This window comes from Mesorhizobium sp. M1027, assembly GCF_040318745.1.
Taxonomy (GTDB): domain Bacteria; phylum Pseudomonadota; class Alphaproteobacteria; order Rhizobiales; family Rhizobiaceae; genus Mesorhizobium.
This window is the reverse complement of sequence record NZ_JAMYMW010000001.1, coordinates 342382-398308: the sequence shown is the minus strand read 5'-3', so window position 1 is coordinate 398308 and position 55927 is coordinate 342382. Positions and strand designations below refer to the sequence as shown.

Here is a 55927-nt window from a genome sequence, read left to right as displayed (position 1 = left end):
CGCTCCTGATCGTGTATGCGAACTTATCTAGTGCCGCCTGCCCCGGAAAGCGCGCCGCTGGTTTCAGCGCGCGCAATCGTGCACGCAAACTTGACGCCGGAATTCATCTATTATGCAGCGCCAGTCTGGAATTGTTCCAAACTATAGGCCATATTGACGCCAACCACTGCTATGTGAGGACACGATGCGGCTTACCCGTCAGACAAACTACGCCATGCGCATTCTGATGTATTGCGCCGCCAACACCGAACGGTTGAGCCGCATCCCCGAGATCGCCGCCGCCTATTCGGTATCGGAACTTTTCCTGTTCAAGATCCTGCAGCCGCTGGTCCAGCACGGGCTGATCGAAACGGTGCGCGGCCGGAATGGCGGCGTCAGGCTCGGCCGTGCGGCCGAATCAATCAGCCTGTTCGATGTCGTGCGGGTGACGGAGGAAAGCTTTGCCATGGCCGAGTGCTTCGAGAACGACGCCGCCGAATGCCCGCTGGTCGACAGCTGCGCCTTGAATTCGGCATTGCGCGAAGCGCTCAACGCCTTCTTCGCCGTGCTGTCGCGCTACACGATCGCCGATCTGGTGACGGCGCGCCCGAATGTGCGGCACCTGCTCGGCATTGACATGCTGGTGCAAAGGGCGCCGGCCGCCTGAGTTTCCTGATTGCCTAAGCCGCCGATTGCGGCAATATGAACGGCATGTTTGCGGCCGGCAACACGCCGACCTTCAGCCGGCAATCGAAGACCTTTTCGATCAGCTCGTCGCTGAGCACCTGTTGCGGCGAACCTGTAGCGGCGAGCCTGCCGCGATGCATGACGAAAATCCGGTCGGCATACATCGCCGTCAAATTGAGGTCGTGCAGGATGGCGACCACGCCGCCACCGCGCCTGGCGAAATCACGCGCGATGTCCATGATGATCAGCTGGTGTTTGATGTCGAGGCTGGACACCGGCTCGTCGAGGAACAAATAGCGCGGCTTGCCGTCGAGCACCGGCGCCCACACCTGGCACAGAACGCGGGCAAGCTGCACGCGCTGCTGCTCGCCGCCGGACAGCTCCTGGTAGAAGCGGCCGGCAAAACCGTCGAGGTCGACGCGAGCCAGCGCCCGTTCGGGCAGGCGCTGGTCCTCGCCGGGCAACGCGCCGGAGCGCCCGCCGACTAGGCCTAGCCTGACGATCTCACGCACGGTGAACGGGAAGGACAGCGTCGTCGCCTGTGGCAGCACCGCGCGCACCGTCGCCGCCTCGACCGGCTTCATCGCGGATAGATTGCGGCCGTTGATGGCGACCTCTCCCGAATAAGCAAGATCGCCGGACAGTGCTCTGAGAAAGGTCGTCTTGCCCGAACCATTAGGGCCGACGATGGCCGCTATTTCGCCCGGCGGCGCGTCGAAATCGACGTTGGCGACAATGCGCTTGCCGCCGATCGCCACCGAGACATCCCGCGCTTCGATCATAAAAACCCTCTTAGAGACTGTTTCGAAATTCGCTCTGGCGAGTCATATGGTGGTGGTTTCGAGAACCGGAGCGGAGCGGACATTTGGGTCCGTGAGCACCGGAAGCGCAGAAAAAATGCCATCAGATGGCCGCCAGAGTAGAGTTTCCAAACGGTCTCTCACAGGTCGATGACGCCGCGCTTACGCAGCAGTATCCACAGGAAGAACGGTGCGCCGGCGACCGCGGTGACGATGCCGATCGGCAATTCGGCCGGGGCGACGATGGTGCGGGCGGCGGCGTCGGCCAAAAGCAGCAGCGCCGCACCAAGCAGTGCCGATGCAGGCAGCAGATAGCGGTTGTCCGGGCCAATCAGCAAACGCAGCAAATGCGGTACGACGATACCGACGAAGCCGATGCCGCCGCTGACCGCGACGGAGGCGCCGACCGCTGCCGAGACGCCGATGATGGCGGTGTATTTCAGCCGCTGCACCGGGATGCCGAGATGGCCGGCGGTGGCCTCGCCAAGCGCCAGCGCGTTGAGGCCGCGCGCCAGGAACGGCATTGCCGCCAGCGCCAGCACGATGACCGGCCCGACCGAGCCGATCTTTTGCCAGGTTGCGCCGCCCAGCGAACCGAGCTGCCAGAAGGTCAGGTCGCGCAATTGCCGGTCGTCGGCCATGAAGATCAGGATTCCGGTCAGCGCCATGGCAAGCGCCGCCAGCGCGATTCCGGCGAGCAGCATGGTGGCGACCGAGGTCCGGCCTTGTCGTGTCGCGACCCGATAGAGCAGCAATGTCGTCGCCAGGCCGCCGCAGAACGCAGCCAGCGGCAAAGCCGTCGTGCCGAGCGCTGAAGTCAACGGCGCCAGCATGGTCGAACCAAGCACGATGACGGCGACCGCACCGAGGCTCGATCCAGCCGAAACGCCGATCAGGCCGGGGTCGGCCAGCGGATTGCGGAACAACCCCTGCATGACGGCACCGGAGACGGCAAGCGATGCACCGATCAGCACGCCCAGAATCATGCGCGGCAGACGGATGTCATGGATGATCAGGCGGTCGCGGGCGCTCAACGCCGCGTCGCCGGGCAACGCGCCGAACAGCCAGTTGTGCATGACGCCGATGGCCGAGGCATCGGATGCGCCGGAGGTCAGCGACAACAGCACGGCGATAGCCAGCCCGACGCAGAGCAGCACGATAACGATGCGGGCGCGCCGCGAACGGTCACCCTCGGCTGCCGTCGCCATGATGGCCGCCGCACCGGCGATCGAATGATCGGCCATCGCGCTCAATCCGCGACCTGGCTGCCATAGAGCGAGACGGCGAGATCATGGATGGCGTCGGCCGTGCGTGGACCGAAGCCGAGCAGGTAGCCGCCGTCCATGCGGATCAGCGTGCGGGCTGCACCCGCCGGCGTCGAAGCGACGGCAGGGTTCGAAAACAATTCGTCATCCGCGGTGACCGGCCCGGCATTGTTCATCATCAGGATCACGTCGGGCCTGGCGGTGATGACTGCCTCGTCCGACAATTGCTTGTAGCCGGCAAAGCCATCGATGGCGTTGATGCCGCCCGACAGCTTGATGATGCCGTCGGCGGCGGTGTCGCTGCCGGCGGCAAGCAGCCTGCCGCCCTGGATCGACAGCACGAACAGGATGCGCTTGCGCTCCTTGATCGAGGCGGTCTGCTTTTTAGCTGCCTTCAGCTTGGCGTCTGTCTGGGCCGCCAGCGCATCGGCCTTGGCCTCGGTGCCGAGCGCCTTGCCGACGATGTGGATCTTTTCGAGAATGCCTTGATTATCATAGCGCTCGGGCACCTCGATGAACGGGATGCTCGTTTTCTTCAGCACGTCGACGGCTTCCTTCGGCCCGCTGCCGTGCAGCGCCAGTATGCCCGACGGATTGACCGACAGGACGCCTTCCGGCGAAAGCTGGCGCATGTAGCCGACATCAGGCAGCTTGAGCGCCGCCTCGGGGTAACGGCTGGTCGAATCGCGGGCAACCAGCCGATCCTGCTCGCCGAGCGCGTAGACGATCTCGGTGATCGAGCCACCAATAGCCACGATCCTCGAGCGACCGGCGAAAGTCGCGATGCCCTCGGCGGCTTGAGCCGTCATCAGCGTGGCGAATGCCAAGAAAACGGCGGCCGCAGGACCAAGCGCCGGCCTGGAGACCGATGCCAGCCTGGAGACAAGAACCATCGTCGTTTTTCCTCAGGCTGCGGTCGGGCTTGGGATACGCGGCAGGTTTTCGGCCAGAAAGCGCCAGTCTTCGCGCTCGCTTTCGCCTTCGTGCCGCCTACCGAAGAACTGGATGATCATCTTGCCGTCGGCGCCATAGACTTCGAGCGACGTGAGATGGCCGTCCTTGGTCGGCTTGCGCACGGCCCAGACCTCATCGATGTGGTCGGTCCGCAGGTGCAGATGGAAGGTTTCGTCGAGCACGTTGAGCCATGGTCCCATCCGCTTGATCGAGGCGACGGGGCCGGAATGGATCTGGATGCAGCCGCGATTGCCGACAAAGCACATGATCGGAATGGCGCCGGCAGCGGCGTGGTTGAACATGGCGTTCACTGTATCCTTGTCCACCAGCCAGGCGTAGTCCTGGCCGACCATGCGCACCGCCTGTCGGCGGCTGATCTTCAGTGTCTTCAGCATGCCGAAGAACTGGTGCACGTCGGTCAACTGGCTCCAGCGGTTGCGCAGATCGTCGACGCTCGCCGAATTGTCCGCAGTCTCGGTCTCGTCAGCCGTGCCCGCTGAAATCGCCACCGTCGGCTCCTGGTTCGGCGATTCCAGCCCGGCCACCAGTTTCTGATAGGCGTAGAGGTTGGAGGCTGGCCTGAGATGCACCTTGTGTACCGCCTCGCCTGCGGTGTCGAAGAACTGCAGGCTGCGGCGGATGTCGGCGCCATCGCGCTTTTCCAGGGCAAAGCCGTGCGCCCAGACTTTTGGGAAAATGCGCAGGTCGATGTTTTCGCCGAGCACCATGGCATTGTGATTGCCGGTGACCACCTTGTCGTAGACGCCAATCTTCTCGTGCACCGCGCTTTCGTTGCGGGTCAGCGCCATCACCTCACCGACAGCTTCGAGGCCAGTCAAGAGGTCGTTGACACGCGGCTCGACGCGCACGACCCCGTCGCCGCAGTGCGCGGCGACCAGTTCGGCCTCCGAAATCCTCAGCTGGGCGGCGAGCTCACGCTCGCGCATCTTCGGATTGTCTGCCCGTGCCCGCCGGATCTCGTGCGGGGCGGGTTTTACGCGCTGGTCCATTTCTACCACCTACTTGTTGAGGATGAGCTTGCCCTGCCGGGTGATCTTCAGCCGATACAGCGCACCGTGATGCTCGATGCCGATCTCGTGCTCACCCTGGAACAGCGTGTTGCTGGACAGCGTTCTCACGGCCGATTGGACCCGCTCGAAACGGATGGAATTTTCGTCGGAACGGCGGACGCGATAGCGAAAGTCGCTGGGATTGTGCGTGTTCATTGGTTCGATCCCTTTCCTGTGCCGGGCATCTGGCTCGGCGCCTGCGTGAAATGCCGATTCAATTCTTGACTAGAATGGTCATGTTATCTAGCAGTGCAATACCGGAGTAAATGAGTCAACATTTAAGACGCCGGACGCGATGAAAAATGCCAGCGAGCCCCAAGCCAGCCAGCATCGAACATGGATTCTTGGAGTTGCAGCATGGGGTTGGCGAATTGGGGACGGCCGGCGGGCAGCGGCCTGGCACACTGGTCGACGGCAAGAAAAATGTGGTCTATGGCAAGCAAAATGGCCGCGTTGCTGGCCGGCGCGGCGGCGATCCCGCTGCTCGCCACACCGGCTTGCGCCCAGCAGGCCGCCCAGCCGGCAACCGACCAGCAGCAGACTGACCCGTCACAACAGCCCGAAAAGGTAAAGCCGGCCCCGGCGGGTACCACGCTGCTCGACAAGATCCTGATCCTCAGCCGTACCGGCGAGACGGCGATCGAGTCGCTTGCTTCAGCCAGCCATGTCGACGAGGAACAGCTCGAGCGCCGCATGGCAACGACGCCCAACGAAATGCTGTTCGGTGTGCCGGGTGTCGCCGTCCAGGCCGACGCAAGGCGTGTCAGCTCCAGCATCAACATCCGCGGCCTGCAGGATTTCGGCCGCGTCTCCGTCATTGTCGACGGCGCTCGTCAGAATTTCCAGCGCTCGGATCATGGCACGCAATCGACCTTCTACATCGATCCCGAATTAATCAAATCCGTCGACGTGATCCGCGGCCCGGTCGCCAACACCTATGGCTCCGGGGCGATCGGCGGCGTCGTCTTTTTCGACACCAAGGATGCGCAGGATTTCCTCAAGTCCGACGAGACCTGGGCAGCAGCAGCGACCGGGCGCTACGAAACCAACGGCGAAGGCTGGACCACCAGCGCCAGCGGTGCCTATCGGATCAACGAGAATTGGGACGTGCTCGGCAACATCGTCTACCGCGATTATGACGACTACAAGCATGGCGGCGGCGACACTGTAGCGGGCACCGGCTTCGATGTCTTGAGCGGGCTGCTCAAGACGACCATCCGCCCCAGCGACAACAGCGAGCTGAAGCTCGGTTGGATCGGCTCGAACGACGGATGGACCGAAACCAGCGGCAGTGCGCCGGTGAACGACGCCGACCTGAAGGCGAATACCTTCACGGCCCGCTACAACATCACCGACGAAGACAGGAGCTGGCTCGATCTCCACATCAACGCGTCTTACAACAAGACCAAGCTCGATCTGACGACCCTTGTCGCGCAAAACCGGTTTGATCCGGTCACCGGTCTTCCGATCATCCTGCCAGCGGGTTCGATGTCGACATTCGATATCGGAACTTCCGGCATCGACATCTGGAACACGTCGAGATTCGAGACCGTTGGAATCGCGCATGAGCTGTCCTATGGCGGCGACTGGGTCGGCGACGATGTCGAGACAGGCGGCGCGGCGGGCGGTGACAGTTTCTACACGCCCTCGGGCGATAGAAACGTCTCCGGCGCCTACGTCCAGGACAAGCTCACCTGGTACTGGCTCGAGGTCATCGCCGGGCTGCGTTACGACAGCTACAAGCTCGACAGCGATGTCGGCGAAACCTCTGGTAACCGGCTGTCGCCACGTATCACAGTGGGCGTTTCGCCCTTCGAAACCGCCGGCCTTTCCGGGCTGCAATTCTACGGCACCTATGCGGAAGGCTACCGTTCTCCGTCGCTGTCGGAGACGCTGATCAGCGGCAATCATCCGTCAGGCGTCAGTTTCCCGTTTCTCCCCAATCCGAATTTGAAGCCTGAAATCGGCAAGACGGTGGAGTTTGGCGTCAATTACAGCACCAATGGCGTCATCGAGGCTGATGACGCGCTGCGGCTGAAGGCGGCCTATTTCAACAACAACGTCGACGACTACATCGACGGCGTGACGTTGTCGCCGTTCGACCCGACCAGCGGCTGCCCATTCGGTCCGGGCATCCCGATCTGCTTCCAGTACCAGAATTTCGCCAAGGCCAGGATCCACGGCTTCGAGATGGAGGGCGTCTATGACGCCGCCTGGGGCTTTGCCGGGCTGTCGGCGTCGGTCACCGACGGCCACACCATCTCCTATGAAGGCGAACGGGCGGACCTTGTCACGGTCCCCTCCTCCCAGGTCACCGGGCAACTCGGGTTTCGCTTCCTCGAGGACAGGCTGACCATCGGCGGCGAGGTGCAATACAACGGCAAGCCGCAGGGCAACGCGGTGGCCAAGGACTATACGCTGGTCAATGCCTTCGCCAGCTACCAGGCGACCGACAATTTCAAGGTCGATTTTCGCGCCGACAATCTGTTCGACGTCAAATACGCCAACCCGCTGAACGCATCGACGACGAGCGTCGTCTACGAGCCCGGCGTCACCCTGAAGCTGGCGGCGACCATGAGGTTTGGAGGCTGAGACAATGACAGGCATGACGGCATCCCTTCGTCTGTTCGCCGCGGTGCTGGCAATATCGCTTGCAGCGGCTCCGGCATGGACACAGCAGCCAGCGCCGGCGCTGAACCTAGAACTGAACGGCGCGCAACCATCCGACAAGGGCTGCCGCCTGACCTTCGTGGTCACCAACAATCTCGGTGCCGATCTGTCCAAGGCGGCATTCGAGGTCGCGCTGTTCAACGAGGTCGGTGTTGTCGATCGGCTGACCGTGCTCGATTTCAAAGAGCTGCCGGCAGGCAAGACCAAGGTGACGCGTTTCGACCTTGCCGGCACCGATTGCGGCAAGCTCAGCCGCGTGTTGATCAACAGCGCCACGGAATGCGCCGGCGCCGAGCCGAATGCCTGCATGCGCCGGCTGAAGACGCAGACCAGGACCGGCATCGCCTTCGGGGTCTGAATTTTGGGACTGGAACCCGCCTTCGCACGAAACGCCATGGCGTGGCCGCTAGCCGGTTTCCTGCCGCCGGAGCCGGACGATCCGGATTTCGCCATCCCGCGCGAGGCGCTGCGTGTTTCGCTGCGCGACAGACCGGAAGACAGTTACATCGTCGATGCCGACGGCAACTTGCATACGGTGCCTGTGGAGCCAATGCGGCAGGCACGACAGAAGCAGCGGCGCCGCAACTGGACGGTGGCGATCGCCTGCTCTTGCGCATTCCACGTAGCCGTGGCGCTGGCTTTTCTCACGCTGCCGGACGACCGGCCAAGGATCGAAGGTGCCGACCAGCAAGGCGAAATGCTGCTCGGCGCCGACCCGCAGCAGGCAGCCGGCGATGTCGGAGACGACCCGGACGTGGCCAACGTGACGATGGTGACGATGCTGGACGCCAGACCGGTGGAAACGGTCGAGGCACAGGCGACTGCGGCGGCGGAGACGCTCCAGCCGGTCACTGGCGCGGCCGAAGCTTCCGGAACAGAAGTGGCCGAGCCGGTCAGCGAGCCCGCCACGGAGGCTGCTGCGCCTGCCGATCGCACCGAGCCCGCACCTACCCAACCCGTCCGGCCAGCCCGCCAGGGCCCATCGCCCGACATTCTTGCGACCGACAGGCTGGTGCCTGCCGACGACAATGCCGTGCCGCCGCCAGTCAGCGCGGTCGAAACGGCCGAGCCTGCCGAGACGAGTGCTCCGGCACCGGCCGACCCGGCGCCGGCCGAAACGGTTCAGACGACCGAGACAGTCGGCGCGGCGGAAGAACCGAAGCCGGAAAGGCCGAAGCCCAAGCAACCGAAAAAGGCAACCGCACAGAAAAAGCCGGCCAGGAGGGCCGAACCAAACGAGCCCGAAAAGCCGGCCTTGCGCAAGAAAGCGAGCAAGGCACTTGCCAAAGCCGATTCCAAGAAGAAAAAGACCGGCTCCGGCGGCCGTGACGAAACGGATGTCGCGCGCGGCGCGGCCGACGGCAAGAAGGACGGCAAGATCCTGACCGCCAGCAGGGGCGGCAAATCAGGCGTCGGCAATGCAACCGTCACCAACTATCCCGGCAAGATCAGGTCTAAGCTGGTGCGGGCGTTCAATTCGACACGCACGCGCGCCACCGGCACGGCTACCGTCGCCTTTACCGTCGCATCGAATGGCAGCGTCCGGTCGGCCAGGCTGACGGGCAGTTCGGGTGTTGCCGCGCTGGACAAGGCCGCACTCGACGCAGTCCGCCGGGCCTCTCCGTTTCCCCCTATTCCAGATGGAGCCGGTCGCTCGGCCTGGCAGTTCGAAGTGCCGCTCGGTATCAGGTAGCGACCATCCCCATGCCGGCACCAAAGTCGGCGCCGCCGCTGCCCGCGATACGCGAACCCTGGCGAAACCCTCAGGCCGCGGCCAGCAGGCTGGCATTGCCGCCCGCCGCCGTGGTGTCGACGCAGACGGCGCGCTCGTGCGCATAGGCGGCCGGATAATAGACTTCGCTGACCAGCGGCACGATCGGGCCGGCGCGCTCGGCGATGACCTTGCGCACGATGCGCGCGGCCTCGGGCGTGCCGGAAAAGGCCACGACATCGACCCGCAGCGAGCGCGCTTCGACCGGGTCCGGCCGGCCGTCGATCGCCGCCAGCGGCAGGCCCTTGCCGGTCAGCGCTGATAGCGCCGCCGGCGCGCCGGGTGCGACCGCGAGCACGGCATTGCCGGCGGCCAGCGCCTGGATCGTCTGGGCAAGCAGCGTATCCGCGTCGGGACCGAGGCACAGCACGCGCCCGCGCGGCGACAGCGACAGCGTGTTGGCCTCGCCGGTCGGCCCGGGCAGGTCGACCTGGCCGAAATCGATCGCGGCTGCAGCGCCGATGGCCGCGGCGCCCTTGCCGCGCAGATGTTTCCTCAGGATGGCGACGCGGTCCGGCCGCGTCGACCAGCCGCCAAGCGCCGGGTCCGGCAGATTGTCGGCGAGCTCGGTCGCCGTCACCTTGCGGCCTTCGGCAAGATGGGTGCCGGCCTCCGGCCCCTTGCGGAAGCGCCGGAGATAATGCGGGCCGCCAGCCTTCGGCCCAGTGCCGGAAAGCCCCTCGCCGCCAAACGGCTGCGCGCCGACGACGGCGCCGATCTGGTTGCGGTTGACGTAGATGTTGCCGGCATTGATGCCGTCGACGAAATGCTGGGCGCGGCCTTCGATGCGGGTGTGCAGGCCGAAGGTCAGGCCATAGCCCTTGCGGTTGATCGCCGCGATCACCGCATCGATCTCGTCGGCATCGAAGGTGGCGACATGCAGCACCGGCCCGAACACCTCGCGCTCCAGCTCCTCGATGCCCTTGACCCGAAAGACGTGCGGCGCAACGAAGCGGCCATCCTTCGGTGCTTCGAGTTTGGCGATCAGCCGGCCCTGCAGGCCCATTTTGGTGCAGTAGTCGCGGATCGACGCTTGCGCCTCGTCGTCGATGACCGGGCCGACATCAGTCGATATCCGCCAAGGGTCGCCGAGGCTGAGTGCTTCCATCGCGCCTTTCAGCATCTCCAGCATCTTCTTCTCGACGTCCTTCTGCACGTAGAGGATGCGCAATGCCGAGCAGCGCTGGCCGGCACTCTGGAAGGCGGAGGCCAGGATGTCGCGCACCGCCTGTTCGGGCAGCGCAGTGGAATCGACGATCATGGCGTTCAGGCCGCCGGTCTCGGCAATCAGCATCGCATCGGGCGCGGCGGTCTCGGCGAGTTGCTTTTCGATCAGCTTGGCGACCTCCGTCGAGCCGGTGAAGCAGACGCCGGCAATGCGCGGGTCAGCGGTCAGCGGGCCGCCGACCGAGGGGCCGTCGCCGGGCAGAAGCTGGATGACATCCTCCGGCACGCCGGCCTCGCGCAGCAGCTGGACGGCGCGAAAAGCGATCAGCGGCGTCTGTTCGGCAGGCTTGGCGATGACGGAATTACCGGTGACGAGTGCTGCCGCGATCTGCCCGGTGAAGATGGCGAGCGGAAAATTCCACGGCGAGATGCAGGCGATGGCGCCGCGCGCCTCGGTGCCCGCCTCGGCATTTGCGGCCTCGGCCGCATAGTAGCGCAGGAAATCGACCGCCTCGCGCACCTCGGCAACGCCGTCGGCGAGCGACTTGCCGGCCTCGCGGGCGGCGAGTGCAAAGAACTCGACGGCGTTCGCTTCGTAGAGATCGGCCGCCCGGTTGAGGATGGCGGCGCGCTCGGCAACCGGGCGTTTTGCCCATGCCGGTTGTGCCTCGACGGCGATGCGCACGGCGGTCTCGACCTGCTTGGCGCCGGCCTCGCTGACCGTGCCGACCACTTCCGAAGGTTTTGCCGGATTGACGACCGGACGCTGCTTGCCATAGCCGGCAGCGCGGCTGACCGGCTTGGCGTGCCAGCGCTCCGGCCCGGCGAACTCGGCCCTCGCCTTGTCGATCGCAGCCAGCGTCAGCGTGTCGGTGATATCGAAACCCTTGGAGTTGCGCCGGCCGGGACCGAAGATCGCCGACGGCGGCACGATCGCCGGATTGGCGGCGGGGCCTTGTTTCTCCACCGTCTCGAGTGGGTCGCGGGCAATGTCCTCGGGCTCGACCTCCTCGTCGGTGAGCTGGTGGACAAAGGAGGAATTGGCGCCGTTCTCCAGCAGCCGGCGGACCAGATAGGCAAGCAGGTCGGAATGGGCGCCGACCGGCGCATAGATGCGGCAGCGCGTGCCTTCGGCTTTGCGCACCGTCTCGTGCAGAGCTTCGCCCATGCCGTGCAGCCGCTGGAATTCGAATGTATCGCGGTCCGTCGTCATCGACAGGATGGCGGCGACGGTGTGGGCGTTGTGGGTGGCAAATTGCGGATAGATACGGTCGGTCATCGCCAACAGCTTCTTGGCGCAGGCCAGGTAGGAGACGTCGGTGTTAGCCTTGCGGGTAAAGACCGGATAGCCGTCGAGCCCGAGCGTCTGTGCCCGCTTGATCTCGGTGTCCCAATAGGCGCCCTTGACCAGCCGCACCATAATGCCGCGGTCGTATTTCCTCGCCAGTTCGTAGAGCCAGTCGATGACGAAGGCGGCGCGCGGTCCATAGGCCTGGACGACGACGCCAAAACCGTTCCAGCCGGCAAGTTCCGGCTCGGCCAGCACCCGTTCGATGACGTCGAGCGACAAATCGAGGCGGTCGGCTTCCTCGGCGTCGATGTTGAGGCCCATGCGCGAATGGCGCGCCGCCAGCGCCAGCGAGAACAGCCGCTCGGCCATGACGGGCAGCATCTTTTCCTTCTGCGTGACTTCATAGCGCGGATGCAACGCCGACAGTTTGACCGAGATGCCGTGGTTCTGGCGGATGTCGGGGCCGTTGGCGCCGGCATCGAGCGACGAGATGGCGTCGGCATAGGCCTTGAGATAACGCAAGGCATCGGCCTCGGTGCGGGCCGCCTCGCCCAGCATGTCGAAGGAATAGAGATAGCCCTTCTGCGTCATCGACCGGCCGCGCCTGACCGCCTCGGCAATGGTGCGGCCGAGCACGAACTGCTCGCCCATCTCGCGCATCGCCGCCGCCACCGCCTTGCGGATGACCGGCTCGCCCAGCCGGCGCACCATGGCGCGCAGCGTGCCTTCGATGCCGCCCTCGCCTTCGTCGAGCACGCGGCCGGTCAGCATCAGCGCCCAGGTAGACGCGTTGATGAAGATCGAGCTCGAGCCGCCCGAATGCGCCGACCAGTCGTGCGGCGCGATCTTGTCGGCGATGAGATCGTCCATCGTCTCGGTGTCGGGCACCCGCAACAGCGCTTCGGCCAGGCACATCAACGCCACGCCCTCCTTGGTCGAGAGGCCGTAGGCGGACAGGAAGACTTCCATCAGCCGCGGATCGGACGAGCCGCGCACTGCCCGCACCAGATCGGCGGCGCGGGCCGAGATCGCCTTTCGGTCTTTCCCCGAAAGCCCCGTCGCCTCGGCCAGCCGCTTCACAGCCTCGTCTTCGTCAGGCAGGTAATTGGCACGGATCTGCTGGCGGATGGCATCGAGCGCTGGCATGACGGTCCTGTAGAGCAAGCATCAGGAGCAGGCCGGCGGTCGCCGGACCGAATGGCGCAAAGCTAGCACAAAGCCCGATCGCAGTCGGTCCAAAGAAATCGACAGCGCAGGTCGATTGATCTATCATGACGGCTGATGCCCGCCATTTTGACCAGAATTTCAATGACAGAAGACCAATTGGACCGCATTGACAGGAACATCCTGTCGGCGCTGGGCAGCAATGGCCGGCTTTCCATGTCGGAACTCGCGGCAAAAGTCGGCCTGTCGAAGACGCCGGTGCAGGCGCGGGTCAAGCGGCTGGAAAAGGACGGCTTTATCAGGGGATACCAGGCGATCATCGATCGCGAGCGCATGGGCGAAGGTCATGTCGCCTTCGTCCAGGTGAAACTGTCCGACACCCGCTCGGCCGCGCTCGACGCCTTCAACCGCGCCGTGCAGGCGGTGCCGGAGATCGAGCAGTGCCACATGATGGCGTCGAGCTTCGACTATCTGCTGAAGGTCCGCACCACCGACATCGCCGCCTACCGCCGCGTGCTCGGCGAGCGCATCTCCGCCCTGCCGCACGTCGCCCAGACCTCGACGTTTGTCGCGATGGAGACGGTGAAGGATCGGTAGGAGAGCGCTGTTGCGGTAATGTTGGCGGAGTGAAGGACTTAGAAAGCCGATCGCTACAGAGCGGGCTGAGCCACCCTCACTCCGCCAGTGTCTTCAAAAACGCCACCAGCGCCGCGCGTTCGCGGTCCGAAAGCTGCAGCGGGTGGATCTCGGATGTGCCCTCGACGCTTGCCGGTGCCTTGGAATAATGCGCCACCACCTCGTCGAGCGAGGAAAACTGCCCGGCGTGCATGTAGGGCGGCCGGGTGGCGGCCCCCCGCAGCGACGGCGTCTTATACGCACGAACGAGTTCCGGCCCGGCCTTGACCATGAAGCGCAGTTCGCGGCAGGCGCTGGCATCGCCGTCGCGAAAGGCGCCGAAACAGTTGAACGGATCGGCCTCGACTTGGCGTACCGCGTCGACGCGGCCGCGATCCGGCGGCAGGCCCGCGACCGGCGGCACGCCGGTGTTGTGGAAGCTGCCGTCGGTAAAACGCGGGCCATTGTGGCAGGTCACGCAATTGGCCTTGCCGACGAACAGCTTCAGGCCGAGGATTTCCTCCGGCGAAAAGGCGGCGTCGCCTTTCGGCTCGGCCCCCGCAGCCAGGTCGATGGCAAAGCGGTCGAAGCGTGTCTGCGGCGGCGCGATCGAGCGCTCGAAGGCGGCGATCGCCTTGCCGATGTTGGCAAAGACGCGGTTGACCTCCTCAGCTTGGCTGGCGGGCATGGCTTTCCAGGCCGCCTTCTCGGCATCGCTGCCAAGCGGGCTGGCATTGGCCGGCACGCCCGAAAGGTTCGGCAGCGGGCCGAAGATGCGCTCATAGCGCTCGCCGAAGCGGGCCTTGATGTAATGCGCGAAGGCGGCGCGGTTGCCGGCCTGCTCCAGCGGATTTTCAAGCGGTGTCAGCGCCTGCGCCCACAGGCTGTCGCGCCGCCCGTCCCAGAAGAACCAGGGATCATGAGCGACGCCGGCCAACGGCATGGTACGACGATTGGTGCGGCCGACCCCGACCGCTTGCGGCAGATCGTCCTGGAATTGGCGGTCGATCTTGTGGCAGGTCGAGCACGATACCGTGCCGTCGCCACTCATCCCGGTGTCGAAGAACAGCGTCGAGCCGAGTGCCGCGGCGGCCGGCACATCGGCGAAGCGATTGGTGGTGTCGGGCTTCAGCGGCGGCAGCCTGGATAGCGCCAGCGAGGCGATGGTCTGCTTTTCGGCATCGGAGAACTCCGGTCTGCCGCAGCCGGCAAGCACGGCCACCACCACCAACACGAGAAGACTGGAAAACCAGCTCATCAGCGGCTCACAGCACCACGTTGAAGACGACAGTGTCCGAACCGGCCGCAGCGGAAATGGCAAAATGCAATTGCCACCACCCGCTCATCGTGAATTTGACCCCGTCGATGCGATAGCGCCCCGCGCCGAGGTAATCGGTCGCCTGTGGGCTGGTCGGCAGACCGTGCTTGTGCTGCGGCATGCCGCCGGAAATCGTTATCGCAGCACCTTCCACCGGCGCACCGTCGACGGTATTCAGCGTCAGCAGCCAGGATTCCAGTTCGCCCTGCCGGATGACGCCTTTCTCGGGCTCGAAAGTCGCCATGAACAGCTTGTTCGCCGTCGTCTTGGAACGGCCTACATCCGAGCTTGGTTGCGGCGCATGCGGCGCCGTCAGATAGACGACGGCCAGCACGCTGGCAAGCAAGGCAGCCAGGGCGAGGCCTCCAAAAAGATAACGCCATAACGATGCCAAACCAATTCCTGTTCTGCGGATAACGTTTCGCTGGGCAGATCGCGTCCCACGCCCCTGTGGGAAATCGCGCCCAGCGCAAGAATCCGCCGTCGCCAAGCATGGCGCTGCCGGCCGCAAAAAGCTACAGCACCGCAATTGCAGGATGGAGGAGTGCTTCATGGCAGGAAACGGCATCGCCTCGATTGGCGAGTGCATGCTCGAGCTTTCGGGCCAGGCCGGGCCGAACTGGCGCATGGGCTTTGCCGGCGACACGTTCAACACTTTATGGGCGCTGCATGCCTTGAGCGGCGAGCGGCCGGCGACCTACGTGTCGGCCTTCGGCGACGACCCGTTCTCGCGCGACCAGATCAAGTTCCTGGCCGAAAACGGCATCGGCATCGGCGCCAGCCCGGTGATAGCGGGCGCCCGCCCCGGCCTCTATGCGATCACCCTGACCGGCGCCGAACGTTCTTTCACCTATTGGCGGGCCGATGCGGCCGCAAGGCAGTTGGCTTCGAACCCAGCCGCATTGCAGAAAAGCCTTGAAAACCAGGCGCTTGTCTATTTTTCCGGAATCACTTTGGCAATTCTCGACGAGGCTCCACGCAAGGTACTGCTGACGGCCGTGGCCACAGCGCGCGCGGCCGGCTCGCTGATCGCCTTTGATCCCAATTACCGGCCGCGGCTGTGGCGCCGGCGCGAGGAAGCACAGGCCGCCATGTTCGAGGCGCTCGCAGTCGCCGACATCGCGCTGCCGACCTTCCCCGACGAGCAGGTGCTGTTTGGTGATACGACACCGCAGGAAACAGCTGAACGGCTGCGAAAGCTGGTCGGCGAAGTCGTCGTCAAGAACGGCGAGGAGCCGGCGCTGATCGCCCGGAACGGCGGCTCGCAATCGGTGCCGGCGGTGCATGTCGCCGCGCCGGTCGACACCACCGGCGCCGGCGACTCCTTCAACGGCGCCTACCTCGCCGCTCGCCTTGCCGGACATGCCCCGGAAGAAGCGGTGCAGCGCGCCCATCGCGTCGCCGCCGCCGTCGTGCAGGTGCGCGGCGCCCTGGCGCCGTTCGAGACGCTGAGGGGTGCGTTCGAGGCACCTGCTATCTGAGCTTGATGACGACCTTGCCCTTGGCGCGTCCTGTTTCGACATAGGCCAGGGCGTCATTGGTCGCTTCGAATGGAAAGACTCGATCCACAACCGGGCGGATCGCGCCGGCTTCGATGAGAGAGGTGATTTTGCTCAGCTGATCGCCCTGCGCCCACATGAAAAGGAACGAAAACTGCACGCCGCGGCGCTTGGCTTTGGCCCGAATTCCGCGGCTCAGGACGCGCAGCACCAGCCTCAGCATCAAATTCAGTCCCTTCTCCCTGGCAAATTCGGGATCCGGTGGACCGGAAATGGAGATGAGCTTCCCACCCGCTTTCAGCACGCTCAGGGATTTTTCCAGTGTTTTGGCGTCCTGGCTGTTCAAGACGACATCGTAGCCTGACAAAACTTTCTCGAAGTCGTCTTTCCTGTAGTCGACGACGACATCGGCGCCGAGGCTTTTCAGCAGTTCGGCACTCGCCGCGCTCGCGGTTGTCGCAACGGTCGCGCCGAGGTGCTTGGCCAACTGAATGGCGAATGTTCCGACGCCGCCGGAACCAGCCTGAATGAAGACCTTCTGTCCCCTCTTCAGGTTTGCCCTGTCGATAAGCGTCTGCCAGGCGGTCAGTCCGACCAGGGGAATCGAGGCCGCTTCTTCCATGCTGAGATTCTCAGGCTTCAAGGCCACGTCGGCTTCATTCACGGCAATGAATTCGGCGAATGTCCCAATCCGGCCATCGCGCGGCCGCGCATAGACATCGTCGCCGGCTTTGAACTTGCGAACTTTCGATCCCACGCGGATAACCGTTCCGGCCACGTCGTGGCCCAGGATGAATGGCCGACGATAGGGCAGGATGAGCTTGAATTCTCCGGTTCTGACCTTGGAATCGAGCAGGTTCACCCCAGCGGCATGGACCTCTACGAGGACATCGCTGTCCTGGAGCTCCGGCTCCGGCATTTCGGCCAGCCGCAGGGTGCCCTTCTTGTTATACTTATCGACAACGAATGCCTTCATGGCAGTTACTTTCTAAGAATGTCAGTTGCTGTTGTGGGAGGAAACAAGCCGAACGTTTTCAGCTGCATAGCCGCCCTGCGGCAAGGCCTCAGCCTCGAGGAAGGACAGCGCCTTCGGGACAAAATCGGCGTAGTTCTGAAATACCCCGCCATGCCCGGCATCCGGGTAGATGACCAGATGCGCCCCCGGGATACGCCCGGCGAGATCGTAGGTATTGCTGCTCGGCACCATCCTGTCCTGGTCGCCATTCGCAACCAAAGTGGGAATGCGGATGGTGCTCAGGTCTTGTGGCGCCTGGAGTCCGTAGGCCTTGATCGCCTTGAGTTGCGCGCCGAACGCGCTCAGCGATATCGCCTTGTCCCGGTTGTTCCGGCGCTCCTTCAGCCGTTCCAGAAATGCGTTTGCGGCGCGGCGCCCATTCGGCGTTCTTGTGAAGAAGAGATAGTACTTCGGATCCCGAAAAGTCAGCGCGCCCTTGATCATGTCCACGATCGTCAGCGGCGTCACCTTGTCGATGCCTTGCCCACCGGCCGGCCCCGTGCCAGCCAGGATGAGTTTGCGCACAAGCTTGGGCTCGGTCAGCACAATCTCTTGCGCCACGAAGCCGCCGAGTGAAAAGCCGAAGAGATCGACTTCTTCGAACCCCAGCGCCCGGACAAAGGCGATTGCATCCCGCGCCATGCCGGAAATGGTCGACGGAGTTTTGCCACCCGAAGCACCGATGCCGCGATTGTCGAAGGCAATTACCCGCCGGGTCGCAGCGAGGCCATCGACGATGCGCGGATCAAAATTGTCCAGCTGAGCAGCCAGATGGTTGAGCAGGATCACCGGCACGCCCGCCCTGGGCCCGAGTTCCCTGTAAGCAAAGGCTGTGCCGCCGACATCGATCGAGAGCGTTGGCGCGTCCTGGAACAATGCCGGTGAACCGGGTAGATGATTGAATCTATGTATCATGCTTGGCGCCTCCGTTTCGTAGGGCCTGGCCAAACGTGTTGTGGTTGCTAGTCGCATGCGCGTGAAATCCTCTGGCTCGCCGTTGTTCAGACCGGCAGTCGGAACTGCTTGCGCAGGCTTTTGTCGAAAATCCCCGCGGGGGCAAAGCGGCGCAGCAGGCTGACCTGGCGCGCTGCCTTGCCAGCGGTATAGCGCCGCCGCGGACGGGCATCGGTCGCTGCCTTGACAACCACATCCGCCACCACTTCCGGCCGATCGGCCTTGGGCATCACATCGCCCAGCAGCGCCTTGAGCCCGGCTCGAGCCCGATCGTATTCCTTCAACAGCGAATCCGGCTCGATGCCGTTCTGGTCGAAGACGGTGCGAACGAATGCCGGCTCGATGACGGAAACGCGGACGTTGAAGGCGCGCACCTCGTGGTCGAGCGATTCCGAATAGCCTTCGAGCGCGTGCTTGACCGCCGAGTAATGAGCTGAGTATGGCGCGGGTACCAGTCCCAGAATCGAGCCGATATTGATGATGCGCCCTTCGCCGCGCCGCCGCATCGACGGCAACACCGCATTGGTCATCCGCATGACGCCGAACAGATTGACGTCGAACAGGGCTTGTACCTGTGCGACCGAGGATTCCTCGGCGCCTCCTAGCAGACCGACACCGGCATTGTTGACCAGGAGGTCGATCCGGCCGGTCTGCGCGAGCACGTTGGCAACGAGCGCATTGACGGCCGCATCATCGGTCACGTCGCATGCCAGCATGGTCACTCCGCCCGGACCATTACTGGTCTTGCGGCGACTTGTCCCGAAGACAGTGAAACCCGCCCGCGCCAAGGCCTCGGCGCTGGCGCGGCCGATGCCCGAGGAGGCCCCGGTCACGATTGCGGTCTTTTCAGAATTCCCATTCATTTTGATGTTCCAGGTTCGAGAGGTCTAGCTTATTTCCACGAATTGAATTATGGTCGTAATATCAGATTATGAGCATAATGCAATAGCAGGACAGGAAAGAAAGACCATGCGCTACGAAAAGGGCCGAAAAGACGCGTCACGCAGCCGGATCATGGAGGTCGCCGCCGAACGTTTTCGATCTGACGGCATCGCGGCGTCCGGGCTGGCGACCATCATGAGCGACGCCGGGCTGACGAACGGCGCCTTCTATCCGCACTTCCAGTCCAAGGCGGAGCTCGTCCGTGAAAGCGTGGCGGCGGCCTTGGACGCGCAGTCGCATGAAGTGCAGGAAGCATTGGCCGCCGGCGGCCCGGAAATGGCCATAGAGGCATATCTGTCGGCCGAGCACCGGGACAATCCCGGAAAGGGCTGCGCTTCGGCGGCGCTGTTGCCGGAAATAGCGCGGCAGCCGCCTGAAACGCGAGCCCTCTACGCCGAGCGCGTTCAATCCCTGGTGCGCCAGATCGCCGAAGCTCTGCCGCCGACCAATGATCCAGAGGGCGCTGCGTTGGGCATGTTTGCAACGCTCGTCGGCACGCTTCAACTCGCGCGCGCCGTGGAAGGGACGGAATTGTCGGATCGTATCCTTGCGGCGGGAGCAATTGCCGCAAAGGCGCTGATCCGGCCGGTTCAAGACGAGGTGGCCTCCTGAGGGCCGCCCGGACTATTCGGCCGGCTCGAATCTGCCTTGCACCAAGACTGTCTCCACCGGCCCAAGCGGATTGATGATCCGGCTCTCCAGGACTTCGATAAGTTTGCGTCCAACACCCGCCATATCCACGGAATGAACTCCGATCTTTGCGGGCAGGAAGCGTGCCAGCCGCGTGCTGTCGCGGGTGACGATGTGGACGTCACGGCCTGCTGCAAGACCCCGCTTGCCGAGAGCGTGCAACGCTCCCAGAAGGCCCAGTTCGTTGGCGCACGCCAAGCCCGTTGGCGGATCCGATGACGCCAGCAAGCGATCGAACCAGCCGGCGCTCGATTCCATGGTGAACATGCCATGACCGATCAGCGACTGGTCGATCGGAATACCGGCCTCGGCCATTGCCCTTCCATACCCGGAAAGACGCATGGCACTCGCCTGGTCCTCCGGAACGAGAAGTTGCAGCGCAATGCGTCGACAGCCCTTATCGATGAGCCGCCGGGTCGCCTCGTAGGCAATCTGTTCATTGTCGACATCGACATAGGGATAGGCCATATCCAGGTCGGTTCTTCCAAACGCGACGAATGGCATGCGTTGATCCAGCAGCAGCCTGACGCGCGGATCAGCCGACACCAGGCGTGTGATGATCAGGCCGTCTGCGCTGCGCGCCTGAAGCTGCCGCTGCACACTCTCAACGGGATCGTCGTCGGGAGTGGTGGAATAGATGGACAGACTATAGCCGGCTTGCCGCGCCGCCAGCGTCATGCCTTCGATCAAAGGAAGCTTCAACAGATCGGACAGATGGTCTCGTGTCTCCATCGGGAGTACCGCCGTCAGCGTCTGCGTTCGACCGGTTTTGAGCGCGCGACCATGATGATTTGGTAAATAGCCGACCCGCTTAGCCGCCTCCTTGACGCGGGCTATGGTCGAGGGCTGCACTTCCGGTCCATCCTTCAGAGCGCGGGACACCGTGGTCACCGAGAGGGAAAGTTCCGCGGCGATCTGCTTTAGATTGGCCATTGTTCGCCCGACTTCATTTGCGAAAGCGCCGGCTGATTTGCTGACCGCCTTAGCGTTACCGAATTCGACATCCCGGTCAATCCGAACTCCCATAGGAAGCAGCTTGACTCTAGCGTATCCAGATGCAATCGTAACGTTACGATTACAAAATAGTGGCTCTTTCAAGCAATATTCCATAAAAGTTGGGGAGGAGAACCTATGTCCTGGCTGCGCATTTCCTTAACAGCATTCGCAATCTCGGCTGCCCTGCCCGTGCATGCGCAGACGGTCACCATCACGACCGCGGGCGGTGACTATGGCAACGCCATCAAGGAGGCCATGTGGGGCCCGGCTGCAAAAGAGCTTGGCTATGATGTCCGCGAGGAGACGCAGAGCGACGGCCTGGCCGCCCTGAAGATGCAGGTTACCTCGGGTGCAGTCACGACCGATATCGTCCACCTGGGTTCGCCGGAAGGGGCGCAGGCTGCCGCGCAATCGCTGCTGGAGCCGCTCGACTACAAGATCATCAATCCGAAATCCGTGCCTGAGGGTGCAAAGTCCGACTACTGCTATCCGTTCGATTCCTATGGCACCGTCATGTCGTGGAACACCAAGACCTATGGCCAGAACCCGCCGAAGACGTGGGCGGAGTTCTGGGATGTTGCCAAATTTTCTGGCCGTCGCGCGTTGCGCGCCAATGCGCAAGACTCGATCGAGATCGCGCTTCTCTCCGATGGCGTGGCACCGGCGGAGGTCTATTCCGTGCTCAGCACGCCGGAAGGGCTAGAGCGCGCCATCAAGCGGCTTGAAGCGATTAAACCAAACGTCGCCGTGTGGTGGACCTCGGGCGCCCAGTCCGCGCAGTTGCTGAAAGACGGTGAGGCGGATTTGGTCATTACCTGGAACGGACGCGCCCAAACCGTGAAAGCAGATGGCGGCGCGGCTGACTACACGTTCAAGGGTTCGGTCATCGGCACGGACTGTCTTGGGGTGCCGAAGGGAGCGCCGAACAAGGAAGCCGCGATGAAGCTCATTGCAGCGATGACGCAGCCCGCGCGGGTTGCCAAGCTGACCGATTTCATTGCCTATGGCCCAGTCAATCCTGCGGCATATGAGGGTGGCCTTATTCCCGACGACCGTCTGAAGACACTTGCGACCGCGCCTGAAAATGCTGGCACTTCGGTGTTTTCCAATTCAGAATGGTGGGTCAAGAATGGCGAGGCTGCCCAAAGAGCCTTCGATGAAATGATGGCTCGCTGACTCTCAGCTCTGACGCATGTAGCGCAAAAATGTGCAGCGCGCGACAACGACATGCATGAAAACAAGAACCTAAAGCGCGTCGCGTGAAGCCGGTCGAACGCGACGCGCTTCAAGGCTGGAGCACATGATGAAGTCGCTCGCGATCACCATCGAAAGCGTGCACAAGGCTTACGGGTCCTACGTCGCACTGGATGATGTTTCGCTCGACATTCAGGCTGGCGAATTCCTCACGCTGCTAGGGCCATCCGGATCGGGCAAGACCACGTTACTCATGGCTCTGGCCGGTTTTGTCCGGCCGGATTCCGGTAAACTTTTCCTGGGCGATCGAGACATCACCCGCCTGCCGCCCAACAAACGAGACATCGGCATAGTATTCCAGAATTACGCCTTGTTTCCCCACATGAACGTCCTGGCGAACGTCGCGTATCCGCTGGTGCTGCGCAAGGTACCGAGGGCGGAGGCGCGTGAGCGGGCGCTTGATACCTTGGCCCGCGTGAAGCTGGATGGCCTGGCGGAGCGCAACGTTGCCGCACTGTCCGGCGGCCAACGTCAACGGGTGGCATTGGCACGGGCTATCGTCTTCGAACCGCGCGTGATGTTGATGGACGAGCCGCTGTCGGCGCTCGACAAGAATCTGCGCGAGACCATGCAGTATGAGATCCGGCGTCTGCATGATCATCTACGGATCACCACAATCTATGTGACCCACGACCAGCGCGAAGCGCTGATTATGTCTGACCGGATTGCGGTGATGAATTCTGGCCGCATCCAGCAGATAGATACGCCGCAGCGGATTTATGATCGTCCATCGACCCGCTTCGTCGCGGAGTTCATGGGCGAGGCCAACATTGTGGCCCCGGGCTCGGCGCGCAGAATCGACGGCGCCGAAGCATCACGCGAAACGCTGATGATCCGCGCCGAAAGCTTCCATCTTGATGCGAAGCTCGTCGGGGGAGACGGAGTGGCTCTCGAAGGAATACTGCGCACCAAAGCGTTCCGCGGCGAGAACTGGCTTTTGACGCTGGCGCTTGACGGTGGGCAAGAGGTTCTTGTCTGCATTCCGGCAGCGCTGGCCGGCGGCTGCGCCGAACTTGCCGCCGGTCAGCGGATGACCGCATATGCACCAGCAGCGAAGGTTCACGCGATACCGGCAGCGACGGCGTGACCGTCGTCCGGGATCCGGCGCTCGCAGCGGATGCACGGCGCGAGCGGCGGTTTTTTCTATCGCTTTCGCTCCCGGCGCTGTTCATCGTTGGACTGGCGGCGATACTGCCCATCCTTTGGATCATCCGGCAATCCTTCCTGACCACCGGAGGTGAGTACACCGTCGGCAATTACCAGAAGGTCCTTTCGAGCGGACTGACATGGTCGGCGCTCGTCACGACCCTCGAACTGTCCTTGGGTACGCTAGCGGCCTGCATTCTCCTCGGCACCCCTCTGGCGCTCGCTCTGGCCAGCGTCAGACCAAGGTTGGCCAACGTGCTCATGGCGTTCGTCATGCTGCCGCTGTGGACCTCCATTCTGGTGCGTACCTATGGTTGGCTCGTGCTCTTGCGGCGCGACGGCCTGATCAACGCGGCGTTGACCGGTTCAGGCCTGACGGCGGAGCCATTGCCGCTGGTCTACAACTTCACGGGAACGCTCATCGGCATGGTGCACTACATGCTGCCACTCTTTCTGCTGCCTGTTTATGCTGCGATGCGCGATATCGACCCAAATCTCATTCGCGCGGCAGCGAGCATGGGAGCCACTCTCAGGCAGGTCATCCGCACCGTCATTATGCCGCTTTCGGCGGGCGGCATCTTCTCGGGTTCGATCATCGTCCTCATCTACGCCATAGGTTTTTTCATCACGCCGGCGGTGCTTGGCGGCGGCAAGGTAAATCCGCTCTCTACCCGGATCGAGCGTACATTATCGACCTTTCAGGACTGGGGATCGGCGAGCGTCCTGGGCATTCTGCTCCTCGTTCTCATGGCGCTGATCGGTGTGATGTTGCTGGCGGCACGCCGGCTGGTGGCCCAGAACACCGTGGAAGCCTCCCATGCTTGAAGCCTATCCGCAAAACAGGCTCGCCCGCATTTTGCTCTGGAGCTTTGCCGCTCTTGTCATGGCATTTCTGGTGCTGCCGACGCTCGTGGTGGTGCCGCTTTCCTTTTCGGCATCGAATCTCCTCGAGTTTCCGCCGCACGCCTACTCGTTGCGCTGGTACGAGAACTTCTTCGGCTCGGCAACGTGGATGGCCGCGCTGAGGACGAGTTTGATCCTTGGGACGTTGACGGCGTTGATCGCGGTGCCTTTCGCGCTGCTCGCCTGCATTTCAATGAACCGGCTGGGCGGAAAGACCGCTGCGGCCATCCAGAGCGTCCTGCTGACCCCCTCGATCACCCCAGGTATCCTGCTTGCGATCGGTCTCTTCTTTGTGTTGGCCGCACAACATCTGATCGGAACGCTATTCGGTGTGCTGGTCGGACATGTGGTGCTGGCCGTTCCGGTCGCCTGCATTGTGTTGCTACCCGCTCTCGCCCGCTTTGACTGGAACCAGGTTCAGGCGGCGCGCAGCCTCGGCGCAAACTGGGCCAGAGCCATTGGCGGAATAATCGTTCGCAACTTCGGATCAGCTTGCTGTCGGCGACATTGATGGCGTTCCTGACTTCGCTCGACGAGTCTGTGATTTCGATCTTTATCGCAAGCGGTCGCAACAGCACGATGCCGAAGCTTATGTTCCTGTCGCTGCGCGATCAGATCGATCCGACCATTGCGGCGATCTCGACATTGTGGACCGTCATCGTCGTGGCCGTGGTCCTGATTGTGACCCTTCGCCAAAAATCCTGACCGAGACTGGAAACATGCCCGCCAATCACCATGCAGCCGACGATCTGACGGATCATTCGACGGACATCCCTCAGGTAGGGTTGGCCATCATCACCGGGTCGGCAAACTGGGGGCTTGCCTTCCCGGAAGATGTCGAATTCGATGGTGTGCGCACCTTGCGGCGCGACATGAGTTTTGAAACACCTTTCGGTCGCACCGACAACTGGAAGCTGCTCGAGTTCGATGCGTCGATCACAGCGGAAGGGAGAGCAAAGCGCGCGCTGTGCATGTATTCGCACGGCAATCCCCGCGACCGTATCGACCATTCCTGCCATCGCCGCGCGTTCTGGGTCTTGATGCGGGCGGGTGTACGGCAAGTTCTCGCCTGCTCGACTGTAGGCGCCGTCAACAAGGCGATCCAGCCGGGCGACATGGTGGTGACAGCCGACATCATCGAACTGACGCAGACCCCGTTTTCACTGTTGCCTGACCGCCAGAGCTTTGACTGTTCGGGCAAGCAAATCGTGTGTCCAAGATGTGCGGCGGTTCTGGTCGAAACGGCCCGCCGTCATTGGCCAGCCGAATGCCGCGTTTATGGCATCGAACAGCAGTTGGTGGCTGCCCACTGTTATGGGCCCCGGCTGACAACGCCAGCCGAAGCCTTGGCGTATCGGGGCATGGGGGCGGATGTACTCAACCATTCCATCGCCCCTGAGGCGACCTTGTCGCGCGAGATCGGCGCGTGTTTCGTGCCTTGCGCGTTCGTGACGGCGGGCTTCAACGACTATATGGATCGCAATCGCCAGAAATTGCTGCAGGAGGACGTGCTGCCCAATCTCTCCATGACAGCCTCGCGGGTCGCGCTGGAGACCGCCGCGCGACTTCCTGCTGATCCGGCATGCTCCTGTCAGGGCTTGAAGTCGCCTCAGCCGAAAGAACGCTCCAGCCGGTTCTGAGATACCCGCCAGATGGCTGAAGCTCTGCCGCAGACTAGGGATCTCGAGAGTTGTGTGCGTCAAGCTCTGCAAAAATGGCGTTGCATTCAGCGATGACGTTGGCGTGTCCGCCGGGCAGCCGGTAAGCCTATGGGAGCCGGTCTAGGGCCTCCGCAACTTTTACTCTCAGTTGCGCTTCGTCAAGATAGAATCTAGGATTCTCTCTAATCAAGCTGATATCGGAAGTATATGAGTCAATGCCCGCAAAGATCTCATCTATCACCTTAAACTCCTGCTCTGGGATGGCTCGCGTCTCATCCTTAAATTTCTTTAAGTAAATTTCTACCAACTTAGGAGCATCTATTTCCCCTGCGAGAAAAGTTTCAACCAACGCACGGTATTCGCCAGATACGCTGCTCATAGTTCGCCTCCCAGTTTTCCGGTCGTCAAGACATATTCTAACTGCTTGGGACTGAGCTTCCATCAAGACAGGAGATTTCCTGAACTATCGCGAATGACATTCAAGCCGGTTTGCGGGTCGACGAAGTGCGTTACTGATTGCTCTTGGTAAGTTCCTGGATGGCCTGCGTCATCTCGGCCTCCAAAGCCTCCTGCACCACAATCTGCAAGACCTTGCGAAAGCCGTCCTCATCCGACGACAGCAACGCTTTCAACTCGCCCTCTGCTCAGCCTATTTCTCGATTGGTCATGGCACTCCCCTTCCACGGGAATCGGTGGTCGAAACGTCACCAGCGTGCCATGGCAGCCCCTTGCCTCAGGCCAAGAGCTGTTCTCTCTCCAGAGCTTTTGCAGAACCTTCAGGACACTATCATCCCGAGGCGCCGCGCTGGGCATGTTCGCGACGCTCGAGTCGTACGCTTCGGCAGCGGCAGTCCAACCCTAAGGCAGCCTGAACCGGTATTCCGTCACGTGATGGTAGATCTGCCCGGGCCACAGCGTGGCTTGCGGGAAATACGGCCGGTTCGGCGCATCCGGCCAGATTTGCGGCTCCAGGCAGAAGCCCGAAAAGGCCTTGTATTGACGCCCCCCCAATCCAGGCGAAGACGGCGCCAAGTACTGGCCGGTATAGAGCTGGACGCCCGGCTCCGTGGTCCAGAGCTCCATCTCGACGCCGGAATTCGCGCCCTGCGCCCATGATGCCTGTTTCAGCGGTCCGCGCGTCGAGGCGAGGCAGAAATTCTGGTCATAGGGGAGCTGTTCGCCCTCGGTCTCCATGCGCAGCGGCCGCGCCTGGCGAAAGTCGAAAGGCGTGCCGTCGACCGGCTTGACCGTGCCTGTCGGGATCAGATCGGCGTCGACAGGAAGATAAGCGCCGGCATTCAGCATCAGCCGGTGGTCGAGAATGTCGCCGGCGCCGCCGTCATCCAGGTTGAAATAGGAATGCTGGGTGAGGTTGCAGAGCGTCGGCTCCTCGCAGGTGGCGGTCAGTTCGACGCTGAGCGTGCCGGGGATCTTCAGCCGGTAGGTGCAGGTCACGTCGAGCGCGCCGGGAAAGCCCATCGTGCCGTCGGGGTCGTGCAGGGTCAGCGTGACAAAATCCCTGCCATGCAGCGAAACCGCCCAGGCCCGGCGCGAAAAACCTTGCGAACCGCCATGCAGCGTGTGCTTTTCGAGGAAATTGCGCTCGGTCTGATAGCGTTTGCCGGCAAGCGTGAAGCGGCCGTCGCGGATACGGTTGGCGTAGCGCCCGACGACGGTGCCGAAGAAGGCGGTATCGGTCTCATAATGCTCGAATCGGTCATAGCCGAGCACCAGCGGCGCGTCGTGCCCGGCCAGACGCAGATCCTGGATGATCGCACCCAGCCCGATGATGTTGGCGGTAAGGCCGCCGCCACGGATGGTGAAGCGGCGGACGGCCTCGCCCGCCTGCGTCGTGCCGAAAACCTCGCCGTCCTTCATTGCCATGCTCGCAAGTTTGCTGCTCGATGCCAGCCTGGCCTTTCGAAGCGGCCCAGGGTCGTTTTCGGTATTACCGCATCAGGCTTCTAGAGACCAAGTCCGCCGATGCAGACATATTTGGTGTCCAGATAATCCTCGATGCCCTGATGGCCGCCTTCCTTGCCGAGGCCCGATTCCTTGACGCCGCCGAACGGTGCCTCCGGCGTGGTGATCAGGCCTTCATTGACGCCGACCATGCCGTATTTCAGGCCTTCCATGACCCGGAAGGCGCGGCCAAGATCGCCGGTGTAGAAGTAGGCGGCAAGGCCGAACTCGGTGTCGTTGGCAAGCGCAATGGCCTCTTCCTCGGTCTCGAACTTGAATACCGGTGCTACCGGGCCGAAGATTTCTTCCTTCATGAAGCGCATCTTCGGCGTGGCATTGGCGATCACCGTCGGCTGGAAGAACGAGCCGCCGAGCGCGTGGCGCTTGCCGCCGGCGACGACCTTGCCGCCTTTGGCAGTAGCGTCGGCAATCAGCTCCTCGACCTTCTCCACCGCCTTCTCATCGATCAGCGGTCCCTGCTGGACACCCTCCTCGAGGCCGGAACCGACCTTCAGCCCGTTGCTCGCAGCAGCCAGCTTTTCGACGAACTGGTCATAGATGCCGGCCTGCACCAGGAAGCGGTTGGTGCAGACGCAGGTCTGGCCGGAATTGCGGTACTTGGCGGTGATGGCGCCAGCGACGGCCCGCTCGATATCGGCGTCGTCGAAGACGATGAACGGCGCATTGCCGCCGAGCTCCATCGACACTTTCTTGACGGTCACCGACGACTTCTGGATCAGGATCTTGCCGACCTCGGTCGAGCCGGTGAAGGTGATCTTCTTGACCAGTGGGTTGGCACAGATCTCGTCGCCGATCTCACCGGCGGCGCCGGTCAGGATATTGATTACGCCTTTGGGGAAGCCGACTTCCTCGGCAAGCGCGCCCCAGGCAAGGCCGGAATAAGGCGTCTGCGACGCGGGCTTGACCACGGCGGTACAGCCGGCCGCAAGCGCCGGGCCAAGCTTGCGGGCCAACATCGAGGATGGGAAATTCCACGGCGTAATGGCGGCGATGACGCCGACCGGCTCCTTGGTCACCAGGATACGGCGGTCCGCCCAGGGCGACGGAACGACGTCGCCATAGGTGCGGCGGCCCTCTTCGGCGAACCACAATATGTAGGACGCGGCCGAGCCGATCTCGCCCTTCGATTCGAACAGCGACTTGCCCTGCTCGATGGTCAGCAGTTCGGCCAGCACGTCCTGATTGTCCATCATCGCGTCGTGCAGCTTGCGCAACAGCTTCGAGCGTTCGAGCGCGGTGGTCTTGCGCCATGTCTGGAAGGCAGCGTCGGCGGCTTCGATGGCGCGGCGGGTCTCGGCCTTGCCCGACTTCGGCACTGTGCCGATCTTGAGGCCGGTGGCAGGATTGTTGACGTCGATCGTCTGGCCTGAATCGGCCTGCACCCATTCGCCATTGATGAGATTGGCCTGCCGCATGAAATGGCTGGTTTTCTGAAGCATGATCTCGCCTCCGTTCGGCACCTGGCGGGCCGGTCGCTGATTTCGTGAATGGACGTGCGCGATAGCATCGCTAGAGCCACTGCTCTTAGCCCAGGGCAAGCCCCGCAAGCAATCACAAGATGGCATATAGGGTTTGGGCCAGCCAAAGCGAGAGCGATGCAGCCAAGGCTCCAGGGTATGTTGAGATTCAGGTCAGGCCGAGTCGAGAAGGGTGGGTTCCGAGAACCGGAACGGAGCGGACATTCGGGTCCGTGAGTACCGGAAGCGCAGGAAACCGCCATTCGCAGGCCGGCATCACCTGAATATCGACATACCCTACCCAAAAACATGGACGACCACCGTCAGCCAAAACGCAGTGGTCACGACAGCACAGGCGGTGGCGATGGTCATCTGGTTCGACGCCAGCGCCTGGCCGGTGTTGAACTGCACCGCGATGAGATAGGAATTGATGCCGGACGGCAACGCCGCAACCATCACCGCCACCTTGGCCGTCAATGGCGGCAGGCCGATCAGCCACACCAGGCCGAGAACCAGCGCCGGCATCAGGAACAGCTTCAGCGCCGACAGCGCCAGCGCCGGCCTTACATTGCCGGAGATGCCAAAGCGGCGCAGGCTGAGCCCCATGGCAAACAGCGCAACCGGGGCGGCCGTGCCGGCCAGCGCGTCGCTCAGCCGCGTCGCAAGCACCGGCAGCGGCGCACCGGTGAAGCGCCACGCCAGCCCGGCCAGTATGCCGATGATCAGCGGATTGATGAGTACCCTCCTGAGAAAGCTCCTGACGACACGGACCGGATGCACAGGCTCGCTGCCGCCGCGGCCGAACATCTCGAACAGGATGATCGAGGCCATCATCATCACCGGCAGGTGAATGGAGACGAGCAGTGACAGCACTTCGAACCCGGCCGGCCCGAACACGCCGATGATGAAGGGCGCGCCGAGCAGGACGACGTTGGAGAAGGACGACGATACGCCGCCGACGACGCCGGCGCGGGCGTCCCGCCCGAAGATGCGCGTAACAACCAGATGGCCGGTGGCCCAGGTGAGCGCGACCGCCGCGAAATAAGCGCCCCATAGCGACCACGGCGCCACGCCGTGGAAATCGGCCTTTACCATGGTCTGGAACAGCAAAAGCGGCATTGCCACGTTGATGGCGAATTCGGATACGCCCTCGCCGCTCGCCGGCTTCAAATAGCCGGTCAACCCGGCAAGATAGCCGAGCCCGACGAGACTGAAGACGAAGAGGACGGTTTCGGTAAGCGGAGACATTTTTCCCGTGATAGGCGGGGCCGGGCGGCGGCGCAACCGCCCTTCCCTCGCGAATGTACCGGCCAACAATCCGGCCGCTCGGATCTTGTCCGAATTTGCCCATGGTTGGATGCCAGCGCTATACAGGGCTGTCGGGGGACACGCGGCGAATGGGCCTTGTCGGAAATCAGCACTTCTTCAAGCAGGCGTGGCTGACGGCTTTGGTCGGCGCCATGCTTTGCCTCGTGGTGACCTCGGCTCACGCCGCGGAGCCGGAGAGCCTCAAGGGCGTGGCGCTGATTGTCGGCCAGTCGAAATACCAGCACATAGCGGCTCTTCCCAACCCCGCCAACGACGCCCGCGACATCGCCAAGATGCTGACCGATCTCGGCTTCGACGCGCGCAGCGTCACCGACCGCGACGCGGCAAAGCTGAAGCGCGACCTCGAGCGTTTCGCTGAGGATGCCGAGGACGCCGACGTCGCCTTGATCTACTATTCCGGCCACGGCATCGAGGCCGGCGGCGAAAACTATCTGGTGCCGGTCGACGCCGACGGTGGTCATTGAAGGACGCCGATCAGGCCCTGGTGCCGATCTCCGCCGTCATGGACGAATTGAAGACGACCGTGCCGGTAACGATCATGCTGCTCGATGCCTGCCGCACCAACCCGTTTCCGGCGGATGCGGTGCTGCGCCGGGCGCCGACGGCCTCGGCCTCGCCGGTCAGCGCCGGCGGATTGGAGCCGGTGCGCGGCGCCAGGGCACTGGCGAACGTTACCGCGACGGAAAATCTGGGGACGGTGATCGGCTTTGCCGCCGAGCCGGGGCGGCCGGCACTCGACGGCATCGTCGGCGAAAACAGCCCCTACGCAGCGGCACTTCTGCGCCACCTCGCGGCAATGAAGGGCACCGAGTTCGGCTCGGTCATGCGCATGGTGACCGAGGAGGTCTATCTCGACACCAAGGCAAAGCAGCGGCCATGGGTCAATGAAAGCCTGCGCCGGCTGCTCTATTTCGGCGTTGCACCGCAGGAACCGACCGGCGACGACGGGCTGATCACTGGCGAGCGGCGGCTATTGCTGCTGACGATCGCCGAGTTGCCGAACCCCAAGCGGGCACAGGTCGAACTGGCCTCGCTGCAGGACGGCGTGCCGCTCGACGCGCTTTATGGCGTGCTGAAGGCACTCGGCACCGAAAAGATGCCGGAGGACCCCGCCGACCTGCAAAAGCTGCTCGATGCTCAGGCCGAGCGCCTGAAGATGATCTCCGAGCGCAACGCGCTGCGCACCGACGACCCCGAGATCAGCCGCCTCGTCGCCTCGGCCGACAAGGCGATCGGCCAGGGCGCTATCGTCACTGCGCGCAACTTCCTCGACAAGGCAGTGGGCCGGGTCGAGCAGGCCAGCGGCGTGGTCGACCGGGCAGAGGATCTGGTCAGGCAGAAGCGTCTTGCCGACGCGGCGATCTATGCCAGGCGCGCCGACGCTTCGGCGCTGGTCTTCGACTATCTGTCCGCCGCCAACGATTACGGCAAGGCCTTCTCGCTGGTCGAGAAATGGGACGGCAGGCTGCGGTGGAACTACAAGAACCAGGAGGCGGAAGCGCTCGATGCGCATGGCGACGCCACCGGCGACAGGCAAGCGCTGCAGCACGCCATAGACGCCTACCGCGTCATCCTGAACTTCATCCCTAATGGCGAGCAGAACCGGGATTGGGCGATTACCCGCAACAACATGGCGGTGGTGCTGCAGACGATCGGCGAGCGCGAGCGCCAAACCGACCGGCTCGAAGAGGCCGCGAAAGTCTTTCGCGATTCGCTTGCCGTGTTCGAGCGCGAGAAGGATGATCTCAACTGGGCGGCCGCCCAGAATAACCTGGCCAATGTGCTGTTGAAGATCGGCGAACGCGAGAGCGACCCGAAACGCCTGAACGAGGCAGTGGTGGCGATGCGCGCCACGCTGGAGAAGCGGCCGCGCGGCAAAGTCCCGCTGGACTGGGCCGCCTCGCAAAGCAACCTTGGCCTTGCGCTTTACGCGCTTTCGGAACGCGAACCGGGCGGCGCGCGCCTGACCGAGGCCGAGGCCGCCTACCGGCTGGCGCTTGAAGAATACACGCGCGAAAAGGCGCCCGTTCCGTGGGCGATGGTCCAAAACAATCTCGGCAACACGCTGGTGTCTCTCGGCACGCAACGCAACGACAAGGCAAAAATCGACGAGGCAGCCGCGGCATTCCGCGCCGCGCTCGAAATCCGCACACGCGACACCTTCCCGCTCTCCTGGGCGAGCAGCCGTCTCAATCTGGGTAACGCGCTGAGCAGTGCTGCCCGTTTCGATCTCGGCACCGGCCTGCTCGAAGAGGCGGCTGCCGCCTATGGCGACGCGCTGACCATATTTACACGCCAACGTTTTCCAACGGATTGGGCTTCGGCGGAGAACAATCTCGGCTCGATCTACCAGACGCTCGGCCAGCGCACGCGCGATCCTGCCAGGCTTGAGCAATCGGCTGCTGCATACCGGGCGGCACGGCGCGTCTATACCAAGAAGGAGTTTCCGCTCGACTGGGCGATGACCCACTACAATCTCGGCAACACGCTGCAACTGCTCGGCGGCGTGACTGACAAGCCGGTGCACTACGAGGCGGCGATCGAGGCCTATCGCGATGCACTGCGCGAATACAAGCGCGAGACGACGCCGCGGCAATGGGCGCTGGCCCAGGCCGCCCTCGGCTCGGCGCTGCAATGGCTGAGCATGAGCGAGGCCGACACCAGCAAACTGGTCGCTTCGATCGCCGCGCGCCGGGCGGCGCTGGAGGTGCTGACCTTCGAGACCTCGCCCGTCGATTGGGCAAACGCGCAGAACGGCATCGGCATGAGCCTGATCAATCTCGGCAATCTCGAACGGACCGGCAGATATCTGGACGACGCCGAAGCCGCCTTCGAGGCGACGCTCAAGGTCTTCACCCGCGAAGGCCAGCCGATGCAATGGGCCTTCGAGCAGAACAATCTCGGCGACGTCCACTGGAACCGCGGCAGCTATGGCGGCGGCAATGCCGAATACCAAAAGGTGATCGAATTCTTCGAGAACGCCAAGCAAGGCTTTACCGAAGCCGGCTACACACTCCCCATCCCGCTGACCGACCGCAAGATCGATCTGGTGAAGAAGCAGATAGCGAAGAAATAGGCGTCTCGGCCACAGGTTGCACTCGGCTTGTCTTTCAGCCGGCTTTGCCGTCCCTATATGCCGGTCACCGGGGACCTGCCTGCCGGTCACCCGAAAAGGATGTCTGATGCTTCGATTTGTGCTGGCGCTGCTGCTGCTTGCCGTTTCCGCCACAGCCCATGCGACGGAAGCCGGCTGGGCGCTGCTCCGCGACGGCGGGCATGTGGTCCTGCTTCGCCATGCCATGGTCACCGGCACCACCGATGCGGCCAATTTCGACCTCGGCAAATGCGCGACCCAGGTCAATCTCTCTGAGCGCGGCAAGCAACAGGCGCGCAAGATCGGCGCGCTGTTTGGCGCCCGCGCCGCACCGGTCGAGCGCGTGCTGTCCAGCCGCTATTGCCGCTGCCTCGAGACCGCCCGCATCGCTTTCGAAAGCGAGCCGGAGCCGTTCGCACCGCTTGACCTGCTGAAGACCGACGAAAAGGAAAAGGCCGACCAGATTGCTGCGATCCTTGCCGAGATCCGCGGCTATTCCGGCTCCGACAATCTGGTCATGGTCACGCATCTCGAAAACATCAAGGAATTGACCGGGATCTCGCCGCGTGAAGGCGAGGCCGTGGTCGTCGAGCCGCAGGGCGACGGCCTGCGAGTACTCGGCCGCGTCACTTTCTGACTGCGCCGGAGCCGGTTGAAGCGTTCGCTAGTAGTGAAATCTAGCGTTTGGTACCTTAAGCGGAATACCGGTTCCGACCCGCGATGAGGTCTGATCGAGTCCAAGGTCGACATTGACCCTTAGTCAGGACCAACGAGCGCTTTCAACGAAAGCGAATGCGATGGTACCGTCTCATCAGGACTTCCGAGCCGTGACAACGGGCGAGGTTTTCGTCCTTTACTTTGCCGGCCGGAGCCTCAGCGGCCGAAAAAACGCCCGGATGTCCTCGACCAGGAGTTCGGGTTGCTCAATCGCCGCGAAATGTCCTCCTTTCGGCATGTCGGTCCAGCGCTCGACACGGAAGACTCGTTCGACCCAGGAGCGAGGTGGCATAGGAAGCTCTCGAGGGAAGACTGCAACGCCTAGGGGCGGTGTTATTCGCTCCCTTGGCCCGAAGATCAGGGGGCAGAGCCGGTTCTCTTTGTAAATCCGGAGCGAGGCCTCGATCGTGTTACCGAACCAGTAGAGCGAGATGTCGGTAAGCAGCGTGTCTAGAGGGATGGCGCGTTCGAGTTCGCCTTCGCAGTCGCTCCAACTGCGGAACTTCTCGGCAATCCATGCGGCTAGCCCGATCGGGGAATCTGTCAGTGCAAAGGCTAGCGTCTGGGGCTTGGTCCCCTGCAGAAAAGCGTAGGCCCCCTCCGTCGCGGCGAAATTCGCCGCACTGTCGAGGAATGCCTTCTCCTCCGGCGTGACAGGTGGGTCGTCGCGACCGAGGGTCGGGCGGAAACTGCCTGGAATGTAATTCAGGTGCAATCCGATAAGATCCTCCGGGTAAAGCTGAGCGAGCCAGGTCGAGACGCCGGCGCCGATGTCGCCACCTTGTGCGGCGAAGCGATCATATCCCAGTTCGCGCATCAGCCCCCGCCACAGCTTCGCGACATGCTTTGAGCTAACGCCAGCCTGACGCGGCGGGGACGAGAAGCCGAAACCCGGAAGCGACGGTGCGACGACATCGAAGGCGTCATCGGCATCCCCGCCGTATTTGGCAGGATCCGTGAGCAGCGGAATGACATGCTCGAACTCGGCGAAGGAGCCGGGCCAGCCATGAGTGAGGATCAACGGCAAGCGCGCTGACCCCTTTCCTTTCTGGTGAACGAAATGGATGTCGCACCCGTCTATCGTGACCCTAAACTGAGGCAACAGGTTCAGACGTTTTTCGTGATCGCGCCACCTGAAATCGTATCCCCAGTAACGTGAAAGCTTTCTGAGGAAATCAACGTCAGTACCGTCCTCCCATCCGTATGCGAAGATCGACGACGGCCATCTTGTCGCTTGGATACGACGCTGTAGGTACTCGATCTGTTCATCCGGGATGTGGATGTGGAAGGAATGAATGGCCACGGGTGTTGCTCCGATCAGCGGCGAAGAATTGTCCCATCAAGGCACAGAACGAAGGAAAACTCACTGAGCGACAGCTTTGTCCGCTACTTGCTGGTTCCCATCTACGAGACGAAGGTAACATTCCACCCTTGGTGGCAATTCGTTTAAGTTACCTGGCGTCAGATTTTCACCGCTACCAGCCAAGCGTCGACACGGAGCTTCCATCCCTCGATCATGTCCGCGAACGCGTCCTCCGTCAGTTCGGACAGATACGATGCTCCTGCCGGGCTCAAGGCCGTGAACGCATAGGTAATCGACGCCTCCGTGCCTCCGTTAGTGTCGGTCGGCAGGCCACCTCGACAAATCCGAAACGCGAATCCGGCGTAACGCGAACATAGCGGATGCGATGCGCCAGCCGTCCACCCAGGCTCATGTCGCGATGCTCAGCCAAGGCCTTGAGCACCTTCGCCAATCGTTTTTCCAGGCGCACCCGGTCTGCGAGCGTTTCTGTAGTCATAGATCTTCGTGGTACATTGGTACACGCAATGACCAGAGATGGGACGGTTTGGGCATATCGCCGGGAGGGGTTGCCAGCGACCCCTATTGCTCTGCCAGAACATCAATCCCAGCTGCGGTCGGCGCATCAGGCCTTTTCCTGCCCGGAAAAACCGATTAGACAGCGCCAAACACATGCGGACAGATTCCGCCCGCAATCGAAGGAAAAGCCCTTGTCCACCACGTTCGACAACGTCGCCAAGATCATCGCCGACACCAGCGAGATCGATATCGAGACGATCACGCCCGAAAGCCACACCATCGACGATCTCGGCATCGACAGCCTCGACTTCCTCGACATCGTCTTTGCCATCGACAAGGAATTCGGCATCAAGGTGCCGCTGGAAAAGTGGACGCAGGAGGTCAACGACGGCAAGGCTTCGACCGACGACTATTTCGTCATGAAGAACCTGTGCGCCAAGATCGACGCGCTCGTCGCCGCCAAGAACGCCGCGTGAACACAGCGCCTGACGCGCCCGACCCACAACAGCCCCCAATGAACCCCCACGACGTCGTCATATCAGGCATCGGCCTTGTCTCGTCGCTGGGCGAGGGTCCGGATGCGCATTGGCAAAAGCTTGTCCAGCCGCGCCTTGAGCCGGTTCTGGAGGCCTCGCGCTTCTCGCCCTATACGGTCCATCCGCTACCGGAGATCGACTGGAACCTGCAGATCGCCAAGCGCGGCGACCAGCGGCAGATGGAGACCTGGCAGAGGCTCGGCACCTATGCGGCCGGCCTTGCGCTCGACGATGCCGGCATCAAGGGCAATGACGAACTCTGCGCGACCATGGACATGGTGGTGGCCGCCGGCGGCGGCGAGCGCGACGAGGCGGTCGATGCGGCCATTCTCGCGGCATCGGAAAGCCGCAATGACCGCGACGTGCTGCTTAACGAGAAGCTGACCACGGAATTGCGCCCGACGCTGTTTCTGGCACAGCTTTCCAACCTGCTCGCCGGCAACATCTCGATCGTCCACAAGGTGACAGGCTCCTCTCGCACCTTCATGGGCGAGGAAGGTGCGGGCGTTGCCGCGGTCGAGACGGCGGCCGCGCGCATCCGCTCCGGCCAGTCGACGCATATACTGGTCGGCGGCGCTTTCCAGACCGAACATTCCGACATGCTGCTCGGCTATGAATTGGCCGGCTACCTGCATCGCGGCGCGTGGCGGCCGGTCTGGCAGAGGCAAGGCGCCGAAGGCGGCGGTGTGGTGACCGGATCCGGCGGCGCGTTTCTCGTCCTGGAGCAGCGCGAGCACGCGGAAAGCCGTGGCCGGAAGATCTACGCGGAACTCGGCCCGGTCCTGTCCGGTCGCGCCAGGCGACGGCGGGGCGAACTCGCCGGTGAGATCGCCGCGCTGTTGAAGCAAGCCGCATTGCCGGACGGCGAACTGCTGGCGATCTCCGGCGCTTCGGGCGCCCATGCCGCGACCGCCGCCGAGAAATCGGCACTCGAGGCCAATCCGGCGATCGCCGCACGCGGCTTTTCGACGCTGACCGGCCACATGAAGGAAGCGCAGTTCCCCTTTGCCGTTGCGCTGGCGGCCCTGGCTGTCGACCGCAAGGCGGCCTACCCTGTCTTCGACGCCACAGTCGAAAAACCGTTTTCCGGCGTCCCGAAGACCGTCCTTGCAACGGCGATCGGCTATCACCAATTCGAGGGCATGGCGCTGATCAAAGCCGCCTAGAGCATCGGACCGAAAAGTGTGATGCGGTTTTCGGGCGATCCGATTGCTGCAAGAGAAACAGGTTTTTGGACAACAAATGGCCAATCTGAACGACCATATGGGCAGGCCTATCGTCGCGGTCACCGGCATCGGCGTGGTGACGTCGCTCGGTGTCGGCAAAGCCGACAATTGGGCGGCACTTACGTCAGGCAAATCCGGCATCCATCCGATCACCCGCTTCCCGGTCGATCATCTCAACACCCGCATCTCCGGCATGGTCGATTTCCTGCCGTCGAGTTCCAAGGGCGCCAGTCTTCTCACCTATGAGCTTGCCGAAACCGCCGCCCAGGAAGCGATGTCGGAGGCCGGCCTCGATGCCGGCGATTTCGGCGGACCGCTCTTCCTCGCTTCGCCGCCGGTCGAGCTCGACTGGAGCGAGCGCTTTTCGCTCTACAATTCCGACACGCACGACACCGGTGCAGAGAGGCTGCTGCGGGTAGCGCGCGGCCTCAGGGAACTCGACATCTTCGAGACCACCCAGTTCGGCTCGATCGCCGACCGGCTTGCCGACCGTTTCGGCACGCGTGGCCTGCCGATCACGCTGTCGACCGCCTGCGCTTCGGGCGCCACGGCGATCCAGCTCGGTGTCGAGGCGATCCGCCGCGGCGAATGCGACAGGGCGCTGTCGATCGGCGCCGACGGCTCGGCGACCGCCGAGGCGCTGATCCGCTTCTCGCTTCTGTCCGCGCTCTCCACCCATAACGACATCCCCGAAAAGGCCTCAAAACCCTTCTCCAAGGACCGCGACGGCTTCGTGCTGGCCGAAGGCTCGGGCGCCCTTGTGCTGGAATCGCTGGAGGCAGCACTGGCCCGCGGCGCCACCGTTCTCGGCATATTGCGCGGCTGCGGCGAAAAGGCCGACGACTTCCATCGCACCCGCTCCAAGCCGGACGGTTCGCCGGCGATCGCGGCGGTGCGCGCCGCTCTTGCCGATGCCGGCTTGAGCGAGGACGGGATCGATTATGTCAATGCCCATGGCACCTCGACGCCGGAAAACGACAAGATGGAGCACTTGTCGCTGTCGACGGTATTCGGCGAGCGGATCTCATCAATGCCGGTCTCGTCGAACAAGTCGATGATCGGCCATACCCTATCGGCTGCCGGTGCCGTCGAGGCCGCATTTTCGCTGATGACGATGCGCGAAAGCGTCATTCCGCCGACCATCAACTATGACAATCCCGACCCGGCGATCGTGCTCGACGTGGTGCCGAACACCAAGCGCAACGCCGAGGTCGGCACCGTCCTGTCGAACTCCTTCGGCTTCGGCGGCCAGAACACCTGCCTTGTCATGGCGCGGGAACCGGTCTAAGCGACCGTTCCGCTCTAGCACTTTTGTCGTGCGCATGGTCCTTTCCGAAACGGTTCTCGGTCCTGCGCAACCTGGGATCTGGCATGCGCGCATTGCAACTTATCGAGGATCGCCGGCTTGAAACGGTGGACCTGCCGCCACCGCCGCCGCCGTCGCTCGGCGAGGTGACGCTGCGCATCAAGGCCGTGGCGCTGAACCATATCGACGTCTGGGGCTGGCGCGGCATGGCTTTCGCCAAGCGCAAGCTGCCGCTGGTCGTCGGCGCCGAAGCCTCAGGCGAGGTCGAGGCGGTCGGCCCCGGCGTTTCCAGCCTCCTGCCCGGACAGTTGGTGTCGATCTATGGCGCCCGCACCTGCGGGCTTTGCCGCGCCTGCCGCGAAGGCCGTGACAATCTCTGCGAGCATGTTTCGGGCGTCCACGGCTTCCATCTCGACGGCTTTGCGCAGGAAAAGATCAACTTGCCGGCGCGCCTTCTGGTCCCCGCCCCGCCAGGCGTGAGCGAAATCGGCGCGGCGGTGGCGCCTGTCACCTTCGGCACGGTCGAGCACATGCTGTTCGACAATGCCCGGCTGCAGCCCGGCGAGACGATACTGGTCCATGCCGGCGGCTCCGGCATCGGCTCCGCCGCTATTCAGCTGGCCAAGAAGATGGGCTGCACGGTCATCACCACCGTCGGCTCGAACGACAAGATCGACAAGGCCAAGGCGCTCGGCGCCGACCACGTCATCAATTACCGCGACGACCGCTTCGAGGGCGTCGTGCGCAAGCTGACCAAGAAGAAGGGCGTCGACGTGGTGTTCGAGCATGTCGGCGCCGACACCTTTGCCGCGTCCATGCTGTGCCTCAAACGCGGCGGCCGGCTGGTCACCTGCGGCTCGACCTCCGGCGTGTCGACGCAGATCAATTTGATGCAGTTGTTCCAGCAGCAGCTGAAGCTGCTCGGCTCGTTCGGCTGCCGCATGGAAAACATGGCCGACGGCATGCAGAAGATGGCGGCGGGCCTGGTCGCGCCGGTGATCGACACCGAGGTCGGCTTCGACGGCATCGATGCGGCGCTGAAACGCATGGAAGGCCGCGACGTCTTCGGCAAGATCATCCTGCGCGTCGGCTGAGAATGATCGGCAACGCCTTCAAGAAGATCCGCAGGGACCTGGGATTCCGCTATGGCAGGCGGCTTCGCCAGTTCAATTACTGGCTGGTCGCGCGGGTCGCGATGATCATCATCTCCGCGCTGCGCCTGCTGCCGCCCGACAGCGCGCTCAATTTTGCCGACCGCGCCGCCCGCCGCATCGGCCCTTGGGTGGCGCGCCATCAGGTTGCGGTCGACAATCTGCGCCAGGCCTATCCGGAAAAAAGCGATGCCGAGATCGAAGCGATCGCTTCCGACATGTGGGGCAACATGGCCCGCCTGGCCGCCGAATACATCTTTCTCGATGCTTTGTTCGACTACGATCCCACTGCGACGAAGCCGGGCCGTGTCGAGGTCAAGGGCGTGGACCATTTCGTGCGCATCGCGGGCGAGGACAAGCCGCATATCGTCTTCACCGGGCATCTCGGCAATTTCGAGCTGCTGCCGGTGGCGGCGGCGACCTTCGGCATGAACATCACGGCGCTATTTCGCCCGCCCAACAACCCTTACCTCGCCGACTACATCCTCTCGACCCGCCGCTCGAGCATGGGATCGCTCCTGCCGTCTTCGACCGGTGCCTCGTTCGCGCTTGCGGCCGTCCTGGAGAAGGGCGGCAATATCGGCGTGCTGGTCGACCAGAAATTCACCGGCGGGCTCGAGACGACATTCTTCGGCCGCCCCTGCGAGAGCAACCGGGTCCTCGGCACCCTGGCGCGACACTACGATTGCGATGTCTACCCGGCGCGCTGCGTGCGCTTGCCGAACAATCGTTTCCGGCTCGAGATCGAGGACAAGCTCACCTTGCCGCGCACCGCCGGCGGCAGTGTCGACGTCCCCGCCACCACCCAGCTTCTCAACGACGTGGTCGAGCGCTGGGTGCGCGAAGACCCCGGCCAGTGGATGTGGTTCCACAAGCGCTGGGAGATCAGCAAGCGCAAAAAGCGGCGGCCGACGACAATGCGCGACAAAGCCGCTTGAGCGGAAACCATAGCAAGCGTTTTCCGCAACTAACGTATTTTGTTCTTGCTTTGTGCCGGCAGCTATGCTATAAACTAGTTATGGTTCTATTTGGCCCCGACGAACCCGCCGCTCCGGCGGGTTTTTGTTGCGGGCCGGGGAACAGACCCTAATTCGTCACGAGGATTCGCGTATTGCCGAAGCCGGCTTTGCGCACCATCGAATAGAATGCGGCCGCGTTGCTGGGGTGAAGGCGCACACAGCCATGCGATGCCGGGCGCCCCAATTGCCGGATCGCGCCGGTGCCGTGGATGGCATAGCCGCCGCGGAAGAACACCGAATAGGGCATCGGCGACATGTCGTATTTGCGCGAATACCACATCCGGGCCGTCCGCTGTGGACGATAGCTGCCGCGTGGCGTGATGTAGCCTTTGCGGGCGGTGGAAACGCTCCACCGGTAATACGACAGCCCGTATCTTACCGTCATCGTCTGTGAGGAAATATCGATGTTCGCGACCAGGCTGGCCGCACGGCTTTCGAACGACGAACCGAACAGCATCGCTACTAATGCCGCTGCCATGAGAACAGTGTTTTTCATGCAATCAAACCCCTTTGATGCCCCTTGCCTGCCTGCCCTCACGCTGTTCCCCAGCGTTTTGATGGCAAGCCAGCGAGCTAACACTTACTCCCTGACGATTTCACCAATCCCAAGCAGCGAATTTGAACGATTTCCCGCAATAGTTGCCGTAACGACACGCAATCGCCTGGCAATTCGCCATCGGACTTGCAAAACCCCCTCATCCGCTGCTCAATTCGCCGAATGAACGAACCGAACGAACGGCTCCTCAAGGCTATCGATGACCGAGCCGATGATCTGGTTGCACTGACTGCGGATCTGATCCGCTTTCCGACCATCAATCCGCCCGGCGAAGCTTATCGGCCATGTGCCGAATATATCGGCGCGCGGCTGAAGAAGCGTGGTTTTGAGACCGAATTCATCCGTGCCGAGGGCACACCTGGCGACACTGACCGTTACCCGCGCGTCAACGTCGTCGCCCGCTTCGATGGCCGGGCGCCGGGTGCTTGCGTGCACTTCAATTCGCATATTGACGTCGTCGAGCCCGGCGACGGCTGGAGCCTCGATCCGTTCGCCGGCATCGTCAGGGATGGCAAGGTCTATGGCCGCGGCGCTTGCGACATGAAAGGCGGGCTTGCCGCCTCGATCATCGCCGCTGAAGCCTTCATGGAGGTCTTTCCCGATTTTCCCGGCGCCATCGAGATTTCAGGCACGGTCGACGAGGAGTCCGGCGGCTTTGGCGGCGTCGCGCATCTGGCCAAGCTCGGCTATTTCTCCAGGCCGAAGGTCGACCACGTCATCATTCCCGAACCGCTCAACAAGGATCGCATCTGCCTTGGCCATCGCGGCGTCTGGTGGGCGGAGATCGAGACCAGGGGCGAGATCGCGCACGGCTCGATGCCGTTCCTCGGCGACAATGCGGTGCGCCATATGGGCGCCGTGCTGCGCGCCTTCGAGGACGAATTGTTTCCGGCGCTCGACCGCAAGATGACGCGCATGCCGGTCGTGCCCGAAGGCGCAAAACGCTCAACCATGAACATCAACTCGGTCCATGGCGGCCAGACGGAGGATTTCCGGCCCGGCCTGCCCTCGCCCAACGTGCCCGATTCCTGCCGGCTGACCATCGACCGCCGCTTCCTGCTCGAAGAGGATCTCGCTACGGTCAAGAGCGAGGTGACCGATATCCTCGAACGGCTGAAGCGCGAGCGCAAAAAGTTCGACTACGAAATCCGCGATCTGATGGAGGTGCTGCCGCTGATGACCGAGCGCGACGCGCCGGTGGTTAAGGCGGTCGCGCAAGGCATCATGGAGATATTCGACCGCGAACCGGATTACGTGATTTCGCCCGGCACTTACGACCAGAAGCACATCGCCCGTATCGGCCACATCTATGACTGCATCGCCTATGGCCCGGGCATCCTCGATCTCGCCCACCGGCCCGATGAATGGGTCGGCATTGCCGACATGCTGGACTCGGCAAAGGTGATGGCGATCGGCCTCGACGTTCTGCTGAGGGACGCCGGCCCGCGATGATCCGGCCATGGGCGAAAAAAAACATTCCTCCCGGCGATCGCCGACGGTACGAAACGCAATTTACTCGGCGGCGAATTCACGCTTCTATCCGGCCGGGTTTGAGCAGGTGTTTTAGATTTGGGGAGTTGCACGATGAAATTGTGGAAAACCATTCTGGCCGCCGCGGCGCTGGCGTTGGCCGCCGGAACCTCGGCGATGGCCGCGCGCACCGACCTGGTCATCGGCATTGCGCTCGAACCCCCGCATCTCGACCCGACCGCGGGTGCCGCCGCGGCAATCGACGAGGTACTCTATGCCAATGTCTTCGAGGGCCTAACCCGCATCGGCCCGAACGGCGAGGTGCTGCCCGATCTCGCGGAAAGCTGGAGCATTTCCGACGATGGCAAGGTCTACATTTTCAAGCTGCATACCGGCGTGAAATTCCATGACGGCACCGACTTCAACGCCGACGACGTGAAATTCTCGCTCGACCGTGCCCGCGCCGAAAATTCCGTCAACGCGCAAAAGGGCCTGTTTGCCGCCATCGCCAAGGTCGAGGTCGTCGATCCCGCGACGGTGAAGGTCACGCTGAAGAACCCGCAAGGCTCGTTCCTCTACAATATGGGCTGGGGCGACGCGGTTATCGTGGCGCCTGAGACAGCCGACACCAACAAGGAAAAACCAATCGGCACCGGCCCATTCAAGTTCCAGAACTGGGCCAAGGGCTCATCGATCACGCTGGGCAAGTCGGACAATTACTGGGGCGCCCCGGTATTTCTCGACAAGGCCGAGTTCCGCATCATTCCGGATGCCGCCGCCGCCGTTCCGGCGCTGCTTTCCGGCGACGTTCAGGCCTTTCCGTTCTTCGATCCCGACAGCGTCGCCCAGGTCAAGGACGACCCACGCTTCAAGGTGGTGATCGGCTCGACCGAGGGTGAAACCATCCTGTCGATCAACAACAAGAAGCCGCCGTTCGACAAGCTACAGGTCAGGCAGGCGATTTCCTTTGCGCTCGATCGCAAGGCGATCATCGACGGCGCCTCGGCCGGCCTCGGCGTGCCGATCGGCTCGCACATGTCGCCCGCCAGCAAAGCCTATGTCGACCTCACCGGCCTCTATCCGCACAATGTGGAGAAGGCCAAGGAATTGCTGAAGGAAGCCGGCCTGGAGAATGGCTTCAAGGCGACGCTCAAGCTGCCGCCGCCTTCCTACGCGCGGCTCGGTGGCGAGATCATCGCCTCCGAGCTTCGCGAAATCGGCATCGATCTCGAGATCATACCGGTTGAATGGGCGCAATGGCTTGACCAGGTCTTCACCAAGAAGGATTACGACCTGACCATCGTTTCCCATACCGAGCCTAACGACATCGATATCTATTCGCGTAAGGACTATTACTTCAACTACGACAATCCGGCCTTCGACAAGATCATCGAGGAGCTGAACCTTACCTCCGATGAAGCCAAGCGCACGACGCTGCTCGGCGAGGCGCAGAAGGTCCTGGCAGATGACGCCGTGGTCGGCTTCCTGTACGAATTGCCGAAGGTCGGCGTCTGGGACGCCAAACTGCAGGGCCTGTGGGAAAACGCCCCGATCCAGGCCAACGACCTGACCAAGGTGAAGTGGACGGATTGAGGCGCTGACAGAAGGGGCGAAAGTTGCACTCCGTCACACCCCCCTCTGTGCCGGACATCTCCCTCTCAAGCGGGGAGATAGGCCGTTTCCGCGCTGGCACTGCCCTTGCAACGCCAGTGGTTAGCGAAAGCGGCGATGAGGGCTCAATCTCCCCGCTTGAGGGGGAGATGTCCGGCACAAAGGGTGGGCGGGAACGCAAGCTTCGCCCAGTTTTTGCGTTCGCCAACACAGCGGTTCCTCAACGTCCATGACCGCCTACCTCCTCAAGCGGCTCGCCATCGCCGTCGTCACGCTGGTTCTGGCCTCGATGGTGGTGTTTGCCGTGCTGGAAATCATTCCCGGCGACCCGGCGCGGCTGATGCTTGGCCTGAACGCCAGCGCCGACCAGATCGAATTGCTGCGCAACCAGATGGGTCTCAACGCTCCCGTCGTGCTGCGCTATCTGCATTGGGCCGGCGGCCTGCTGAGCCTCGATTTCGGCCGTTCCTATACCTATTCGGTGCCGGTCATCGATCTGGTCCGTGAGCGCCTCGTCGTCTCGCTGCCGCTGGCACTGATGGCGCTGGCGCTGTCCACCGTCATTGCCATTCCGGTCGGACTGTTTTCCGCCAGCCGGCGCGGCCGGGCCGGCGACACGATCGCGATGGGTGCCGCCCAGCTTGGCGTCGCCGTGCCCAATTTCTGGTTTGCGCTGATGCTGATTTATCTGTTCGCCGTCTGGCTGCGGCTGGTGCCGGGCGGCGGCTTTCCCGGCTGGAGCGCCGGCGTCTGGCCGGCACTGAAATCGCTGCTTCTGCCGGCGGTCGCCCTCGCTCTGCCACAGGCGGCGATCCTCGCCCGGGTCACCCGCTCGGCGCTGATCGAAGTGCTGAACGAGGACTACATCCGAACCGCCCGCGCCAAGGGCCTGCCCTATCGCCTTGTCTTGTGGCGGCATGCGCTGCGCAACGCCATGATCCCGGTGGTCACCATTCTAGGCCTGCAATTCGCTTTCCTGCTTGCCGGCACCATCATCGTCGAGAACGTCTTCTATTTGCCCGGCCTCGGCCGGCTGGTGTTCCAGGCGATCAATCAGCGTGACCTGATCGTGGTCGAGAGCGTCGTCATGTTGCTGGTCGCCGCGGTCATCATCGTCAATTTCGTTGTCGATCTCTCCTATGCGGTGGTCGATCCGCGCCTGAGAGGCCGGCAATGACGCTGCACATCGACATCCCCGACGAGAACCTTGCCGGTATCCTGGCCAAGGCGTTTCGAAACCGTTCGTTCCTCGCGGGCTTCGTCATCACCGTACTGGTTGCGGCGGTCGCGATCCTGTCCTTCTTCTGGACGCCTTACGATGTCACCAAACTGGTCATTTCCGACAAGACCCAGGCGCCGTCGCTGGCGCACTGGTTCGGCACCGACCATTTCGGTCGCGACATCCTGTCGATGATCATGGTTGGCGCCCGCAACTCGATTGCCGTGGCGCTGGTGGCGGTCGGCATCGGCATGGGCGTCGGCGTACCGCTCGGCGCCTTTGCCGCGGCGCGCGGCGGCTTCGCCGACGACGTGCTGATGCGGTTGAACGATTTAGCCTTCGCCTTTCCGGCGCTGCTTTCGGCAATCATGATCACCGCCATCTTCGGGCCGGGCGCGTTCAACGCCATCATTGCCATCGGCATCTTCAACATCCCGGTGTTCGCGCGTGTCGCCCGGGCCGGCGCCCTGGCGATCTGGCCGCGCGAATTCATCCTCGCCGCCCGCGCCGCCGGCAAGAGCAGGACGCTGATCAGCATCGAACATGTGCTGCCCAACATCGCCACGCTGCTGCTGGTGCAAGGCACCATCCAGTTCGCGCTGGGCATACTGGCCGAAGCCGGGCTTTCTTATGTCGGGCTGGGCACCCAGCCACCGATGCCGAGCTGGGGCCGCATGCTGTTCGATGCCCAGACCCGCATGGTGGTGGCACCGTGGATGGCGATCTTTCCGGGCATGGCGATTGTCATCACGGTGCTTGGCCTCAACCTGCTTGGCGACGGCATTGCCGACATCCTCGATCCGAAATCGCGGCGGCAGCGATGAGCCTGCTCGAAATCGAGAAGCTGTCGCTGACCATCGGCAGCACCCGTATCCTCAGAGACATCGAACTTTCCGTCGCGCCGGGCGAAGTGATGGGGCTGGTTGGCGAATCCGGCTCCGGCAAGTCGATGACGGCGCTCACCGTCATGCAGCTTCTGCCTTGGGCAGCGCATACCAGGGGACGCATCACCTTCGACGGCATCGACATCCTGGCCGCCAGCGAGGACCAGATGTGCGCGCTGCGCGGAGACGACATCGGCATGGTGTTCCAGGAGCCGATGACGGCGCTCAATCCGGTCAAAACCATCGGCGAGCAGGTCGCCGAGGGTATTCGCTGGCACACCAGGGCGAGCCGCGCCGACGCTGAGGAACGGGCGCGAAAAATGCTGGACCGGGTCGGCCTGCCGGCAGCACAATTCCCGCTCTCGCGTTATCCGCACGAACTCTCCGGCGGCCAGCGTCAGCGCGTCGTCATTGCCATTGCCTGTGCACTGAAACCCAAGCTGCTGATCGCCGACGAGCCGACGACCGCGCTCGACGTGGTGCTGCAGGCGCAGATCCTCGACCTGCTGCGAGATCTCGTAGCGGAAAACCGCATGGGCCTGCTGCTGATCTCGCATGACCTCGCAGTGGTGACCGAGATGGCGGACCGCATCACCATCCTGCGCCATGGCGAGGTGATGGAGGCCGGCGATACCGCGCGCACGCTGTCGGAACAACTTCATCCCTACACGCGACAGCTGGCGCAGGCCTCGATGCATGTGCCGGCGCGGGCCAAGACACACGACAGCGGATCGGCCAAACCGCTGCTTCAGGTAGAGAACGTAACGCGGGACTATCCGGGACGGCGCGTATCGCTGTTGAAACGCGCGGCTCCCATCCGCGCCGTCGACGATGTCTCCTTCGCGATGGCGCCCGGCCGGTCGGTGGCGCTGGTCGGGCGTTCCGGCTGCGGCAAGTCGACGCTTGCTCGCATGATCCTGGCACTGGACAAGCCGACGACCGGTACGATCCGCTTCCGCGGCGACACCCTCATCGGCAAGAGCGAGGTGGAGCTAAAGCCGGCACGGCGCGACATGCAGGTCGTGTTCCAGGACCCGTATGGCTCGTTCGACCCACGCCAGAAGGTCGAAAGATTGGTGGCCGAGCCGCTGCATGTGCTGGAGAAGAAGCCGGCGCCCGCCGCGCGGCGCGAGATGGTGGCGCATGCGCTGCACGAGGTCGGCCTTTCACCAGGCGACATGGACAAGTATCCGCATGAGTTTTCGGGTGGCCAGCGTCAGCGCCTTTCGATCGCCCGCGCCATCATCACGCGGCCGAAGCTGGTCGTCGCCGACGAGCCGGTCTCGGCGCTCGACGTCTCGATCCGCGCCCAGATCCTCGATTTGTTCGCGGAGCTCAACCAGAAGCTCGGTATCGCCTATCTGTTCATCACCCATGATCTGACCGTCGCCCGCGCCATCACCGACGAAGTGATGGTCATGCATGACGGCAAGATCGTCGAGCGCGGCAGGACAAGCGAAGTGCTCGACCACCCGCAATCCGCAGCGGCCAAGGCGTTGGTCGCCGCCGCTCCCGATTTGCATCGGGCGATCGCGAAACGGCTGCAGGAACAGGGGTGAGCGGCAACCGTTAGCCTTGCGGCTTGACCACATCGGCAGGGCTGATGTCGAGCAGGTCGAGCGTGCGGCGCAGCAGCTGCATCTCACTCCCGGCAAGTTGCGAATCGGCCTTGGCGATTTCCGCCATGTGGCGGGCGAGCAGCTTGCGCCGCTCGACATCGAGGTCGCGGAATTGCGCGATGGCCTGGGAGCCGTTGGTCTCGTAGCCGAATTCGTTGAGATATTCGATGACGCTGTCGACGCTGGTTTCGGGAATGCCGAAGGCGTCCCGGCAGATACGCCTGAAGGCGGTCATTTCGCTTTCGCTGACCGACCCATCGGCCAGTATCATGCGGAACAGCATCAGTAGCTCCGCCGACAGCACCGGATCGTCCGCCACCTTGCGCACCCCGGGGTCGCCGTCGAAAATCGAGCGTATCTGGTCCAGCAATCCCATCGCCATCAGCCCCTTCCGATTCGTTCGGAAGGTAGCGCGGAATCGGCCTGGCGCAAACGGGGATGCGCGTGCTGGAGCCGCATGTTTTCTCGCCGGAAAGCTGCCGGCCAATCCGGCAAGCCGCTGCGCTCATTGGTGTGTGACCGTGCGACTGATACCATGCCGCTGTACGAATCATGTTGAGGAGGGACGGACATGAATCTCAGTGCACCTACCCAGCTTATTTTTATCATATCCCTTGTCATCGCCATCATCGGCGTTCTCGCCGCGCTTGGCGTTCTTGCGTTTATCCCTTTGGCTTCCGTGTGGATTGTCGTCATCGCCTACATCGTGCTGGCCGCCGGCTGTCTGATGCGCGGCGCTTAAACACGTCCAGACAATTCGGAATCTCAGGCAACTCGGAGCGCCCGGCCAAAAGCCGGGCGCTTTTGATTCTGCAGGATGGTCTGTTAGAATTCCTGGACCAGGGAAAGCGCATGCCCACCAGCGAAGACGGCAGCCGCCACGACAGCCCGGAGCTCGATCGGTTCGAGATGGTGCGGCGCGCGCCGAGCCATCGACTTCAGGGCGCCGTCACTGACATGTGCGGCTTTCGCGAAACCATGCCAGGCCATTTCCGCGCGATCGAATATGCCTCGCTGACCGTGCCGCTGGTCATCAGCTTTGCCGAACCATTTGCCATCGGGCTCGGCCAGGACCCAGGCGACAATGACCGCTTCGCCAGTTTTGCCGCCGGCCTTTATGCCGGGCCGGTGGTGATCGAATCCTTCGGCGGCGCCTGCTGTGTGCAGATCAATTTCACTCCGCTCGGCGCTCGTCGCTTCTTCGGCCGCCCGATGAGCGAACTGACCGACCGCATGGTCGGCCTGGATGACGTGCTCGGCGTCGAAGGCATCGCGCTTCGCGAAAGGCTTGGCAATGCGCCGGATTGGAGCTCGCGCTTTGCCATCGCCGAGGCCTTCGTCGGCGATCGGTTGGCAACCGCAGACCGCACTCAGGCCGAAATGGTCTGGGCCTATGAGACGATCGTCTCGACGCGTGGGCGGACCCGCATCTCGACGCTGGCCGAAAAGCTTGGCTGGAGCCGCAAGCATCTTACCGGAAAATTTTCGGACGCAGTCGGCACCGGCCCAAAAACGCTGTCGCGCATCGTCCGTTTCAACCATGCGCTTGGCCTGTCGAGACAGGCCAACAGTGATTGGGCCGACATCGCCGCCGACTGCGGCTATGCCGACCAGGCGCATCTGGTGCGCGAGTTCCGCGACCTCGCAGGCGTCACGCCGACCACTGTCGCCGCGAGGTAACATTTCTTCAAGACGCGCAACCAGCCTTCGCCCAGACTGGGTTGATCGACCAACCCGCTGAAGGAGATCAGTCATGCCGAACACCACCGAACCACCGCGGCTTTATCCGGCGCTGCGCTACAGGAATGCCGGCAGGATGATCGATTGGCTGTGCGAGGCCTTCGGCTTTAGCGTTCGCGCCCGCTATGGCGAAGGCGACGTGGTGCACCATGCCGAACTCGCTTTCGGCTCCTCGATCATCATGCTCGGCACGGCGCGCGACGATGCCTATGGCAAGATGGTCGGCGCGCCCGGTTCGGGCGGCGGCAAGTCGATCTACGTTGCGGTCGCTGACGCAGATGCGGCATACGCGCGGGCAAAGACCGCCGGCGCCGAGATTCTGGAAGAACTCACCGACCGCGACTATGGCAGCCGCGAATTCATCTGCCGCGATCCGGAAGGCAATGTCTGGTCGTTCGGCACCTACTGGCCAAAGGCTGACGAAGCTGCCAGCTAACGCGCCAGCCCAAAGATGGCGTCGCAGTCGAGGTGGGTTTCCAGCTCGGCGGCGATCTCGTCCAGTGCCCGTTCGACCTCGGCGCGGTAGTCGATGCCGCCGCCCTTGACGCCGAGGCTTTCGAGGAATTTCGCCCGGAAGGCATCGGCGGAAAACAGCCCGTGCATATAGGTGCCCAGCACCTTGCCGTCGGCCGAGATAGCGCCGTCATCGATGCCGTTGATAACGGCGGACGGCCGCAGCGTGTCCGGACCGGTGGTGCGACCGAGATGGATTTCGTAGCCCTCGAGCGGCAGATCGAACGGCACCGAGCGCGCGCTGACATTGCGCACCGTCTTTTCCGGCTCCATCACCGTTTCGACGTCGAGCAGCCCGAGGCCTTGCGTCTCGGTAACGCTGCCCTCGATACCATCGGGATCGCGCACGACATGGCCGAGCATCTGGAAGCCGCCGCAGATGCCCACGATATGGCCACCGCGTTTCCTGTGCGCGGCAAGGTCGCGGTCCCAGCCGTTCTCGCGGAATTTCAGGAGATCGCCGATCGTCGACTTCGAGCCGGGAATGACCACCAGCCCTGCATCCTGCGGCAGGCGCTGGCCAGGCGGCACGAACACCACCTCGACCTGCGGTTCGGCCTTGAGCGGGTCGAGGTCGTCGAAATTGGCGATGCGCGAGAGTACCGGCACGACGATCTTCAGCGCGCGCTTCTCACCGGACGCCAGCCGTTCGAGCACGACGGAGTCTTCCGACGGCAGCCGCGCCGCCGCTTTCAGCCACGGCACCACGCCAAAGCAGCGCCAGCCGGTGAATTTTTCGATCGCCTCGATGCCATCGTCGAACAGCGAGACATCGCCGCGGAACTTGTTGATGAGATAGCCGACGATCATGCGCCGGTCCTCGTCCGGCAGGATCAGGTGGGTGCCGGCGACCGAGGCGATGACGCCGCCGCGATCGATATCACCGACCAGGATCACCGGCACGCCGGCGCGCGTCGCAAAGCCCATATTGGCAATGTCGCGGCTCCTGAGGTTGATCTCGGCCGGCGATCCCGCGCCCTCGACAATGACCAGGTCCGCGCCCTCGCCGACCGTCGCCCAGGAGTCCAGCACCGCATCCATCAGTCGGCCCTTCAGCGCCTGATAGTCGCGCGCCCGCGCCTCGCCGAACACCTTGCCCTGCACTACGACTTGAGCGCCGACATCGGTCTGCGGCTTGAGGAGCACCGGGTTCATGTGGATGGTCGGCGGCACGCCGCAGGCGATCGCCTGCAGCCATTGGGCGCGGCCGATCTCACCGCCGCCTGAAACGCCTGGAATATCGGCGACAGCGGCGTTGTTCGACATGTTCTGCGGCTTGAACGGCCGCACTTTCAGCCCACGGTTCCTGGCCGCGCGGCACAGACCGGCAACGAGCACCGTCTTGCCGACATCCGAACCCGTGCCCTGCAGCATGATCGCCTTGGCCATATCAGTCCCTGCCCTGCGCAACGGTTACGGTGATCGTCGACTTGGCTGCCAGTGGCCCGCCGCGCCAGAGATAGAGCGCCAGCAGCGGCTCCTTGCCGGTGCGCATGGCGTGGCTGACGCCAGGGGCATGGTGGATCACCTCGCCCGGCGCTCGAAGGCGAAAACCGCCATCGCCCATGCGCCATTCGGTGCCGCCGGTCAGCGGGATGTAGATCTCCTCCGCGACATGGTGGTGATCGGGGTAGACGATGTCGGGTCCAAGGATCAGCAGGCCGGCCGCGACCTCTTCATTGACGAAATAGCCGCGCGTACCGAACACCTCCAGCCAGCCGTAATTGTCGATGAAAACCTTGCCGAAATCCGCTTCCCCATAGGTCTGGCCGTCGAACGTCTGGAGATAGGCATGGAAGCATCCAAGCAGTTCGTCGAATTTTGTCGTCACACTTTGCTCCAAAGCGCATTCGCGCACAGCGGCTGCGCAGACGGGTCGGGTTGCGCGGCGGCATCATTGGTCTAGATTGAACGGCGCGCAAAGCCAAAAACGACAGGCCAGCAGGCCGGAAACGTCAGGGAGCACGCCATGGACGCCGCTGTCGATGCTGGCACCAGCCAGTTCGAACTCAACGAGGACCAGCGCGCCATCCAGGAGATGGCCGAGGCCTTCGCCGCCGACCGTGTGGCGCCGAACGCACTCGACTGGGATCGCAACAAGTATTTCCCCGCCGACGTGATCCGCGAGACGGGCCCGCTCGGCCTTGGAGGCATATATGTCCGCGAGGATGTCGGCGGCTCGGGGCTCGGCCGGCTCGACGCCGTGCTGATCTTCGAGGCGCTTTCGCGGGCCGATCCGGCGTTTTCCGCCTTCATCTCTATCCACAATATGGCGGTATCGATGATCGACCGCTTCGGCAGCGACGAACAGCGCCGGCGCTTCCTGCCGAAGCTGACCTCAATGGAATGGCTGGCAAGCTATTGCCTGACCGAGCCCGGCTCGGGCTCGGATGCGGCGGCGCTGAAGACGCGCGCGACAAAGAGCGGCGGCGACTATGTGCTGAACGGCGCCAAGCAGTTTATCTCCGGTGCCGGCGACAGCGACCTCTATGTCGTCATGGCGCGCACCGGCGCCGACGGGCCGAAAGGCATTTCCACCTTCGTCGTGCCGAACGATGCGCCGGGCCTTTCTTTCGGCGCCAACGAGCACAAGATGGGCTGGCACATGCAGTCGACGCGCCAGGTCGTCTTCGAGGACTGCAAGGTGCCGGCGGAAAACCTTCTGTCGGCAGAAGGCGCCGGCTTCGGCATCGCCATGGCCGGGCTCGACGGCGGCCGGTTGAACATCGCCGCCTGCTCGCTCGGCGGCGGGCAATCGGCACTCGACAAGGCGCTCGCTTACACGGCCGAGCGCAAGGCTTTCGGCTCGAAGATCAACCAGTTCCAGGCGCTGCAGTTCAAGCTTGCGGACATGGAAACCGAATTGCAGGCAGCGCGCATTTTCCTCTACACCGCCGCCTCGAAGCTCGACCGCAACGCGCCGGATGCCTCGAAATGGTCGGCGATGACGAAGCGCTTCGTCACCGACACCGGCTTCAATGTCGCCAACGACGCCCTGCAGCTGCACGGCGGCTATGGTTATCTGCACGATTACGGCATCGAGAAGCTGGTGCGCGACCTGCGTGTCCACCAGATCCTCGAAGGCACCAACGAGATCATGCGCGTCATCATCGCTCGCGCCCTGATCGGGCGGTAAGGCAGTAGGCAGTAGGCAGTAGGCAGTAGGCAGTAGGCAGAAAGATGACCGGCAAGATCAATTCGTACAAGGATCTTATCGTATGACAGCAAGCGATGGATCTGGCCGTCACCACCTACTCCCTGACCAAGGCATGGCCAAAAGAGGAATTGTATGGGTTGACCAGCCAGATCCGCCGCTCAGCAACCTCTATTCCTGCAAACATCGCGGAAGGTTACGGCCGAGACAACAGAGGCTCCTATCAGCAATTTCTTAGGATTGCCCAGGGATCGCTGAAGGAGTTCGAGACACACCTCCAGATCGCTGAACGCATTGGCCTTGCTACGCATGATCAAGCTTATCACGTGCTTTTAGCGACCGAGGGCATTGGGAAAATGCTTCGCCAGCTTATTAACAAACTTGCGCCCGAATAGGTCGCTTACTGCCTACCGCCTACTGCCTACTGCCTACCCACACCACGGGAGCGCCAATATGACCACCATCGCCTTCATCGGCCTCGGCAATATGGGCAACCCGATGGCCGCCAACCTGGTCAAGGCCGGGTATGCCGTGCACGGCTTCGACCTGGCGCCAGAGAACCTCGTCATCGCCAGGGAACACGGCGTCGTCATCATGGCCAACGCCGTTGCGGCGGTGAAAGACGCCGATGCGGTCATCACCATGCTGCCAGCCGGTAAGCATGTTCTGTCGGTTTACGCAGACATAGTGTCCAAGGCAAAAAAAGGCGCGCTGTTCATCGATTCCTCGACCATCGATGTCGAGTCGGCTCGAAAGGCCCATACCATCGCCGCCAAGCACGGGTTGCTGTCGATCGACGCGCCAGTCTCCGGCGGCACGGGCGGTGCGGCGGCCGGCACGCTGACCTTCATGGCCGGCGGTTCGAAGGATGCCTTCGCCAAGGCCGAACCAATCCTCAAGCCGATGGCCGGCCGCATCGTTCATTGCGGCGACGACGGCGCCGGACAGGCGGCGAAGATCTGCAACAACATGATTTTGGGCATTTCGATGATCGGTGTTGCCGAGGCCTTCGTGCTGGCGGAAAAGCTCGGCCTGTCCCACCAGGCGCTGTTCGACGTCGCCTCGACCTCGTCCGGCCAGTGCTGGTCGCTGACCACCTATTGCCCGGTGCCCGGCCCGGTGCCGACATCGCCCGCCAACAATGGCTATAAGCCTGGCTTCGCGGCGGCACTGATGCTGAAGGACCTGAAACTGTCGCAGGAGGCCGCACAGAGCGTCGGTGCAGCAACGCCGCTCGGCGCCGAGGCAGCTCAGCTCTATGCGCTGTTCAACGCACAAGGGAATGCCGGTGCCGATTTTTCCGGCATCATTAATTTCCTCCGTGGTAGCCCGGCGTAAGCTCCAAGTTCACAGGTTTTCGATCTGCCCAAAGCGGAAAGTCGGCAAATTTAGGTTTGCTTAAGCTCTTGCTAACCCTGCAGTAACGATATGCGTTTAAAACGGATTGCGAGGCGGACATCCGCCCGGCGCTCCGGATCAGGTCTCGCGTACCGGAGCCCGCAAGTTTCGCACGTGTTTAGTTGGCGAAACGCCATGCGTATCTGGCAAAGCCGCGTTCCGATGGAGCGCGGTTTTTGCGTTTCGCTTCCTCGCCTGGTAAGCGCTCGGTCGATCGCCGGGCGCCCGACATGGAACGCCCGGCGATCGTTCACCGCTTGCGCAAATCTGCTTGCGCCAGATCGAGCGCCTTTGCGATACGATCGCAGGCCATGT

General features: G+C 63.0%; 54 protein-coding genes and 1 pseudogene (1 of these 55 cut by a window edge). 32 read left to right on the top strand and 23 right to left on the bottom strand.

The genetic code is table 11. The annotated features are described in order from the left end of the window. The first annotated feature begins 184 nt into the window (after nucleotides 1–184). On the top strand, nucleotides 185–646 hold the full coding sequence (gene rirA, locus NKH50_RS01855) for an iron-responsive transcriptional regulator RirA (RefSeq protein WP_352876320.1): 462 nt from the start codon (nucleotides 185–187) through the stop codon (nucleotides 644–646). Nucleotides 647–659: 13 nt separating this feature from the next. On the opposite strand, the gene NKH50_RS01850 is transcribed toward rirA, so the two are convergent. From NKH50_RS01850 to hemP, 5 genes are all read right to left on the bottom strand, one after another. Next, the gene (locus NKH50_RS01850; protein ID WP_352876317.1) at nucleotides 660–1448 is read right to left on the bottom strand and encodes a heme ABC transporter ATP-binding protein; all 789 of its coding nucleotides are present in this window, start codon (nucleotides 1446–1448) and stop codon (nucleotides 660–662) included. Nucleotides 1449–1606: 158 nt separating this feature from the next. Then, a complete protein-coding gene (locus NKH50_RS01845) occupies nucleotides 1607–2710 on the bottom strand; it encodes a FecCD family ABC transporter permease (protein WP_352876315.1) in 1104 nt (367 codons plus the stop codon). Between the two features lie 5 nt (nucleotides 2711–2715). Beyond that, the gene (locus NKH50_RS01840) at nucleotides 2716–3624 is read right to left on the bottom strand and encodes a heme/hemin ABC transporter substrate-binding protein (protein WP_352876312.1); all 909 of its coding nucleotides are present in this window, start codon (nucleotides 3622–3624) and stop codon (nucleotides 2716–2718) included. Nucleotides 3625–3636: 12 nt separating this feature from the next. Then, on the bottom strand, nucleotides 3637–4695 hold the full coding sequence (locus tag NKH50_RS01835; protein ID WP_352876309.1) for a hemin-degrading factor: 1059 nt from the start codon (nucleotides 4693–4695) through the stop codon (nucleotides 3637–3639). A gap of 9 nt (nucleotides 4696–4704) precedes the next feature. Then, nucleotides 4705–4911: a hemin uptake protein HemP gene (hemP, locus tag NKH50_RS01830; RefSeq protein WP_254818229.1), complete on the bottom strand. Its 207-nt coding sequence runs from the start codon at nucleotides 4909–4911 to the stop codon at nucleotides 4705–4707. A 267-nt stretch (nucleotides 4912–5178) separates the two neighbouring features. Here hemP and NKH50_RS01825 point away from each other — a divergent pair, with 267 nt between their 5' ends. Genes NKH50_RS01825 through NKH50_RS01815 form a run of 3 tightly spaced genes read left to right on the top strand, consistent with a single transcriptional unit; the run spans nucleotide 5179 to nucleotide 9118 of the window. Next, entirely contained in the window at nucleotides 5179–7347 is a 2169-nt protein-coding gene (locus NKH50_RS01825; RefSeq protein ID WP_502906834.1) for a TonB-dependent hemoglobin/transferrin/lactoferrin family receptor, read from the top strand. A gap of 4 nt (nucleotides 7348–7351) precedes the next feature. After that, complete coding sequence (locus NKH50_RS01820; protein ID WP_352477656.1) at nucleotides 7352–7783, top strand: hypothetical protein; 432 nt, start codon at nucleotides 7352–7354, stop codon at nucleotides 7781–7783. Between the two features lie 36 nt (nucleotides 7784–7819). Beyond that, on the top strand, nucleotides 7820–9118 hold the full coding sequence (locus NKH50_RS01815) for a TonB family protein (protein ID WP_352477655.1): 1299 nt from the start codon (nucleotides 7820–7822) through the stop codon (nucleotides 9116–9118). Nucleotides 9119–9188: 70 nt separating this feature from the next. On the opposite strand, the gene putA is transcribed toward NKH50_RS01815, so the two are convergent. Continuing rightward, nucleotides 9189–12800, bottom strand: a complete 3612-nt coding sequence (putA, locus tag NKH50_RS01810) for a bifunctional proline dehydrogenase/L-glutamate gamma-semialdehyde dehydrogenase PutA (RefSeq protein ID WP_352876302.1) — start codon at nucleotides 12798–12800, stop codon at nucleotides 9189–9191. 162 nt (nucleotides 12801–12962) lie between these two features. Between putA and NKH50_RS01805 the strand changes: the two genes are divergently transcribed. Further along, the gene (locus tag NKH50_RS01805; RefSeq protein WP_023676441.1) at nucleotides 12963–13415 is read left to right on the top strand and encodes an Lrp/AsnC family transcriptional regulator; all 453 of its coding nucleotides are present in this window, start codon (nucleotides 12963–12965) and stop codon (nucleotides 13413–13415) included. Nucleotides 13416–13491: 76 nt separating this feature from the next. On the opposite strand, the gene NKH50_RS01800 is transcribed toward NKH50_RS01805, so the two are convergent. Together NKH50_RS01800 and NKH50_RS01795 are read right to left on the bottom strand one after the other, a co-directional pair. Beyond that, a complete protein-coding gene (locus NKH50_RS01800) occupies nucleotides 13492–14691 on the bottom strand; it encodes a cytochrome-c peroxidase (RefSeq protein ID WP_352876299.1) in 1200 nt (399 codons plus the stop codon). A 7-nt stretch (nucleotides 14692–14698) separates the two neighbouring features. Then, entirely contained in the window at nucleotides 14699–15241 is a 543-nt protein-coding gene (locus tag NKH50_RS01795) for a FixH family protein (protein WP_502906827.1), read from the bottom strand. A 61-nt stretch (nucleotides 15242–15302) separates the two neighbouring features. On the opposite strand from NKH50_RS01795, the gene NKH50_RS01790 reads away from it, so the two are divergent. Further along, nucleotides 15303–16232, top strand: a complete 930-nt coding sequence (locus NKH50_RS01790) for a sugar kinase (protein WP_352876296.1) — start codon at nucleotides 15303–15305, stop codon at nucleotides 16230–16232. Here the strand turns inward: NKH50_RS01790 and NKH50_RS01785 are convergent. From NKH50_RS01785 to NKH50_RS01775, 3 genes are all read right to left on the bottom strand, one after another. Further along, complete coding sequence (locus tag NKH50_RS01785) at nucleotides 16225–17226, bottom strand: NADP-dependent oxidoreductase (protein WP_352876293.1); 1002 nt, start codon at nucleotides 17224–17226, stop codon at nucleotides 16225–16227. The two genes, NKH50_RS01790 and NKH50_RS01785, sit on opposite strands and share 8 nt — an antisense overlap. 21 nt (nucleotides 17227–17247) lie before the next feature. Then, nucleotides 17248–18180 carry an alpha/beta fold hydrolase gene (locus NKH50_RS01780; RefSeq protein ID WP_352876290.1) on the bottom strand — a complete coding sequence of 311 codons (933 nt, stop codon included), beginning with the start codon at nucleotides 18178–18180 and terminating at the stop codon, nucleotides 17248–17250. 86 nt (nucleotides 18181–18266) lie between these two features. Continuing rightward, nucleotides 18267–19082, bottom strand: coding sequence for an oxidoreductase (locus tag NKH50_RS01775; RefSeq protein WP_352500909.1), 816 nt, complete (start codon nucleotides 19080–19082; stop codon nucleotides 18267–18269). Between the two features lie 106 nt (nucleotides 19083–19188). On the opposite strand from NKH50_RS01775, the gene NKH50_RS01770 reads away from it, so the two are divergent. Next, entirely contained in the window at nucleotides 19189–19773 is a 585-nt protein-coding gene (locus NKH50_RS01770) for a TetR/AcrR family transcriptional regulator (protein ID WP_352704634.1), read from the top strand. Nucleotides 19774–19785: 12 nt separating this feature from the next. Here the strand turns inward: NKH50_RS01770 and NKH50_RS01765 are convergent, their stop codons facing one another. Further along, nucleotides 19786–20949 carry a LacI family DNA-binding transcriptional regulator gene (locus tag NKH50_RS01765; protein ID WP_352876287.1) on the bottom strand — a complete coding sequence of 388 codons (1164 nt, stop codon included), beginning with the start codon at nucleotides 20947–20949 and terminating at the stop codon, nucleotides 19786–19788. A 33-nt stretch (nucleotides 20950–20982) separates the two neighbouring features. Here NKH50_RS01765 and NKH50_RS01760 point away from each other — a divergent pair, with 33 nt between their 5' ends. The 6 genes from NKH50_RS01760 (at nucleotide 20983) to NKH50_RS01735 (ending at nucleotide 25790) form a co-directional block, all read left to right on the top strand. Continuing rightward, nucleotides 20983–22023 carry an ABC transporter substrate-binding protein gene (locus tag NKH50_RS01760; RefSeq protein WP_352876284.1) on the top strand — a complete coding sequence of 347 codons (1041 nt, stop codon included), beginning with the start codon at nucleotides 20983–20985 and terminating at the stop codon, nucleotides 22021–22023. Nucleotides 22024–22150: 127 nt separating this feature from the next. Beyond that, nucleotides 22151–23188: an ABC transporter ATP-binding protein gene (locus NKH50_RS01755; protein WP_352876281.1), complete on the top strand. Its 1038-nt coding sequence runs from the start codon at nucleotides 22151–22153 to the stop codon at nucleotides 23186–23188. After that, a complete protein-coding gene (locus tag NKH50_RS01750) occupies nucleotides 23185–24072 on the top strand; it encodes an ABC transporter permease (RefSeq protein ID WP_254818216.1) in 888 nt (295 codons plus the stop codon). The genes NKH50_RS01755 and NKH50_RS01750 overlap by 4 nt, the downstream gene beginning before the upstream one ends. Further along, entirely contained in the window at nucleotides 24065–24661 is a 597-nt protein-coding gene (locus NKH50_RS01745; protein WP_352876279.1) for an ABC transporter permease, read from the top strand. The genes NKH50_RS01750 and NKH50_RS01745 overlap by 8 nt, the downstream gene beginning before the upstream one ends. After that, nucleotides 24658–24855 carry a hypothetical protein gene (locus tag NKH50_RS01740; RefSeq protein WP_352876276.1) on the top strand — a complete coding sequence of 66 codons (198 nt, stop codon included), beginning with the start codon at nucleotides 24658–24660 and terminating at the stop codon, nucleotides 24853–24855. Before NKH50_RS01745 ends, NKH50_RS01740 begins: the two co-directional genes overlap by 4 nt. 14 nt (nucleotides 24856–24869) lie before the next feature. Further along, entirely contained in the window at nucleotides 24870–25790 is a 921-nt protein-coding gene (locus NKH50_RS01735) for a phosphorylase family protein (protein ID WP_352876273.1), read from the top strand. 127 nt (nucleotides 25791–25917) lie between these two features. On the opposite strand, the gene NKH50_RS01730 is transcribed toward NKH50_RS01735, so the two are convergent. The 5 genes from NKH50_RS01730 to NKH50_RS01710 all read right to left on the bottom strand — a co-directional run bounded on the left by NKH50_RS01730 (nucleotide 25918) and on the right by NKH50_RS01710 (nucleotide 30499). Next, a complete protein-coding gene (locus tag NKH50_RS01730) occupies nucleotides 25918–26190 on the bottom strand; it encodes a colicin immunity domain-containing protein (RefSeq protein WP_352753435.1) in 273 nt (90 codons plus the stop codon). 130 nt (nucleotides 26191–26320) lie between these two features. Further along, entirely contained in the window at nucleotides 26321–26443 is a 123-nt protein-coding gene (locus tag NKH50_RS01725; protein WP_352505781.1) for a hypothetical protein, read from the bottom strand. A gap of 226 nt (nucleotides 26444–26669) precedes the next feature. After that, complete coding sequence (locus NKH50_RS01720) at nucleotides 26670–27695, bottom strand: aldose epimerase family protein (protein WP_254818213.1); 1026 nt, start codon at nucleotides 27693–27695, stop codon at nucleotides 26670–26672. Between the two features lie 80 nt (nucleotides 27696–27775). Then, on the bottom strand, nucleotides 27776–29233 hold the full coding sequence (locus NKH50_RS01715) for an NAD-dependent succinate-semialdehyde dehydrogenase (RefSeq protein WP_352876268.1): 1458 nt from the start codon (nucleotides 29231–29233) through the stop codon (nucleotides 27776–27778). A gap of 315 nt (nucleotides 29234–29548) precedes the next feature. Next, nucleotides 29549–30499 carry an AEC family transporter gene (locus NKH50_RS01710; protein ID WP_352876266.1) on the bottom strand — a complete coding sequence of 317 codons (951 nt, stop codon included), beginning with the start codon at nucleotides 30497–30499 and terminating at the stop codon, nucleotides 29549–29551. Between the two features lie 149 nt (nucleotides 30500–30648). On the opposite strand from NKH50_RS01710, the gene NKH50_RS01705 reads away from it, so the two are divergent. The 3 genes from NKH50_RS01705 (at nucleotide 30649) to NKH50_RS01695 (ending at nucleotide 34311) form a co-directional block, all read left to right on the top strand. After that, the gene (locus NKH50_RS01705; RefSeq protein ID WP_352876263.1) at nucleotides 30649–31044 is read left to right on the top strand and encodes a caspase family protein; all 396 of its coding nucleotides are present in this window, start codon (nucleotides 30649–30651) and stop codon (nucleotides 31042–31044) included. Then, nucleotides 31041–33656, top strand: coding sequence for a caspase family protein (locus NKH50_RS01700; protein ID WP_352876260.1), 2616 nt, complete (start codon nucleotides 31041–31043; stop codon nucleotides 33654–33656). The genes NKH50_RS01705 and NKH50_RS01700 overlap by 4 nt, the downstream gene beginning before the upstream one ends. Nucleotides 33657–33762: 106 nt before the next feature. Beyond that, a complete protein-coding gene (locus tag NKH50_RS01695) occupies nucleotides 33763–34311 on the top strand; it encodes a histidine phosphatase family protein (protein ID WP_254818209.1) in 549 nt (182 codons plus the stop codon). 216 nt (nucleotides 34312–34527) lie between these two features. Here NKH50_RS01695 and NKH50_RS01690 read toward each other — a convergent pair whose 3' ends face one another. Then, entirely contained in the window at nucleotides 34528–35694 is a 1167-nt protein-coding gene (locus NKH50_RS01690) for an epoxide hydrolase family protein (RefSeq protein WP_352876256.1), read from the bottom strand. A gap of 707 nt (nucleotides 35695–36401) precedes the next feature. Here NKH50_RS01690 and NKH50_RS01685 point away from each other — a divergent pair. The 5 genes from NKH50_RS01685 (at nucleotide 36402) to NKH50_RS01665 (ending at nucleotide 41367) form a co-directional block, all read left to right on the top strand. Further along, nucleotides 36402–36686 (top strand): acyl carrier protein, encoded by a 285-nt coding sequence (locus NKH50_RS01685; protein WP_352737194.1) that lies wholly within the window; start codon nucleotides 36402–36404, stop codon nucleotides 36684–36686. A gap of 38 nt (nucleotides 36687–36724) precedes the next feature. Continuing rightward, nucleotides 36725–37912: a beta-ketoacyl-ACP synthase gene (locus tag NKH50_RS01680; RefSeq protein ID WP_352737195.1), complete on the top strand. Its 1188-nt coding sequence runs from the start codon at nucleotides 36725–36727 to the stop codon at nucleotides 37910–37912. A gap of 76 nt (nucleotides 37913–37988) precedes the next feature. Next, nucleotides 37989–39260 (top strand): beta-ketoacyl-ACP synthase, encoded by a 1272-nt coding sequence (locus NKH50_RS01675; protein ID WP_023676464.1) that lies wholly within the window; start codon nucleotides 37989–37991, stop codon nucleotides 39258–39260. An 83-nt stretch (nucleotides 39261–39343) separates the two neighbouring features. Continuing rightward, nucleotides 39344–40372, top strand: coding sequence for a zinc-binding dehydrogenase (locus NKH50_RS01670; protein WP_352876253.1), 1029 nt, complete (start codon nucleotides 39344–39346; stop codon nucleotides 40370–40372). 2 nt (nucleotides 40373–40374) lie between these two features. Next, nucleotides 40375–41367: a lipid A biosynthesis lauroyl acyltransferase gene (locus tag NKH50_RS01665; RefSeq protein WP_352876250.1), complete on the top strand. Its 993-nt coding sequence runs from the start codon at nucleotides 40375–40377 to the stop codon at nucleotides 41365–41367. Nucleotides 41368–41515: 148 nt separating this feature from the next. Here NKH50_RS01665 and NKH50_RS01660 read toward each other — a convergent pair whose 3' ends face one another. Next, nucleotides 41516–41944 (bottom strand): L,D-transpeptidase, encoded by a 429-nt coding sequence (locus NKH50_RS01660; protein WP_254818202.1) that lies wholly within the window; start codon nucleotides 41942–41944, stop codon nucleotides 41516–41518. A 222-nt stretch (nucleotides 41945–42166) separates the two neighbouring features. Between NKH50_RS01660 and NKH50_RS01655 the strand changes: the two genes are divergently transcribed. The 5 genes from NKH50_RS01655 to NKH50_RS01635 all read left to right on the top strand — a co-directional run bounded on the left by NKH50_RS01655 (nucleotide 42167) and on the right by NKH50_RS01635 (nucleotide 48747). Further along, complete coding sequence (locus NKH50_RS01655; protein WP_352477633.1) at nucleotides 42167–43456, top strand: acetylornithine deacetylase/succinyl-diaminopimelate desuccinylase family protein; 1290 nt, start codon at nucleotides 42167–42169, stop codon at nucleotides 43454–43456. A 132-nt stretch (nucleotides 43457–43588) separates the two neighbouring features. Beyond that, complete coding sequence (locus NKH50_RS01650; protein WP_352876246.1) at nucleotides 43589–45067, top strand: ABC transporter substrate-binding protein; 1479 nt, start codon at nucleotides 43589–43591, stop codon at nucleotides 45065–45067. 247 nt (nucleotides 45068–45314) lie between these two features. Further along, nucleotides 45315–46262 (top strand): ABC transporter permease, encoded by a 948-nt coding sequence (locus NKH50_RS01645; protein ID WP_352876243.1) that lies wholly within the window; start codon nucleotides 45315–45317, stop codon nucleotides 46260–46262. Further along, nucleotides 46259–47128: an ABC transporter permease gene (locus NKH50_RS01640; RefSeq protein ID WP_352876240.1), complete on the top strand. Its 870-nt coding sequence runs from the start codon at nucleotides 46259–46261 to the stop codon at nucleotides 47126–47128. The genes NKH50_RS01645 and NKH50_RS01640 overlap by 4 nt, the downstream gene beginning before the upstream one ends. Next, nucleotides 47125–48747: an ABC transporter ATP-binding protein gene (locus tag NKH50_RS01635; RefSeq protein ID WP_352876237.1), complete on the top strand. Its 1623-nt coding sequence runs from the start codon at nucleotides 47125–47127 to the stop codon at nucleotides 48745–48747. Before NKH50_RS01640 ends, NKH50_RS01635 begins: the two co-directional genes overlap by 4 nt. A 10-nt stretch (nucleotides 48748–48757) precedes the next feature. Here the strand turns inward: NKH50_RS01635 and NKH50_RS01630 are convergent, their stop codons facing one another. After that, on the bottom strand, nucleotides 48758–49189 hold the full coding sequence (locus tag NKH50_RS01630; protein WP_352646871.1) for a TerB family tellurite resistance protein: 432 nt from the start codon (nucleotides 49187–49189) through the stop codon (nucleotides 48758–48760). Nucleotides 49190–49378: 189 nt separating this feature from the next. Here NKH50_RS01630 and NKH50_RS01625 point away from each other — a divergent pair, with 189 nt between their 5' ends. The 3 genes from NKH50_RS01625 (at nucleotide 49379) to NKH50_RS01615 (ending at nucleotide 50983) form a co-directional block, all read left to right on the top strand. Then, entirely contained in the window at nucleotides 49379–49549 is a 171-nt protein-coding gene (locus NKH50_RS01625; RefSeq protein WP_254818195.1) for a hypothetical protein, read from the top strand. A gap of 110 nt (nucleotides 49550–49659) precedes the next feature. Then, nucleotides 49660–50487 (top strand): helix-turn-helix domain-containing protein, encoded by an 828-nt coding sequence (locus NKH50_RS01620; protein ID WP_352705997.1) that lies wholly within the window; start codon nucleotides 49660–49662, stop codon nucleotides 50485–50487. Between the two features lie 73 nt (nucleotides 50488–50560). Further along, nucleotides 50561–50983, top strand: a complete 423-nt coding sequence (locus tag NKH50_RS01615) for a VOC family protein (protein ID WP_352705999.1) — start codon at nucleotides 50561–50563, stop codon at nucleotides 50981–50983. On the opposite strand, the gene NKH50_RS01610 is transcribed toward NKH50_RS01615, so the two are convergent. Both NKH50_RS01610 and NKH50_RS01605 read right to left on the bottom strand, forming a co-directional pair. Further along, on the bottom strand, nucleotides 50980–52449 hold the full coding sequence (locus NKH50_RS01610; protein WP_352706002.1) for a cobyric acid synthase: 1470 nt from the start codon (nucleotides 52447–52449) through the stop codon (nucleotides 50980–50982). The genes NKH50_RS01615 and NKH50_RS01610 overlap by 4 nt on opposite strands. Nucleotide 52450: 1 nt before the next feature. Beyond that, nucleotides 52451–52936, bottom strand: a pseudogene (locus NKH50_RS01605) (dimethylsulfonioproprionate lyase family protein); the annotation flags it as partial. A gap of 93 nt (nucleotides 52937–53029) precedes the next feature. On the opposite strand from NKH50_RS01605, the gene NKH50_RS01600 reads away from it, so the two are divergent. The 3 genes from NKH50_RS01600 (at nucleotide 53030) to mmsB (ending at nucleotide 55552) form a co-directional block, all read left to right on the top strand. Then, a complete protein-coding gene (locus NKH50_RS01600; protein WP_352706006.1) occupies nucleotides 53030–54196 on the top strand; it encodes an isobutyryl-CoA dehydrogenase in 1167 nt (388 codons plus the stop codon). A 95-nt stretch (nucleotides 54197–54291) separates the two neighbouring features. After that, nucleotides 54292–54609: a four helix bundle protein gene (locus NKH50_RS01595; RefSeq protein ID WP_352706008.1), complete on the top strand. Its 318-nt coding sequence runs from the start codon at nucleotides 54292–54294 to the stop codon at nucleotides 54607–54609. A 58-nt stretch (nucleotides 54610–54667) separates the two neighbouring features. Then, entirely contained in the window at nucleotides 54668–55552 is an 885-nt protein-coding gene (mmsB, locus tag NKH50_RS01590; RefSeq protein WP_352876233.1) for a 3-hydroxyisobutyrate dehydrogenase, read from the top strand. 310 nt (nucleotides 55553–55862) lie between these two features. On the opposite strand, the gene NKH50_RS01585 is transcribed toward mmsB, so the two are convergent. After that, nucleotides 55863–55927: the final stretch of an aspartate aminotransferase family protein gene (locus NKH50_RS01585; protein WP_352876230.1), read on the bottom strand. Its footprint extends 1315 nt past the window's final position; the window shows 65 of its 1380 coding nt (coding positions 1316–1380); its start codon lies beyond the right edge, outside the window; its stop codon occupies nucleotides 55863–55865.

What these genes read in the sequence shown, in the direction of transcription:
- rirA (WP_352876320.1), top strand. Translation starts at nt 185, where the DNA reads ATGCGGCTTACCCGTCAGACAAACTACGCCATGCGCATTCTGATGTAT.
- NKH50_RS01850 (WP_352876317.1), bottom strand. Translation starts at nt 1,448, where the DNA reads ATGATCGAAGCGCGGGATGTCTCGGTGGCGATCGGCGGCAAGCGCATT.
- NKH50_RS01845 (WP_352876315.1), bottom strand. Translation starts at nt 2,710, where the DNA reads ATGGCCGATCATTCGATCGCCGGTGCGGCGGCCATCATGGCGACGGCA.
- NKH50_RS01840 (WP_352876312.1), bottom strand. Translation starts at nt 3,624, where the DNA reads ATGGTTCTTGTCTCCAGGCTGGCATCGGTCTCCAGGCCGGCGCTTGGT.
- NKH50_RS01835 (WP_352876309.1), bottom strand. Translation starts at nt 4,695, where the DNA reads ATGGACCAGCGCGTAAAACCCGCCCCGCACGAGATCCGGCGGGCACGG.
- hemP (WP_254818229.1), bottom strand. Translation starts at nt 4,911, where the DNA reads ATGAACACGCACAATCCCAGCGACTTTCGCTATCGCGTCCGCCGTTCC.
- NKH50_RS01825 (WP_502906834.1), top strand. Translation starts at nt 5,179, where the DNA reads ATGTGGTCTATGGCAAGCAAAATGGCCGCGTTGCTGGCCGGCGCGGCG.
- NKH50_RS01820 (WP_352477656.1), top strand. Translation starts at nt 7,352, where the DNA reads ATGACAGGCATGACGGCATCCCTTCGTCTGTTCGCCGCGGTGCTGGCA.
- NKH50_RS01815 (WP_352477655.1), top strand. Translation starts at nt 7,820, where the DNA reads ATGGCGTGGCCGCTAGCCGGTTTCCTGCCGCCGGAGCCGGACGATCCG.
- putA (WP_352876302.1), bottom strand. Translation starts at nt 12,800, where the DNA reads ATGCCAGCGCTCGATGCCATCCGCCAGCAGATCCGTGCCAATTACCTG.
- NKH50_RS01805 (WP_023676441.1), top strand. Translation starts at nt 12,963, where the DNA reads ATGACAGAAGACCAATTGGACCGCATTGACAGGAACATCCTGTCGGCG.
- NKH50_RS01800 (WP_352876299.1), bottom strand. Translation starts at nt 14,691, where the DNA reads ATGAGCTGGTTTTCCAGTCTTCTCGTGTTGGTGGTGGTGGCCGTGCTT.
- NKH50_RS01790 (WP_352876296.1), top strand. Translation starts at nt 15,303, where the DNA reads ATGGCAGGAAACGGCATCGCCTCGATTGGCGAGTGCATGCTCGAGCTT.
- NKH50_RS01785 (WP_352876293.1), bottom strand. Translation starts at nt 17,226, where the DNA reads ATGAAGGCATTCGTTGTCGATAAGTATAACAAGAAGGGCACCCTGCGG.
- NKH50_RS01780 (WP_352876290.1), bottom strand. Translation starts at nt 18,180, where the DNA reads ATGATACATAGATTCAATCATCTACCCGGTTCACCGGCATTGTTCCAG.
- NKH50_RS01775 (WP_352500909.1), bottom strand. Translation starts at nt 19,082, where the DNA reads ATGAATGGGAATTCTGAAAAGACCGCAATCGTGACCGGGGCCTCCTCG.
- NKH50_RS01770 (WP_352704634.1), top strand. Translation starts at nt 19,189, where the DNA reads ATGCGCTACGAAAAGGGCCGAAAAGACGCGTCACGCAGCCGGATCATG.
- NKH50_RS01760 (WP_352876284.1), top strand. Translation starts at nt 20,983, where the DNA reads ATGTCCTGGCTGCGCATTTCCTTAACAGCATTCGCAATCTCGGCTGCC.
- NKH50_RS01755 (WP_352876281.1), top strand. Translation starts at nt 22,151, where the DNA reads ATGAAGTCGCTCGCGATCACCATCGAAAGCGTGCACAAGGCTTACGGG.
- NKH50_RS01745 (WP_352876279.1), top strand. Translation starts at nt 24,065, where the DNA reads ATGCTTGAAGCCTATCCGCAAAACAGGCTCGCCCGCATTTTGCTCTGG.
- NKH50_RS01735 (WP_352876273.1), top strand. Translation starts at nt 24,870, where the DNA reads ATGCCCGCCAATCACCATGCAGCCGACGATCTGACGGATCATTCGACG.
- NKH50_RS01730 (WP_352753435.1), bottom strand. Translation starts at nt 26,190, where the DNA reads ATGAGCAGCGTATCTGGCGAATACCGTGCGTTGGTTGAAACTTTTCTC.
- NKH50_RS01720 (WP_254818213.1), bottom strand. Translation starts at nt 27,695, where the DNA reads ATGGCAATGAAGGACGGCGAGGTTTTCGGCACGACGCAGGCGGGCGAG.
- NKH50_RS01715 (WP_352876268.1), bottom strand. Translation starts at nt 29,233, where the DNA reads ATGCTTCAGAAAACCAGCCATTTCATGCGGCAGGCCAATCTCATCAAT.
- NKH50_RS01710 (WP_352876266.1), bottom strand. Translation starts at nt 30,499, where the DNA reads ATGTCTCCGCTTACCGAAACCGTCCTCTTCGTCTTCAGTCTCGTCGGG.
- NKH50_RS01705 (WP_352876263.1), top strand. Translation starts at nt 30,649, where the DNA reads ATGGGCCTTGTCGGAAATCAGCACTTCTTCAAGCAGGCGTGGCTGACG.
- NKH50_RS01695 (WP_254818209.1), top strand. Translation starts at nt 33,763, where the DNA reads ATGCTTCGATTTGTGCTGGCGCTGCTGCTGCTTGCCGTTTCCGCCACA.
- NKH50_RS01680 (WP_352737195.1), top strand. Translation starts at nt 36,725, where the DNA reads ATGAACCCCCACGACGTCGTCATATCAGGCATCGGCCTTGTCTCGTCG.
- NKH50_RS01675 (WP_023676464.1), top strand. Translation starts at nt 37,989, where the DNA reads ATGGCCAATCTGAACGACCATATGGGCAGGCCTATCGTCGCGGTCACC.
- NKH50_RS01670 (WP_352876253.1), top strand. Translation starts at nt 39,344, where the DNA reads ATGCGCGCATTGCAACTTATCGAGGATCGCCGGCTTGAAACGGTGGAC.
- NKH50_RS01665 (WP_352876250.1), top strand. Translation starts at nt 40,375, where the DNA reads ATGATCGGCAACGCCTTCAAGAAGATCCGCAGGGACCTGGGATTCCGC.
- NKH50_RS01660 (WP_254818202.1), bottom strand. Translation starts at nt 41,944, where the DNA reads ATGAAAAACACTGTTCTCATGGCAGCGGCATTAGTAGCGATGCTGTTC.
- NKH50_RS01655 (WP_352477633.1), top strand. Translation starts at nt 42,167, where the DNA reads ATGAACGAACCGAACGAACGGCTCCTCAAGGCTATCGATGACCGAGCC.
- NKH50_RS01650 (WP_352876246.1), top strand. Translation starts at nt 43,589, where the DNA reads ATGAAATTGTGGAAAACCATTCTGGCCGCCGCGGCGCTGGCGTTGGCC.
- NKH50_RS01645 (WP_352876243.1), top strand. Translation starts at nt 45,315, where the DNA reads ATGACCGCCTACCTCCTCAAGCGGCTCGCCATCGCCGTCGTCACGCTG.
- NKH50_RS01640 (WP_352876240.1), top strand. Translation starts at nt 46,259, where the DNA reads ATGACGCTGCACATCGACATCCCCGACGAGAACCTTGCCGGTATCCTG.
- NKH50_RS01635 (WP_352876237.1), top strand. Translation starts at nt 47,125, where the DNA reads ATGAGCCTGCTCGAAATCGAGAAGCTGTCGCTGACCATCGGCAGCACC.
- NKH50_RS01630 (WP_352646871.1), bottom strand. Translation starts at nt 49,189, where the DNA reads ATGGCGATGGGATTGCTGGACCAGATACGCTCGATTTTCGACGGCGAC.
- NKH50_RS01625 (WP_254818195.1), top strand. Translation starts at nt 49,379, where the DNA reads ATGAATCTCAGTGCACCTACCCAGCTTATTTTTATCATATCCCTTGTC.
- NKH50_RS01620 (WP_352705997.1), top strand. Translation starts at nt 49,660, where the DNA reads ATGCCCACCAGCGAAGACGGCAGCCGCCACGACAGCCCGGAGCTCGAT.
- NKH50_RS01615 (WP_352705999.1), top strand. Translation starts at nt 50,561, where the DNA reads ATGCCGAACACCACCGAACCACCGCGGCTTTATCCGGCGCTGCGCTAC.
- NKH50_RS01610 (WP_352706002.1), bottom strand. Translation starts at nt 52,449, where the DNA reads ATGGCCAAGGCGATCATGCTGCAGGGCACGGGTTCGGATGTCGGCAAG.
- NKH50_RS01600 (WP_352706006.1), top strand. Translation starts at nt 53,030, where the DNA reads ATGGACGCCGCTGTCGATGCTGGCACCAGCCAGTTCGAACTCAACGAG.
- NKH50_RS01595 (WP_352706008.1), top strand. Translation starts at nt 54,292, where the DNA reads ATGGATCTGGCCGTCACCACCTACTCCCTGACCAAGGCATGGCCAAAA.
- mmsB (WP_352876233.1), top strand. Translation starts at nt 54,668, where the DNA reads ATGACCACCATCGCCTTCATCGGCCTCGGCAATATGGGCAACCCGATG.